Below are 56,767 nucleotides of genomic sequence, written 5' to 3'. Positions count from 1 at the left end.
AGGGGCGCGCCGGACCGGGTGCGCCTGACGGCGCGAAGGCCGCTCGAAGCGGCGAATGTTGGAGCCCGGGGCAACCGCGGCCCGACGCGCGTCCCATCGTAGGACATCGGCAACCCACGACGCATCGCGGGTCGCGGGGATGTGGGGATCGAGACGGACGGGCCGTATCCGGGAATGCGGCCGAGGGCGGGCGGGGCCTGGGGGGGGCGTCAGGCGGGGCCGCCGACGTCGGGCGGCCCGGGCTCGGCGTCAGCTCAGGGTGCCGGCCTCCGCCATGCGCGCGGCCTCGGTGAGCTCCTCGCCCGTGGAGAGCAGCCGGGACGCCTGCGTCGTCATCGCGTGCTGGAGCTCAGGTGTCTGCTCGCGGTCGGCCAGGTGCGCGGTGCCGTGGGCGCACAGCACCGCGACCGCCCCGGCGCGACCGAGCGCGATCGGCAGGTCGCCCGTGAAGGCGCCGCGCAGGATCTCGTCGAGCGTCGCACGGACCTGGTCGATGTCCGGCGGCTCCGCGACACCCGCGAGGTAGCGCAGGCCGGGGATGGTGTGCGTCCCCTCGCGGTAGCGGCGCACCACGTCATGGGCGTTGCGCTGCGCCCACGTGTGCAGCACGTACAGGCGCCACAGCGCGCCGGGCAGGGTCTCCGCCGGGGAGCCCGACCACAGCGAGGCGAGATCGTCCAGGCCCTCGGTCTCCACCAGGTGCAGCACCCGCTCGACGACCGCCGGGTCGGTGCTGCGATACACCCCGTCCAGCAGCGCGCGGGCGCTCTCGTGGCCCAGGTCGGTCGCGAGCTGCGGATCGGGCGCGCCCGGGATCTCCTCAGCGCGCGCCGCGAACAGCGGGGCGGGCCGGCGGAAACGGGGTGAGGGCGTCGAAGACATGCCTCCAGGGTAGGCCCGGGGCGCCGGCCGCGACGCCGCCGTCGCCTACGCTGTCGCCCATGGAAGCGGTGATGATGACGCTCGGGTCGGGCTGGGTGAGCGGCCTGCGCCCGTACCTCATGGTGTTCCTGCTCGGGATGAGCGGACGATTCCTGGGCATCGACGACATCCCGCAGGTCCTGCAGCGCTCCGACGTGCTGGTCATCACCGCCGTGCTGCTGCTCGTGGACTTCGCGGCCGACAAGATCGCCTTCCTCGACTCGTTCTGGGACGTCGTCCACACCGTCGTGCGGCCCGTCGCGGGCGGCGCCATCGGCTACCTGCTCGGCGGCGAGACCGACACGACGCACGCGGTCGTGCTCGCGATCATCGGCCTCCTCGCGTCCCTCGGCGCCCACGGCGCGAAGGCTGCGACCCGCGCGGTCGTGAACACCTCGCCCGAGCCCGTCTCGAACGTCGCCGTCTCCGGCACCGAGGACGTGGCCGCGCTCGTGGTCGGAGCGCTCTCGATCGCCCTGCCCGTCGTCGCCGGCGTGATCGCCGTGATCGCGCTGCTCGCGGGCGGGTACCTCATCTACCGCGCGCTGAGGATCTGGTCGCGCGTGCGTGCTCGCCGACGGGCCCGGGAGGCCGCGGCACCGGGCCTCGGCTGAGGGCGCGCATCGACGGACGGGCGGGCGCAGGCGGGCGGGGACTGTCGCGTTCGTCCGAGAGGCCGCGACCTCCCGAGGGGCATCATCGACACATGGGATCCACGAACTACATCGACACCTTCATCCAGGTGGCGGAGGACTGCCCGGTCACGACGGCCGTGCAGCCGCCCCTCGGCAACGGCTCCCCGACGATCGCGGCGCTCCAGTTCGCCCTGATCGCCGAGCACCCCTACGAGTTCACCAGCGACGACGTCCTGTTCGACGTCCACGCCACCCGACGCTCACTCGACGCGGAGGAGCGACCCGCGGCGCGCGAGGCGTTCTTCGCGAGATCGCAGGCCTGCCTGCGTGCCTCACCGCTGCCCAAGAAGTACGGATGGGGCATCCACCACGACTCCGAGGGCCGTGTCGCCCTCGTGCCGGTCGGCTCCGCGCAGTACCAGGCGCTGGCCGCAGACCCGCACGTGCAGCAGCGCAGGGCGATGCGCTCCCGGCGCGGGTGAGGGTCGAACGCGCGCGAGGCTCAGGCGCGCGTGAGGGTCATCGCCCGCCGCTCTCCCCGCGCTCCCAGAGATCGGCGATCGCGGACTGGACCTCCGTGAGCGCGATCGGCGAGGCGGAGAGCACGCCGTCCTCGGTGAAGGGCAGATGACCCGACTGCCAGGAGCCGTCGTCCTCGACGTGCAGCATGAGCGGCGTCGTCGAGTCCGGGTCGGAGATGTCGGTGCGGCGCAGGCTGACGGTGTGCCCGGCGCCGCGGCGCAGGAAGGTCGTGGCGACCCGGGCGACGGCCTTCGGGACATCGCCCGCCGAGCGCCCGTCGGCCCCGCTCAGGGACGTGACCTGGAAGGAGTCCAGGTCGTCCTGCGTGAGCATGAGGACGCTGCCGCCGGCCTTCACGACGAAGGCCGCGCGCATGCCCGCGTCCTGCGCGAGGGCGATCCCGAGCCAGCGGTCGGCCGTGGTGAGGGTGGTCGCCACGAGCTCGCCCTGCGGGCCCAGCACCCACTCGCCGCCGCGGCGAACGAGCATGCCGCGGGCCCGCAGGCCCGCATTGACCGCCGCGGTCACGTGCTCGGTCGCCGGCCCGGAGCCCGGCACGCCCGGGATGCCGAGCTGGTCGCGCGTGATCTCCGCCGACCGCGTGTCGCTCAGCGTGAGCATGTCGTCGATCTCGTAGGCGGTGAAGATCGTCGGCGCGGTCGGGGTCTCCGTGGCCGAGGCGGCCTGCTGGTCCTGGGTCATGGGGTCGAGCATGGCAGAGATCCCTGGAGTGGTCTCGATGTTCGCTGGGTCGGCGCCGGGAAACGGCTCCCCGTCGGCCGGGAGGATCGGTCGACGGGGTCGACGGGGTCGACGGGGCCGACGGGGCCGACGGGGCCAGCGGGGTCAGACGAGCCCGTGGCGCTCGAGCAGGAAGCGCGCGTCGCGGTCGCGGCCGCGGAAGGCCCGGTATGCCTCGGGCAGGTCGCGCGAGCCGCCGATCGAGAGGATGCCGGAGGCGAACCGTCGGCCCGCCTCGCGCGGGGAGATGCCCTCGGCGAGCTGCTCCTCGTACCAGGCGACGGCGTCGGCGTCGTACGCCTCGGCCCACAGGTAGGAGTAGTACCCGGAGGCGTATCCGCCGGAGAAGGTGTGCTGGAAGTAGCCGGTGCGGTAGCGCGGGGCGATCAGCGGATGCGCGAGTCCCGCGTCCTCGAGCTGCGCGGCCTCGAAGGCGTGCGGGTCGCCGATGTGCGTGTCCTCGCTCAGGCGGTGCCAGCGCCAGTCCAGGGTCACCGCGGCCACATGCTCGAGGGTGCGGAAGCCGGCGTTCCACTGCTCGGCCGCGCGGACCTTCGCCAGCAGCTCCGCCGGGACGACCTCGCCGGTCTCCACGTGCCGGGCGTAGTGCTCGACGATGCCCTCGCGCAGCGCCCACATCTCGTTGACCTGGCTGGGGAACTCGACGACGTCGCGGGCGACGGCCGTGCCGGCCACGAACGAGTTCTCCACGTCCGAGAGCAGCGCGTGCAGGGCGTGCCCGAACTCGTGGAACATCGTGCCGACCTCGTCGAGGGACACGAACGCGGGCCGGCCCTCGCCGGGGCGCGACACGTTCATCGTGTTCATGACGATCGGCAGCGTGCCGTCGTGGCGCGACTGGTCCACGAGCGTGTTCATCCAGGCGCCGCCGCGCTTGGTGGGCCGGGTGAAGTAGTCGCCGATGAACAGGCCGACGGCGGAGCCGTCCTCCCTGGTCACCTCCCAGATCCGGGCCAGCGGATGCGGGGGAGTGAGGTCCTCGCGGCGAGCGAAGGAGAGCCCGTAGACATCATGCGCGGCGCGGAACACGCCGTCCTCGAGGACGCGGTCCAGCACGAAGTAGGGCTGCAGCTCGGCCTGGTCGACCGCGAACTCCTCCGCGCGGATCAGCTCCGAGTAGAAGGACCAGTCCCACGGGGCGAGCTCCTCGATGCCGTCGCGCGCGGCCCTCGCGGCCAGGCGCTCCGCCTCGCGATCGGCGTTGCGCACCGCAGGCCCGGCGATCTGCGCGAGGAACTCCTCGACGGCCGACGGGGTCTTCGCGGTGCGGTCGGCGACCGCGAGCTCGGCGAAGTCCGCGAAGCCCAGCAGGTGGGCCTTCTCCGCGCGCAGGCGGGCGATCTTCTTCGCGAGGTCCCAGGTCTCGGTGCCGCGCTCGATCGACGCGGTGTACAGGCGCTCGCGGACCGTGCGGTCGGTGAGGGAGGCCAGCAGCGGCTGCATCGTGGGCAGGATCAGCGTGAGCAGCCAGCCGTCCTTCCCGGCGTCCTCGGCCGCGAGGCGCGCGGCCTCCTTCTGGGAGTCGTCGAGGCCCGCGAGCTCCGCCTCGTCGGTCACGAGCACGGCCGCGTCGTGGAGGTCGGCCTTCGTCTGCTGGGTGAAGCGGGTCTGCAGGGACGAGAGCTCCTGGTTGACCTCGCCGAGCCGGGCCTTCTGCGCCGGGTCCAGCTGGGCGCCGCGCAGCTCGAAGCGCAGACGCGTCCGCTCGAGGACGTGCCGCTCCTCAGGGCTCAGGTCCAGGGCGTCGGCGTCGCGCTCGAGGTCCTCGACCCGCGCGAAGATCCGCCCGTCCAGCCACACCGAGTCCTCGAGGGCGGTCAGCTCGGGCATGATCTCCGCCTCGATGGCCTGCAGCTCCTCGGTGCCGTCGGCCCCCAGCAGGTGGAAGAGGACGGGCAGCGTGCGCTGCAGCAGGGGCGAGCCGTCCTCGAGGGGGCGGATCACGCTGTCGAACGTCGGCGGCTCCACGTCGGCGGCGACCTGCGCGATCAGAGCCTTCTGCTCGGCGATCCCCGCGCGCAGCGCCGGCAGGAAGTGCTCGGGGCGGATCGCCGCGAAGTCCGGCAGGCCGTAGGGCAGCGTCGAGGGCTCGGCGAAGGGGTTGCCGGTGAGGTCGGTGGGGGCGGTCTCGGAGGCGGCGGTGACGTCGGCGTCGGGTGTGGAGGGCATGGTGACCAGCCTATGTGCGGTGTGCGTCTACCGTGGGCGGATGCGAACAGTCATGGGGTGGGAGCATCTGCACGCGCCGGACCTGAGCGGCCGGCTGGTCGTGCTCACGGGCGGCAGCGACGGGCTGTGCCGGGAGGCGGCACTGCAGCTCGCCCGCTGGGGCGCCGACCTGGTCCTGCCGGTGCGGACGCCGGCCAAGGGCGAGGTCGTGCGCGAGCGCATCGCCCGGGAGACCGGCCGAGAGGACGCCGTCCGGCTCGTCCGGCTCGACCTCGCGTCGATGGCATCGGTGCGCGAAGGAGCCACGGCGATCGCCGAGGCCGTCGGCGATCGGGGCATCGACGTGCTCGTGCACGGCGCCGGCACTGTCCTCCGTCGGCGCGAGGAGACGGCCGACGGGTTCGAGCGCGCGCTCGCCGTCAACGCCCTCGCACCCCGACTCCTCACCACGATGCTCCAGCCGCTCGTGCGCGATCGGATCGTGCTCGTCGGCTCCCACGCCCACAAGACGGGACGCATCGACCTCGAGGACATGGACTTCGCGCGCGGCCGCTGGAGCATCTCCGCCTCCTACGGGCGCTCGAAGCTGACGGCGATGCTGTGGGCGCTCGACCTCGCCGAGTCCCTGCGCGGGACCGGGGTCGACCTGCAGATCGCGCATCCCGGGTGGGTGCTCACGAACATCCAGAACGCGACGGGCTCCGCCGCACTGGACACCCTGGTCACCGACGTCACCCGCCCGATCGCGATGCCCGCCGCCCGCGGCGCGGAATCCGTCCTGTTCGCCGCCACCCAGCCCCTCCCGCACGGCTCCTACATCGGCCCCGACGGGCCGATGGGCAACCGCGGACGGCCGACCCTGCTGCGCCGCTCCGCCGCGGCGAACGACCTCGCGCTGGCCCGGCGGGTCACGGAGTGGGCGGACCGCAGGATCGCGGCCGTCTGAGGGAGACGCGTCGCGGCGGGGCCGCAGGCCGCGACGGAGATCAGGACGCGACGGGCCGGCGCGTTCCGTACCCTGAGGACATGGACAGCGGGGGAGAGTCAGCGCCGTGCGCGGCGAGCGCACCGGGTGCGAAGGACGCACCGGGCGCGGCGGGCGCACCGGGTGCGGCAGGCGCGGCCGCGGAGCGTGTGCCGCCGCGCGCCCCCTGCTCCGCGACCGCCGGCGAGATCTACGAGCACCTGGTCCGCTACGGCCCGCACGCCCGCACCGACCTCGCGAGGCTCCTCGGGCTCTCGGGGCCGACCCTGACCCGCGTCACCCGTGAGCTGCTCGAGAGCGGTCTGCTGCGCGAGCTGCCTCCGCAGATGCAGACCAAGGGCCGGCCGCAGCAGCCCCTCGACGTCGACGAGGACCACGCGGTCTTCATCGGCGTGAAGATCACCGCCCAGAGCGTCTACGCCGCGGTCGTCACCGTGCGCGGCACGGCGCTCGAGGAGGTCAGCAGGGATCTCGAGGACGTCGAGCCGGCCACGATCATCGCGACCGCGCTCGAGCTGTGCGAGCCGCTGCTCGCCGCCCACCCGCGGGTGGCCGGGATCGGCGTGGGCATCGGCGCGCAGGTCGACGACGACGGCGCCGTCGCCTCCTCCGCCATGCTCGGCTGGAGCGAGCCGGTCCAGCTGCGCGCCGAGCTCGAAGGGCGCCTGGGCCTGCCGGTGACGGTCAGCAACGACTTCCATGCCCTGCTCGAGGGGCACGCCTGGTTCGGCATCGGCCGACGCCACCGCTCCTTCGCCGTCATCACCATCGGCGCCGGTGTGGGCGTGGGCAGCGTCGAGGACGCCGAGGTCCACCGCGGCCGCACGCATCTCGCCGGACTCACCGGCACCCTGCCCACCATCACCCGCGACGGCCGCGGCGTGCTACTGCGCCAGGTCGCGAGCACCGCGCACATCCTCGACGCGGCGCGGGCGCGCGGCGTCGTCGGGGTGCCGGAGGCGGACGGTGGGGTCGGCGCCGGCGGCGCCGGCGGTGCCGGCGGAGCCGCTGGGGCATCGGAGGCACAAGGCCTCGACGCGCTCGTGCACGCGGCCCGCGCCGGCGACCCGTCCGCGCTCGACGTCGCGGCCGATGTCGCCCACGCGGTCGCGGTCGCGGGCGCCGGCCTCGTCGGCGTTCTCGATCCGGACGCCCTGATCCTGGGCGGCGAGGCCGTGGACCTCCTGCGCGTGGGCGACGAGTTCGACGCCGCCCTGCGCGCCCACCTCGCTCGCGTCCAGCGCGACGTGCTCGTGCGCTTCCTCCCCGCCGACTTCGACGACTGGACCCGCGGCGCCGCCGTGATCGCCCTGCGACGGTTCATCGGCGGACGCGACGACGCCTGAGAGGCGGCGCGGCGCACCTCCGTCGGACCCAGCGCGATGGGCGGCGCGACGGGGCGCGGGCGCGGGCTCGGTCGCGGTCGCGGGTTCCGGAGCGTGAGAAGTACGAAATCGTTGCCATGAGCGCTCATGGCAACGATTTCGTACTTCTCGCCGCGGCGGCGCCCCGGATCCGACCGACGCCGCCCCCGACCGGCGGCGCCGCGGATCCGCCCGACGCCGCGCCCGACCGACGCCGCGTCCGCCCGACGCCGCCCCGCACCCCTCACTCGAACAGGGCGTTGACCTTGTCGTTGTAGGCGGTGAAGGAGTCGGCCTTCGTCTTGCGCATCCAGAGGTCGTCGAAGGCCGGCTGCATGATCGACATGATCTGGGCTGCGTGCTCCACCAGGGGATAGAGCCCCGTCTCGCCCTTCTTCACGCGGTCGGTGTACGGGGAGACGTCCAGGCCCTTGCCCTCGTAGGCCTTCACAGCAGCGGCGGTGCCGGCGTCGGACGCGGGGAAGACGATGGCCCGCGAGCCGATGATCTCCTGGGCGTCGTCCGAGCCCAGGAACGCCACCAGACGCGCGGCCTCCTCCTTGTGCTCCGACTGCGAGGAGATCGAGTCGCCCAGGCCGTTGAACATCGACATCGGATGCCCGATCGGGCCCGACGGCAGGGGAGCGATGCCCAGGTCCACGCCCTCGAGGCCCGCGTAGGTGCCGATCATCCACGAGCCGGCGAGGGCGACGGCCGCCTTGCCGCCCTGGATCTGGGTCTCGGCGGGGCTGGAGTCGCCGAACAGGCCGAAGGGCGCCAGCAGACCCTTGTCCACGAGCCCGAAGAACCAGTCCATGGTCGCCTGGAAGTCGGGGTCGTCGTAGTTGAAGCGGGTGCCCCAGGTCTTCTCGTCGGTGAACGTCCACCCCGTGGAGAAGGCGAAGGGCGACCAGGTGGTCTGGCCCGTGTAGTCGGTGGCCGGATCTGCCGCGAGGGCGTAGCGGGCGACGCTCTTCGGGTCGAAGCCCTCCTCGTCGCCGCGCTTGCCGCTGGTGTCCTTCGCCAGGCGCGCGAGGACCTTCTCGAAGCTCCCGCCGTCCTGCGGGTTCCAGTCCAGGCCCTCGAGGTCGTCGGCGGAGAGGCCCGCCTCCTTCAGCGTCTTCGCGTCGTACATCAGCGCGATCGTGTCGTAGTCCTTGGGCAGGCCGTACCGCTTGCCGTCCTGCCCGGTCCACAGCTCCTGCAGCCCCGGCTGGTACTGGTCGTCGGGGATCTCGGCGATCGGGGCGAAGTCGTCCAGCGGCACGATCACCTCGAGCTTGAGGAACTCCGGATACCGGCCCAGATGGTCGGTGAAGACGTCGGGCCCGGCACCGGCGACGAAGCTCGCGGTGAGCTTGGTCCAGTAGTCGTCCCAGCCCATCTGGGTGATGCGCACGTCGAGGTCGGGGTTGCGCTCCATGAAGAGGTCGATCGCGCGGGAGTAGCCGGGCAGCTGGTTGGCGTCCCACAGCCAGTAGTCCAGTCGCGTCGTGCCGCTCGCGGCGGCGCCGCCTCCGCAGCCGGCGAGGGATCCCGTCGCGGCCGCGGCGCCGAGCGCGGCGGTGCCGCCGAGCAGGGACCGGCGGGTGAGCGCGCGGCCGGGGGAACGAGGTGTCGTGCGTGTCATGGGTGCGTCCCTCACTTGATCCCGCTGAAGCCGATGGAGTTCACGATCCGCTTCGCGAACAGCACGAAGAGGATCAGCATGGGCGCCGCCGCGACCAGCGTCGCGGCCATCAGGCCCGCCCAGTCCGTGCCCGTCTGGGGCGACTGCGCGCGGAAGACGCCGAGAGCGACGGTGAGCACGCGCGAGGAGTCCGTGTAGGAGACCATCAGCGACCAGAAGTACTCGTTCCACGCCGTCATGTACGTCAGCAGCGCGAGCGTCGCCAGCGGCGCGGAGCTGATCGGCAGGATCAGCGTGAAGAACACGCGCGGCTTGGACGCGCCGTCGATGAGAGCGGCCTCCTCGACCTCGCGCGAGATGTTGTTGAAGAACTGGCGCAGGAAGAAGATCGCGAACGGCGAGATGAACAGGGTGGGCAGCATGATGCCCAGCAGCGTGTCCACCAGGTGCAGGTTCTTGATGAGGATGAAGTTGGGCAGCAGCGTGAAGATCTGCGGGATCATCATCGCGCCCAGGAAGATGAGGAACACGGTCTCGCGGCCCCTCCAGCGCAGGCGCGAGAAGGCGTAGGCGGCCATCGCGCAGCTGAACGTCTGCACCACGGTGATCACGGTCGCGACGATCACCGAGTTCAGCAGGTAGCGCCAGAAGTTGATCGACGCGCCCGAGCCGCCCTGGGAGACCGCGGTCTCCACGTCCTGCAGCCCGAACACGCGCTCGAACCCGCCGAGCGAGAAGTCGACCGGCAGCAGGCTGGTCGGGTCGGTCGCGAGCGCCGTGTTCGAGGACAGCGCCGTGCGCAGCATCCAGTAGAAGGGGAACAGGGTCACCAGGAGGATCACGATCATGACGATCCAGGCGATGATCCGCCCAGGCGACAGGGGTCGGCGGCGGCGCGCGCGGGCGGCGCCGGAGGCGGGGGAGACGGGTGCGGGGGAGACAGGGGCGGCCGACGGGCCGACGGCGGGAGTGGCGGTGCTCATCTGGGCGTCCTCTCAGTCCAGGTCCGACTGGCCGGCACGGGTCAGGAAGTACTGGGCGAAGGTGATGACCATGAGGATCACCAGCAGCGCCACCGAGAGCGCGGACGCGTACCCGAACTGGTACTGCCCGAAGGCGTTCTCGTAGATGTACATCTGCAGCACCTTCGAGGCGTCCGACGGTCCGCCCTGCGTGGTCACCGAGACCGTGTCGAAGACCTGGAAGCTTCCGATGATCGACATGATCAGCACGAGCGCGAGGATCGGCCGCAGCAGCGGCAGGGTGATCCGTCGGAACAGCTGCCACTCGCCGGCGCCCTCGGTGCGCGCCGCCTCGTAGAGCTGCTCGGGGATCGACTGCAGGCCGGCGAACAGCAGCAGGGCCGTGTAGCCCATGTGCCGCCACACGTTGACGAGCGCGATCGTGGGGATCACCCACTTCTCGTTGGCCCAGAAGGAGACCGGGTCGAAGCCGATGCCCTGCAGGATCAGGTTCACGATGCCCAGCTGCGAGTCCAGCAGCCAGAGGAACACGATCGCGGCCACGACGTTGGAGACCAGGTACGGGGTGAGCACGAGCGAGCGCAGCCACGTGTTCTGCGTGAGGCGCTGCATGAGGACGGCGATGAGGAGCGCGAGGACCGTCTGCACGCCGATGTTGATGACGACGTACAGCACGGTGACCCGCAGCGACTTCCAGAACACCGGGTCGCTGAGCATGTTCGTGTAGTTCTCGAGCCCCACCCACTTCGGGGGCGTGAGGATCGAGTACTCGGTGAGCGAGTAGTACAGGCCCGTCAGCAGCGGCCAGACCAGGAACACCAGCAGGCCGATGCTCGCCGGCAGGATGAACAGCAGCGCCAGGCGGGTGTCGTCCCGGTGCTTGCGTCGTGCGGGCGGAGGCCCGGCTGTGGATGCGGCAGACATCGTTGTCCTCTCGTGGGCGGCGACGGGCGGGGTCCTCGGCCGACGCCCGGACCCGCGATCCCGACGGTGGTGCGGAGGCGGGATGCCCGGGCGGGGGGCCCGGGTGGGTTGTGCGGAGCGGGCTGTGCGGGGTTGGGCTGTGTGAATGCGGACTGTGCGGGGGTGGGCAGTGCGGGTGCGGACGGCTCGGACCGTCGTGCGGCTGGTGGTGACGTCCGATGCGCGAGCGTTCTGCGGCGGCATCGGCCGTTCCGGGGAGTCGACCTCGACGCCCGATTACTTACGCGACGAAACTAAATGGCGGGAGCGCCCGCGTCAAGAGGTGACCACCAGTCGCGTCCGCGGGGTGCCATGGGCACCGCTCGGACGGGAGCGCGGACGAGCGCGGACGCGAGCCCGGAGGCGACTGCGGGCGGACCGTGAGTGGTACGAAATCGTTGCCATAGCGCGCCATGGCAACGATTTCGTACCACTCGAGGGTCGGTGAGCGGCGTGGCCGCTGGGAGCGGAGTGAAACGAGAGGGGTCCCGCAGCGCACCTCGTGAGACGCGCGTGCTGCGGGCCCTGCCGCCGGGGATACCCTGGCCGCAGCCTCGCGCCCGCGGGGCTGCGGCCGCGCCGTCGGCCGCGAGTCGGGCCCCGGGCCCTAGGAGCCGAACGATGATCCTCACCCAGTCCTCCAAGCTGCGCGACGTCTGCTACGAGATCCGCGGGCCGATCCCCGCAGAGGCAGCGCGCATGGAGGCAGAGGGTCACAAGATCATCAAGCTGAACATCGGGAACCCCGCCCCGTTCGGCTTCGAGGCGCCCGACGAGATTCTCGTCGACATGATCCGCACCCTGCCCACCGCGCAGGGGTACTCGGACTCCAAGGGGATCGTCTCCGCACGTCGGGCGGTCGCGCAGTACTACCAGACCAAGGGCATGCCCGGGATGGAGCTCGACGACATCTACCTGGGCAACGGGGTCAGCGAGCTGATCCAGATGACCTGCCAGGCGCTCGTCGACGATGGCGACGAGGTGCTCGTGCCCAGCCCCGACTACCCGCTGTGGACCGCCTCGGTCTCGCTCGCGGGCGGGAAGGCCGTGCACTACCGCTGCGACGAGGAGCAGAACTGGTGGCCCGACGTCTCGGACCTGGCCGACAAGGTCACCGAGCGCACCAAGGCGATCGTCGTCATCAACCCCAACAACCCCACCGGCTCGGTCTACCCAGAGCACGTGCTGAAGGAGATCGTCGAGGTCGCGCGGAAGCACGATCTGCTGATCCTGGCCGACGAGATCTACGACAAGATCCTCTACGACGACGCCGTCCACACCCACGTCGCCGCGCTCGCCCCCGACCTGCTGACCATCACTTTCAACGGCCTCTCGAAGGCCTACCGGGTGGCCGGCTTCCGCGCCGGATGGATGGCGCTGTACGGGCCGAAGGACGACGCCGAGAACTTCATCGAGGGCCTCGACGTGCTCTCGAACATGCGCCTGTGCCCCAACGTCCCCGCCCAGCACGTGGTGGCGACGGCGCTCGGCGGCTACCAGTCGGTCGACGAGCTGCTGCTGCCCGGCGGGCGCCTGCGCGACCAGCGCGACGTGGCCTACGAGGGGCTCAGCGAGATCCCGGGCGTCTCCGTCGTCAAGGCCCAGGGCGCGCTCTACATGTTCCCGCGCATCGACACCGAGATGTACGACATCGAGAGCGACGAGCAGTTCGCGATGGACCTGCTGCGCTCCAAGAAGCTGCTGGTCACGCAGGGGACGGGCTTCAACTATCCGGTGTCCGACCACTTCCGCCTGGTGACCCTGCCGGACGTCGGCCTGCTCGCCGACGCCGTCGACCGCATTGCCGACCACCTGGCCTCGATCCGGCGCTAGGGCCGGCCGGTGGGGCCGGTCATACGTGGCGGCCCGGGGATGCCCCGGGCCGCCACGGGAACGTCACCGTCGCCCCTTCACGGGCCACGTCTCCCGGCCTAAGCTGGAGGACTGCCCACGGAAGGAGTGATCCATGTCTGCCACAGACCCGGAGAACAGCGCACGCGAGGGCGCTCAGGGGAACAGCGCCGAGGACATCGGCCCCGTCGCCGCCCGCGCCCGCGAGCTCGGCACGAAGGACGGCGAGCCCTCGTTCCCCGCGCAGGACCAGGACCCTCCCGGCCTCACGGCCCCGATGGAGCCCGTGCCGGACCACGGCGAGCAGTCCTACGTCGGCCACGACCGGCTCGACGGGCTGGTCGCGCTGATCACCGGAGGAGACTCCGGCATCGGCCGCGCGGTCGCGATCGCCTTCGCCCGCGAGGGCGCCGACGTCGCGCTCTCGTTCATGGACGCCGAGCAGCAGGACGCCGAGGAGACCGCCCGCTGGGTCCAGGACGCGGGCCGACGGGCGCTGCTGCTGCCCGGTGACATCCGCGAGGAGGCCCACGCCCGCTCGCTGGTCACGCGCACCGTCGAGGAGTTCGGACGGCTCGACGTGCTGGTGAACAACGCGGCGTTCCAGTGGGGGCGCGCGGAGCCGCGCGGCATCGAGGGCATCGACTCCGAGCGTCTGCACCGCACCCTGGCCACGAACCTCGAGTCGATGTTCTGGATCACCCAGGAGGCCGTGCCGCACCTGCGGGAGGGCTCCTCGATCATCAACACCACGTCGATCCAGTCCTACGACCCCTCCGTGCCGCTCATGGACTACGCCGCGACGAAGTCCGCGATCAACAACCTCACGGTGAACCTCGCCGCCGACCTGGGCGGCAAGGGGATCCGCGTGAACGCCGTGGCGCCGGGGCCGATCTGGACCCCGCTCAACGTCGCCACCCGAGCGAGCGAGGACTACACGGCCTTCGGCGGCAACACCCCGCTGGGCCGCGCGGGCCAGCCCGCCGAGTGCGCGGGGGCCTACGTGTTCCTCGCGAGCCCGGCCGAGGCCTCGTACGTCTCGGGCACCGTGCTCGGCGTGACCGGAGGACGACCCGTCTTCTGAGGCGTCGACCCGGGGTGCCGCGGATGCGGCGGATGCGGCGGGCTCCCCGGATGCTCCGGCCGCCCGCCCGTCGTGCCCGCGGCGCTCAGATCGCGAGAGCGAGCACGAGGACGAGCGCCGCGAGCAGCGGCAGCGCCCCCTGGCGCACGGCCGCGCCGCGATGCGCGGGGGACGCGAGGCCCAGCACGATCGCCGCGCCGAGCATCGAGCCGGTGCCCGCGAGAGCCAGGGCGGGGCCCACGGAGTGCGCGCCGACGGCGGTCAGCAGCACACCGAGCAGCGCGAGCACACCCAGGAACAGGTTGTAGAAGCCCTGGTTGAAGGCGAGCAGGCGCGTCGCCGCGACCTCCTGCTCGGTCTGCTCCCCGAAGATTCCCTGGGCGCGCTCGCCGCCCCAGGCGAACGACTCGAGCCAGAAGATGAACACGTGCAGCAGCGCCGCGAGCACTGCGAGGACGAGACCGACGACGAGCATGGGGACCTCCGGTGGGGAGCGATGGGGGAGCGATCTTTGAGGAGAGATGCGAGAAGTGACCAGCGAGGCTTTTCTGTAGCGCTTGCTCCACTATAGACTGACGACGGCGCCGCCGAAAGGGTGGGCGTCACGCGGCGCCGCCGGACGAGCGGATGCCGCACGGCCCGTCCGCGCGCCGCCGCAGTCCGATCAGGGAAGGAGCCAGCCGATGGGACGCACCGCCACCTTCGAGACCGTCGAGGTCGTGCGCGCCGCGCGCTCGCTCTTCTGGCGCGAGGGCTTCGAGAGCGCCTCCATGAGTGCGATCCAGCAGGCCACAGGGCTCAACGCCTCGAGCATCTACCACGCCTTCGGGTCCAAGCGCGGACTCTTCGAGGCCGCGATCGCGAACTACCTCGACGAAGTGGTGCGCCCGGGCCTCGCCCCGCTGCTCGCCGAGCACCCGAGCCCCCGCGCGCTCGCCGACTACCTCGGCTCCGCCGCCCGACTGCTGGGCGAGGACGGCGCAGAGGGGGAGGAGCAGTCCCTGCCCGACGGCTGCCTGCTCGTGAACTCCGCCTGCGCGGGCATCGGCCGCGAAGAGGCCGTGCGCGACGTCATCGCCTCCTACCGCGCCGAGCTCGTGCGCGCCTTCGGCGCCGGCGTCGCCGCCCGCTTCCCCGAGGCCTCCGCCGCCGAGCGCGGGCGTCTCACCGAGACCAGCGTCTCCGCGCTCCTCGCGGCCCTGGTCATGAGCCGGATCGACCGGAGCGCCGCGCGCAGCTCCCTCGAAGCGGCCCGCACACCCCTGCTCGCGCCGGCCGGCTGAGCCCAGCGCTCGTCGGCCCGACCCCGCAGGTCCACCGCAGCACCCGACGGAAGGAATCCACCATGAAGCCCCTCTACTCCACCGAGGCGCTCGCCACCGGCGCCGGCCGCGACGGGCACGTCGAGGTCTCCGGATCGGACCTCGCCTTCGACATGGCCGTCCCGACGGCCATGGGCGGCTCCGGGAAGGGCGCGAACCCCGAGCAGCTCTTCGCTGCCGGCTACGCCGCCTGCTACCACTCGGCGCTGCAGGCCGTGGCCCGCCAGCAGAAGGTCTCGATCGAGGGCTCGAGCGTCGGCGCCCGCGTGAGCATCGGCAGCAACGACGAGGGCGGCTTCGCCCTCGCCGTCGACCTCGAGGTCGTCATCCCCGAGCTCGACCACGACGCCGCGCAGTCCCTCGCCGACGCCGCGCACCAGGTGTGCCCGTACTCCAACGCCACCCGCGGGAACATCCCCGTGAACGTCACCGTCGCCGACGACTGATCCTCGCCGCGCATGCGAAGAGCCCGCCGGGAGGATTCTCCCGGCGGGCTCTTCCGTGTCTGGTGGGTCGGCGTGCGATGGTCTGCGCACGCCGATCGCGATCAGGGGCGCAGCAGCACCTTGCCAACGCGGCCGGCGTCGAAGTTCGCGGCGGACGCCTCGCGCACGTCCTCGAGCGAGTAGGTCGCGGCGACCGGCAGGGTCACCGACCCGTCGAGCAGGCGGGTGATGATCTCGCGGAACAGCTCGGCGCGCTGATCGGCCGGCATGTCCTTGGAGACCTGGGCGCCCCAGAAGCCCTCGATGTGCAGGTCGCGGAAGATCACCGGGCCCGAGGGGATCGACATGACCGGGGCGGCCATGGCCCCGAAGACGACGAGGCGTCCGCCGTCGGCCAGCAGCGAGAGCACCTGGCCCGCGGCCTCTCTTCCCACGGAGTCGATCCCGACGGGGGCGGTGGAATCGCCGATGAGCGCGCGGGCGCGGTCCTCCCAGCCGTCCTCGTCGGTCGCGACGACGCCCGTGATGCCCTGGGCGGCGAGCTCCTCGACCCCCGCCGAGCGGCGCACGAGACCCACCACGTTGATGCCCCGGGCGCGGGCGAACTGCGCGACCAGGCGGCCCACGGCGCCGTTGGCGGCGTTCTGCACCAGGGTCTGCCCGGGCTCGAGGTCCAGGCGCTCCAGCAGCGAGATCGCGCTGAAGGGCATCGCGGCGAGCTGCGCGGCGACCTCGTCGGGCAGGTTCTCCGGCACCGGGATCAGCGAGGCGGCCGGCGCCGTGAAGCGCTCCGCCCAGACGCCCAGCTGCGAGGTCGCGACCACGCGCTGGCCGGTGACCAGCTGGCTGACGCCCTCGCCGAGCTGCTCGACGACGCCGACGGCCTCGGTGCCGGCCCGCGCGGGCAGCTCCGGCTTCACGCCGTAGGTGCCGCGCACGGTCCACAGGTCATGGTTGTGGATGGGGCTGAGCACCATGCGCACGAGCACCTCGCCGGGACCGGGCGAGGGCTCGGCGACCTCGGTGACGTCGAGGACGTCGGTGGGCTCTCCGAAGGACTGATGGGTGACGGCGCGCATGGCGGACCTCCTGGAACGGTGGGTGGCGACGGCGCGGGGAGCTCCGGTGCGACGACGCGATGCGACGTCCGGGGTTCGGCGAAGACCACCCTGTAGTGAAATGACCATTCCACTATAGGGCGCTGGGTCGTTCGGTGGCTGTCGACGAGCTGTGAGGTCCGTCAGAGACGGCAGCGCGCCCCGGGATTCCCGGGGCGCGCTGCGTGGGCTGGGGCCTGAGGTCTGGGGCACCTGGGCCTGGGGCCCGGCTTCGATGTCGCTGGGTGAGGTCTCAACGCCTCTATGGCCTTAAGACCTCACCCAGCGACATCGAAGGGCCCGCCGTCCTCGGCCGCACCGCCCTCAGGTACCACCGCCCTCAGGCACCGCCCTCAGGCGTCGGCCGAGGCGCTCTCGTGCGCGCGCTGAGCCTCGCGGGCCACGCGCACCATCTCCTCGCGGGGCACGACCTTCACGCGCGGGCGCGGATTGCCCTCGCTGTCCTGGACTGCCGCGCCCAGGCCGATCTCGTGCTCCTCGAGGGCGGTCCAGCCCTGCCAGGTCGTGAACTCCACGCCCTTGTCCTCGAGCAGGCGCAGGATCGAGTCGGGGTCGCGGTCCGGGGCGCTCGGGATGCGGTCGGCCTCGAGGTCCTCGAGCAGGCTCGCGACGGTCTCCGCGGCGTCGGACTTCGTGGCGCCGATGAGGCCGACGGGCCCGCGCTTGATCCAGCCGTTGGCGAAGAGGCCGGGGATGACCTCGCCGTCGGCCTCGGTGACGCGGCCGGCCTCGTTGTGGATGACGCCGCGGGACTCGTCGTAGGGGACGCCGGGCAGCTCGGAGCCGAAGTAGCCGATCGCGCGGTAGACGGCCTGCAGGTCGTAGTCGACGAGCTCGCCGGTGCCCTCCATGCCGCCCTCGGCATCCAGACGGGTGCGCTCGAAGCGCATGCCGGTGACGCGGCCGTCCTCGCCGAGGACCTCGACGGGCTTGTGCCAGAAGTGCAGGTGCAGGCGGCGCTGCACGGGGCCGCCGTGGGCGTCCGTGGGCTCCTCGCCCTTCGCCTCGCGCTCCTGCTGGGCGTGCAGCCAGCCCTCGAAGGTCGCATAGACCTGCTCGCGGCGGCGGTCGGCGCGGATGGCCTCGCGCTCCTCGGGGGTGATCATCGCGAAGTCGGCCGGGTCCATGACGATCTGCACGCCGTGGGGGTGGGCGAGCTCGCGGGTCTCCAGCGGCGTGAACTTCGACTGCGCGGGCCCGCGGCGGCCGAACACGTGCACGTCGGTGGTGCGCGCGGAGGTCAGGCCCTCGTAGACGTTCTCGGGGATCTCGGTGCGCAGCAGCTCGTCGGCCGACTTCGAGAGCATCCGGGCCGCGTCCAGCGCCACGTTGCCGTTGCCGATCATGGCGACCTGCTCGGCCTCCAGGGGCCAGGTGCGCGGGTAGTCGGGGTTGCCGTCGTACCAGGCCACGAAGTCGGCGGCGCCGTAGGAGCCCTCGAGGTCGATGCCGGGGATGTTCAGCTCGGCGTCCTTGAGGGCGCCGGTCGCGAAGATGACGGCGTCGTAGCGCTCGCGCAGCTCGGCGGCGGTGAGGTCGGTGCCGAAGTCGACGTCGCCCAGGAAGCGGATGTCCCCGCGGTCCAGGATGCGGTGCAGGGCGGTGATGATGCCCTTGATGCGCGGGTGGTCGGGGGCGACGCCGTACCGGATCAGCCCGAAGGGCGTCGGCAGAGCGTCGAAGAGGTCGCACTGGACCTCGAGCTCGCCGGACTTCACCTGCGGTGAGCGCAGCAGCGTCTCGGCGGCGTAGACGCCCGCGGGACCGGAGCCGATCACGGCGAGTCGAAGGGGCTGGGCGGAAGGCTGGTTCGTGGTCATCGCACCTCGGGTTCCCGGGGCGAGCGCCCGCGGGCGCTGCACGCGTCCGGCGAGAGCGGCGTCGCCGTTGGTCTCGATTTACGCACCAGCCTATACGCGAAAATCACTGACCTGCAGACCCCGGGGGCCCGGAGCAAGCGGGATCACGCTCCGGGCCCCCGGGGGACGCATCGGGGCGACGGACCGGCCGACGGGTCGGGGCCGACGGACCGGCCGACGGCCGACGGGCCCGTCGGCCCGACGCGCTCAGACGTCGGCGAGCAACGCCTGGATGCCGGCCTCGTCGAGAGCGGGCTGGTCGGCGTCGAGATCCTGGACCGGCAGCGGGCAGTCGCCGAGGTCGTGGATCGGGAGGCGGGCGCCGCCCTCGCGCATCGACTGGTGGGCGATGATCCCGGGCAGGGTGTAGCGGGCCGCCTGCCAGGCGTTGACCATCGGCTGCTTCCCGTTCGCCACCGCGCGCGCGAAGTCGTCGACGAGGAAGTGGTGGGCTCCCTCGTGTCCGTTGGGCTTGCCCTGGAACTCCGAGGGCAGGCGGTCCTGGTGGTGGGAGCGGGCCGCGCCCGCGACGAAGGCGTCGCGCAGGGTGGGGGAGACGTCCTTCAGGCGGGGATCGTCCAGGCTCATGGTCGACGAGGTGCTGATGAGGTCGGTGACCTCGAGGACCGTCTTCTTGTCGTGCCAGTAGGTGACGTCCACGGTCTCCTCGAAGCTGCTGGTCTCGCCGAAGAAGCGGAAGCGGGACTCGCGCTTGTGGCTGGGGTAGCCCACGCGGCGCAGCTCGTTGGTGCGGAAGGCGCCGCCGTTGTCCATCTCGAACAGGGCGAAGGCGTTGGAGACGTCGTTGTCGAACATCGAGACGTCCTTGTCGAAGACGCCGTCGCCGCGGGTGTCGGGCCGGCCGAGCGCCGAGACCGAGACCGCGTGGCGGTCCTCGAGCACGCCCAGGATCCCGCCGATCGAGTGCGTGGGGTAGAGCAGGGGCGGGTAGGAGGCGGTCGACTTCCAGGCATCGCCGCCGGAGTACTTGTAGGCGTCGTAGAAGCCCAGGTCCATGTCGTGGACGTAGTCGCCCTCGGCGTAGAAGACCTCGCCGAAGGCGCCCGAGCGCTCGATCCGACGGGCCAGCACCACGGCGGCGTTGTACTGGCTGGTCTCGCCCATCATGTAGACCAGGCCCGTCTCCTGCACGAGGCGGGTGATCTCGCGGATCTCCTCCTCCTCGATCGCCATGGGCACCGCCGAGTACACGTGCTTGCCGGCCTGCAGCGCCTGGATCGCGATCCGCCCGTGCGTCCAGCGCTGGGTGAAGATCGCGACCGCGTCGACGTCGGAGGCCAGCAGCTCCTCGACGCTCGAGAAGCGTCCGGCGAAGTGCACGGGGTTCTGCTCGCGCTGCTCGATCGCGTCGATGCGCTCGGGCACCGAGTCCACGGCATAGACCGCGGAGATGTCGGGGTGGGCGCTGAAGAGCTCGGCGAAGTGGGTGCCGAACTGGCCGATGCCCACGATGCCCAGGGTGAACGACATATTTCCTCCTTGAAACAAAGTGTGGGTCACACAGTAGCGCGCACAGTGCGCACGCGGAAGGAGGAATCGAGGGACGGAAACCGACGGGACCGTGGCCGGCGCTCGAAGGCCGGCCGTCGGCCCGGATCCCGGGTGCGGATCCCGGGATCTGGTCCGGGGGATCTGGTCCCGGGCTCGGCGCCCGGGGTCAGGAGCCGGTCGTGACCGGCGCGCCCTCGGAGGGCTGGACCACGACGAAGCCCGGGCCGTGGAAGCCCAGCTGGAAGGACTCGCCGGAGCCGCGGCCGATGAGCGAGCCCATCTTGAAGTCGTTCTTGATCTGCGGGGTGAGGTTCGCCGACCAGCACACCGCCGCCTGCGGGTCCACGTAGGTGGGCTGCTGCGAGCAGTCCAGCAGCATCGGCGGGCCGTCGGACGTCACGGCGACCAGGCCCTGCCCCTGCAGGAACAGGTTGAACAGGCCGCCGGCCATGAAGCCCGCGCCGCCCGTGCCCCGGATGTCCCACTGGATCGAGGAGTCGAAGGCCAGCAGGTTGCGGGTGTTCAGGGTGAGCGCGTCGCCCTCGAGCTGGATCAGGAAGATCTCGTCGGCCCGACGGGCGAAGAACACCTCGCCCTGGCCGCGCACGCGCATGAGGTTCCCGCCCTCGCCCGTGGTCATCTTCTTCAGCAGCTTCATGCCGCCGCCGGAGCCCTGGTACGAGAAGTCCATCTGCCCCTGGTAGGCGACCATCACGCCCTGGGCGGCGATGATCTCAGGGGACTGCGGCTGCAGAGCGCAGCGCAGCATCTTGGAGGACTGCAGGACCCAGCGCTCCTGGGTCTGCTTCTCCTGGTTCGAGGCGTCGAAGAGCGTGCTGCGCATGTGCGGTGTCCTTGTCTGGCGGTGTCCGGCGAGCGGGTCGTGGGGCCGGTCAGGTCGGGCATTCCGGGAGATCGTCTCACGGTCGCGTGGCCGGGGTCACTGGTCGGGCGAGGGGCCGGAGCGGTCGGCAGGTCGGGCCGACGGGTCGGTGGGCCGGGCCGGCCAGCCGACCGGCCCGGCCGTCACGTCGCCAGGGCGCCCTCCCGGGCGAGCTGGTCCTGGAGGGAGCCGGGGAGCACCCAGAGCCGGTAGCCGTAGCTCGAGCCGCCGGTGACCGGTCGGGCGCCCAGGTCCTTCATCGTCGACCCGTTCTTGCAGGAGATGACGAGCTCGGTCGTGAAGGGCCGGCCCTTCGACGGATCGGCGATGCTCACGGTGCGCGGCGAGAACCAGAAGCCCGACCAGTTGAGGATCTCGGCCCTGTTCAGGCCGGAGCTCGCGCACGAGAGGTCGACGTCCACCGGCAGCGGGCCCGTGTCCCCGCTCGCGGCATCCGCCCTCTCGAGGCTCGCACCCACCTTGGCCGGCACGCGCCGTTGCTGATCCTGGTTCGCGTTCAGGGACATCACGGCGGCCCCGACGAGCAGCAGAGCCACGGCAGTGCGCGGGAAGCGCCGCAGCACGAACAGCGCGGCCAGGGCGATCGCCGTCGCCAGCGAAGCCCATATCCAGAAGCGGTTCGCGTTGTCGAGCGACGGCGTCAGCGGACGATGGAAGGGATGCTCGGGGAACATGCCCTGCCAGCTGTTCACGGCCGCCGTGTTCGTCCCCAGCCCGTACCACATGGGCACGTGCGGGGCGACCTTCAGCACCACGGCAGCGGCCCCCAGCACGAACACCACCAGGGCGATGCCGATCATCGGGGCGCTCATCCGGCGCAGCAGCGCCGCCGCGGCCACGATCACGACCAGCGCCGCGACCTGGTCGATGTAGCGCGAATAGAGCCAGGCCTCGAGGCCGTGGAAGCTCTTCCCCCACAGCGCCTCGGGCTGGTACCACCACACCACGCTCATGGCGACGGTGCTCGCGGTGAGTCCGAACAGGAACGCCCCCGGCCCCAGGCGCAGGGTGCGCAGCTCCCGCAGCGTCCACACCACGATCACCACGGACCCCAGGGCGAACAGGCCCGCGGTGCCCACGACCTGCGCCCAGCTCTGGCCCGCCAGGAGCTTCGCGAGCGCCTCGGGCTGGGCGTGGAGGATCGCCTGCATGGCCAGGTCCGTCTTGCTGCTGCCGGTCAGCAGCATGCGGTGGTTGATGGCCGAGGCGATGCGGTCCACGATCCACCAGGACGCGACCAGCGCGAGCACGCCCACGAGCGCCTTCGCGACGCTGCGACGGGTGAAGAACAGCAGCCAGACCACGGCCGTGAGCACGAGCGCGAGCGCGCGCGTGTGCGTGAGGTAGGCGGCGGCGATCGCGCCGACGAACAGCGCCAGGCGCCACCACGTCGGCCGCTTCCAGAGCACGAGCATTCCCAGCGCCGCCCATGCGTAGCAGAACATCAGCAGCGGCTCGCTCATGGCGTAGTCGGCGGGCTCGATCCTCCCGGGCATGCACATGGCCAGGCCGGCGACCGCGATCGCCTGCGGGGTGCTCATGCCCAGGTGGCGGCCGGCGAGGGCCAGCGGGAGGATCGTCGCGACCCCGATGACGTTGCTCAGCACGATCGCGGCGCGGTACACCGTCGCCGGGTCGTGCGTGAACCACCAGATGGGCGTCATGAGGATCGCCCACCCCGGGTAGTAGCCGCTCCCGGAGAGCTTGGGGACGTCGTGGTCACCCGAGAGCATCCGCGCGATCTGCAGCGGATGGATCTCGTCCCACGGGGTGCGCGGCGCCACCGCGCTCTGCGCGACCACCACGTGCAGGGTGATGCAGAGCACCACGGCAGCCCCCGCGAGCGCCCACCACAGGGAGGCCCCGACGGCCGAGCCCGACCTGACGTCGGCCCCGGCCCCGGTCCCCGCGCCGACCTTCTCCTCGGTGCCGGTCTTCTCCCCGGCGCCGCCCCCGGTTCCGACCTTCGCGTCGGCCGCGACCTCGGCTCCGGCCTCGCGCGAGCGTCGCAGGGCGGTGGGAGGGAGCGCGATCTCCGGGGAGCGCACGGCAGCGGGTGAGGACACGGTGACGAACCTCCGACGACGGGGAGACGGGACGGGTGCGGCTGCCCGGAAGGAGCAGGGGCATCAGCGGCGCGGATGGGAGGGCCCGTGAGGCACGGCTGAGGCACGAGAGCCTGCCCCGACCCGGCTCGCGATCCCCCACGAGGCCGGGTGCGGCGTCCCTGCGCGGGACGCCGTGCCACCACCGGGCCGACCATCCGCGACCCGCCGTCGTGAGAATAGCCCGGGCGGCGCCGGCGTCCTGGGAGAGATCGCGCCGTCGCCGCGCGACGCACCAGGACAGCGCCCCGATGCGCGGGAAGCTTCATGCGGAGTTCATCGGGCCGACGCCCGGCGTTGACCGAGCGTCGGACGGGATGCGACATGGGGCACGACGAAGCCGGGCCGCCGCGGCCCGGAAGCGCCGCAGGAGCCGCGCGGAAGCGCCGCGGAAGCGGCGCAGAACAGGACAAGTGGGGCGCCTTCGCTGCGACTTCCGCGGGACGACGGCCGTGTCCTCCCCGCTCGTGGCCTGCGTTCCTGGACAATGGTCCGCAGGCACGGACGAGGGGAGTGGCCGGAGTGGAGCGCGCACTGCGAGGTGTCCAGAAGTTCGGCGCCGTCGCCGTCCCGATCCTGGTGGTCTGCGCCCTCACGGTGTGCGCGACGATGGGCTGGATCGCGCGCCATCCCTTCGATGACCAGGGCGAGCACCTGCTGTTCCTGAGCGCCTTCGACGCTCACACGAAGCTCGTCGTGGGCCTGCTGATCTACACCGCGGTCATGTACGCCGCGCTGCTCACCGTCGTCGGCGGCCTCCTGCGCTTCACGCTCGCGCGTGCCGAGGAGCGCGCGGGCGAGCCGACGGGGTCCTCCCGTCGGCCCTCCCGGATCGCACGGGCCGCCCGCTGGCTGCTGGGCAACTGGTGGCGCCTCGCCCTGCTGCTGCTCGTGATCTGGTCACCCGTTCTGCTGGGCGAGGTGCTCGGCGGGGGCGGCGCATGGGCGGACAGCGACCTCCGGGCCGGCTCCCTGCGCGGCGAGGGCATGTCCGGCCACCGCAGTCCGCTCGTGATCGTCGCTTTCGAATGCGTGCTCGCCATCGGCCGTCTCCTCACCGGGGGCATCGGGGCGGGCCTCGGCGTCCTGGTCCTGGTCCAGCTGGCCGTCGTGCTCGCGGCCCTCGGCCGGGCGGCGGCGCTGCTCGGGCGCTGGGTGCGCAGCGACGGGCTCTGCGCCCTCGCGCTCGCGGTGCTCGTGATCGGCGGTGTCCCGATCGCGCTCTGGTCCCTGTCGCTCTCTCCCGCAGCGGTCGGCGCGGCATCCCTGTGCTGGTTCCTCGCGCTCGGCCTCGACCACGTCCACTCGCGCGAACAGATCCGCGGCGGACGCGTGCTCGAGTGGGCTCTCGCCGCCCTGCTCCTGCTCAGCTGCTCCGCGCTCGCGGTGCCCCTGGTGATCGTGATGCTGGTGATGGCGGTGATCGTGCGCCGCGGCCGCGAGGCCTGGCGCGCGGCGCTGGTCGCGCTCGTCGTGCCGCTGCTCGTGGTCCTGGTGGGCACGCGCCTGGGGGCCTCCCAGGGGATGCTGGGCACGGAGGACCCGGTCGCCCAGCACGGGCTGCAGGCGCAGAGCATCGCCCTCGCGCTGGGCGAGGACCCCGACGCGCTGTCCGCGGAGGACACCGACGCGCTCGGGAAGATCTTCGACGTCGACGCCCTGCCCGACCGCTACGCGCCCGGCGCTCCCGCGAGACTCCTCGAGGCGGAGAACGACACGGTCAGCGCGGCGCAGGCGGAGCAGCTCCCGAGCATCTGGTGGCACCTCGCCCAGAACCGTCCCGGACTCGCCGCCGACGGGATCCTGCTGGAGGTCGCCGACACCTTCGACCCCTTCGCCCACGGCAGGCAGAACCTGCCGGGCTCCGCGGACGACGGAGCGCCCGGCGCGGTCGGCTCGGTCCTCGACGGGACCCCGGGCCTGCGGCTGCTCGTCGAGTCGCCGCTGCGGGTCGTGGCCGTGCTGCTGCTGGGCGTGATCGCGGTCGCCCTGCGCCGCCCCGGCGTCTGGTTCTGGGCGGTGCCGATCGGCGTGCTGACCGTGGCGCTCGCCCTCATGCCGGCCGACGCCTCCGGCGGCGCCGCGCTCGTGATCGGCTGCTTCCTCCCCTTCGCGCTGCTCGCGCTGTCGGCGAGCAGGGAGCTCGTCGAGGTCGGCTCGCCCGACGGCGCGGTGCGCAGGATCCGCCGGGTCACCCGGCGGCGCAGCGCGCCGGGCCGGGGAGCCGACGGCAGGGCGACTGGCCGGGTCGATGGCGCGGCCGGTGGCGGGGCGACGGGTCAGGCCGACGGCAGGGCTGATGGCTGGGACGACGGCAGGGGCGACGGCTGGGGCGATGCCGAGGGCGGTGTGGCCGACGCCAGGAACGGACGAGCCGCCGACTCCAGGGCCGGCGGCTCGGCCGACGCCAGGGCCGACGGCCGGGAGGACAGCGGGGCCGGTGACCTCAGCTGGATCGGCGTGACCAGCTCGCCGCGCGACGGCGGTCCCCAGGGCCGCCACCAGCGGTCCGCCGAGGCCGAGAAGGAGGGCCGCTACGGACCGGTGCGCAGCCTGCCCCAGCGCCCCCTCGCGCCGCCCAAGGGCCTCCACAGGAAGCCCCCGCGGCGGTGAGCCCGCGGCGCTCCCGTCGAGTCGCTGATCCCGGGCGCTGACTTCCGCGCCGATCTGCTGGACCCCGCGCCGCTGCGCGGGTCGCGTGGAGACTCAGCCTCGCCGCGAACGACGCTGCCACCAGCGTCGACGCGAGGTGGGGTCGTGGTCGGAGGAGTTCGAGGAGTTCGAGGAGCCCGAGGAGTTCGTGGAGTCCGGGGAACCTGGGGAGCCCGCCGGGCCCGCTGAAGTCGGCGAGCTGCCGCCGCTCGACTGCTCTGCGTCGCTCGGCTCGTCCTCCGATGTGACCTTCGGGCCGTCGCCTGCCGGGCGCGCGGCCGTGTCGGCGGCACCGTCGTCCTCCTCGATCCAGACGTCGGTCCAACCGATGTCGGACTCGTCGTGCGGACGGAAGGGACGGCGCTCGCCGATCTCCTCGGTGACGTCCTCGAGGTGGATCTCCCGGGGTGGACGCACCTCTTCACCGCGATGCGGCACCGGGCACGTCCAGAAGTACGGGCAGCCGGGACATCCGGCGAGCTCCGCGTCCGGCGCGACCTCCCGCTGGACCTGCACCTGGTCCTGCGCCTGCAGGATCCGCTGGCGGGTGTCGTACGGGTTGATGTCCACCGGTGAAGGCTACGCGTACCGGCTCCGCAAGCAGCGGTGACGGCGACGCCGCGCGGCGATGGTCACTCGCTGGACCCGGAACGGGAGGACGGGAGGGATGGCATGTCTGCCGACGTCGACGGGAAGGGGCATCCCAGAACGACGGCACGGGACGCGGCAGCACGTGATGCGCCCCGAACGTCGCTGAGGCCCCGGTGTTGGCCCGAACAGTGCTTGGGAACCGGAGCTGGCCCGAACAGTGCTGCGCAACGGTCGTTATGGGCGCTCAGAACGACAACTACGTAGCATTCAACGGTCCGGCCAGCCCGAGATCGGCCCGAAAGGTGCTGCGGACCGGGTGCTGGCTCGAACAGTGCTGCGTACCGGTCGTTATGAGTGCTCAGAACGACAACTACGTAGCACTCAACGCTTTTCCTTGTAACCCCACGGCCCCAGCGTGCGAGCCGACGCCGGGCGGGGGCAGGGCCGGGGAGCGGGCGCCGTGCATCCGGGTGCCGAGCACCTGGGCGGCGGACACTCCGGCAGGATTCGAACCTGCGACACGCTCCTTATGGGGGAGCTGCTCTACCGGGCTGAGCTACGGAGCGGTACGGCCTGCACGCCGAGAACTCGTGTCGAGGTCGACGAGGGATCCCGGCAAGGCGACCGACGCGCGGGATCGACGTCGGCGGCCATGCGCGCCATCCCCGAGGACGACGCGCATCCATGGTGCGCAGGGAGCCCCGTGCCGTGCCACCCATGGGACACACGGCGACGCACAGCGAGACCGGCGCCCAACCTGAGCCCGAGCCCGAGCCCGAGCCCGAACCCGAACCCGAACCCGGACCCGAGTCCGGTCCCAGTCCCAAGTGTCCTGGCGCGCTCGCTCAACCCCGCCCACTCAGCGCAGCCCGCTCACGCCCGCCCGCTCAGCCCTGCGCTGCGGCGCGCGCCGCGGCAGGGAGGGCCTGGGCGATGCGGTCGACGATCTGCTCGTCGTGCGCGGTGGAGACGAACCAGGCCTCGAAGGCCGACGGCGGCAGGTAGACGCCGCCCTCCAGCAGTGCGTGGAAGAAGCGGCCGAACGCAGCCGTGTCCTGGTCCTTCGCGTCCTCGTAGGTGGTCACGGGCTGCTCGCGGAAGAACACCGAGAACAGGGTGCCTGCGGTCTGGATGACGTGGGGGACGCCCGCGGTGGTGAGGGCGTCGGCCACGAGCGACTGGAGCGTCGAGGAGGTGCGTGCGAGCTGCGCGTAGGCGGCGTCGTCGAGCCCGGCGAAGGTCGCGAGGCCCGCGGCCGTGGCGAGCGGGTTCCCCGAGAGCGTGCCCGCCTGGTAGACGGGCCCGAGCGGCGCGAGCAGATCCATGAGGTCGGCGCGGCCGCCGAAGGCGCCCACCGGGAGTCCGCCGCCGATGACCTTGCCGAAAGTCATGAGGTCGGGAGCCCAGTCCGAGCCTCCGACAGGAGGAGCGCCTGCCCCGTCGGCCGCACGGGTCCCGCCGGCCGTCGGCCCGTCGATGCCGTAGTAGCCTTCGGCGCTCGCGCGGAAGCCGGTGAGCACCTCGTCGGTGATCAGCAGCGCGCCGGCGGCGTGGGCGGTCTGGGCGAGGAAGGCGTTGAAGCTCTCCGGCGGGGTGACAACGCCCATGTTCGCGGGCGCGGCCTCGGTGATGATCGCGGCGATCTCCCCGCCGCGCTCGGCGAACAGGGAGGTCACGGCGTCGCGGTCGCCGTAGGGCAGCACGATCGTGTCGCGTGCGGTGCCCTCGGTGACGCCGGCGGAGCCGGGCATCGCGAAGGTGGCGACGCCGCTGCCGGCCTCGGCGAGGAGGGCGTCGACGTGCCCGTGGTAGCAGCCGGCGAACTTCACGACGACGTCGCGGCCGGTGGCGGCGCGGGCCACGCGCAGCGCGCTCATGGTGGCCTCGGTGCCGGAGTTGACCAGGCGCACCTTCCGCAGCGGGCGCACGCGGCGCACGAGCTCCTCGACGAGGCTGACCTCGCCGGTCTGCGGGGCGCCGAAGGAGAGGCCGCGACCGGCGGCCTCGCGCACGGCGTCGACGACGCGCGGGTTCGCGTGCCCCAGGATCATCGGCCCCCAGGAGCCGACGAGGTCGACGTACTCGTGGCCGTCGGCGTCGGTGAGCAGCGCGCCGGAGGCCGAGGCGATGAACGGCGGGGTGCCGCCCACGGAGCCGAAGGCCCGCACGGGCGAGTTCACGCCGGCGGGGATCACCTGCTTGGCGCGGTCGAACAGGGACTCGGAGGTCGTCTCGTCCAGGGTCATGGGTGCTGTCTCCTTCAGGGAGTGCGGACGGGTGGGAGTGCGGGCGGCGCCGGGACATCGGGCGGCGCCGGGACGTCGAGCGGTGCCCGAGCCGGCGGCGGAGCGGGGTCTCAGACGAACGGGCGCAGGTGGGCGGGCAGTCCGTTCTGGATCCAGCCGGCGACCTCGGAGGCCCAGTAGGTGAGGATCATCGAGGCGCCGGCGCGCTTGAAGCCGAGCAGCGATTCCATGATGGCGCGGTCGCGGTCGATCCAGCCGTTCGCGCTCGCCGCCTCGATCATCGCGTACTCCCCGCTGATCTGGTAGCTGCCCACGGGCACCGGGGAGGAGTCGGCGATGTCGCGCAGCACGTCGAGGTAGGGCATGCCGGGCTTGACCATCACCAGGTCCGCGCCCTCGTCGACGTCGAGCTCGACCTCGAGGCGGGCCTCCCTGCCGTTGCCGGGATCCTGCTGGTAGGTGCGGCGATCGCCCTCGAGCGAGGAGTCGACGGCCTCGCGGAACGGGCCGTAGAACGCCGAGGAGTACTTCGCGCTGTAGGCGAAGATCGAGACGTCGCCGAAGCCGGCCTCGTCCAGGGCGTCGCGGATCGCGGCGATCTGGCCGTCCATCATCCCCGAGGGGCCGATCATGTGGACGCCCGCGCGGGCCTGCGCGAGGGCGATCTCGCGGTAGCGCACCAGGGTGGCGTCGTTGTCGACGCGGCCGCGGGAGTCCAGGACGCCGCAGTGGCCGTGGTCGGTGAACTCGTCCAGGCAGAGGTCGGCCATGATCACGAGGTCCTCGCCGATCTCCTCGGCGAGGCGCGCGATCGCCCGGTTCACGAAGGAGTCGGGGTCGCTCGCGGCGGAGCCCACCGCGTCCTTCGTCGCGGGGACGCCGAACAGGATGATCCCGCCGACGCCCCGGTCGGCGGCCTCGCGGGCCGCCTCGAGCAGGGAGTCCTCGGTGTGCTGGACGACCCCGGGCATCGAGGTGATCGGCACGGGCGCGTCGATCCCCTCGCGCACGAACATCGGCAGGACCAGGTCTGACGGCCGCAGCGTGGTCTCGCGCACCAGGGAGCGCATGGCCTCGGTGGTGCGCAGGCGGCGGGGCCGACGGGCGGGCGAGAGGTGGGCGGGAAGCTGCGCGCGGTAGTCGGCGACGCGCTGATCAGGATCGATGGAGGTCATCGGGTGTCACTCCTTCGGGGCGGCGGGTCGGGTCGGGCTGGTCCGGCTCGTGGAGCCGGTGGGGCTGTCGAGGCTGGTGGGTGGGGGAGTGGTGGTCTCGGGCGCGAGCGCGAGGTGCACGGCGCGCGCGAGCGAGGGGGCGTCGGGGTGCTCGGCGCGCGCGTCGACCCGGAGCCCGGCGTCGACGGCGGCCTCCTGGGTGGGGCGGCCGATGACGACGACGGCGGTGCGCGGGTGCACGCCGATCTGGGCGGCGCGGCGGGCGATCATCGAGCTGGTCAGCACGATCGCGTCGAAGCCGCCGCCGGGCAGGTCGCGCTCGACCTGCGCGGGCAGGGGTGCGTGCTGCGGGTGGTAGGCGTCGATCTGCTCGACCCGCATGCCGGCGCCCTCGAGGCCCTCGCGCACGGTCGGCGCGGCGGCCGACGAGGCGGGCAGCAGCACGCGCGGCGCGGGAGCGCCCGGGTCCGGGGCCGGGCCTGAGCCTGGGCCCGGGGCCGACGAGCCCCCGGCGTCCCGATGGCGGCGGACCGCCTCGACGAGCGCGGCCCCGGATCCCTCGGCGACCAGGTCGACCTCGAGGCCGGCCTCGTGCAGGGCGCGGGCCGTCGCACCGCCGACGGCGACGATCTCGGTGCCCGCGGGGACCCGCAGACCCACGGCGACGAGCGAGCGCACGGTCGCGGGACTGGTGATGACCAGCAGGTCGTAGGCGCCGCCGGCGAGGCGGTCGAGGGCGGGGGCGAGGTCCGCTGCGGGAGCGGGCTCGATGCGGACGAAGGGCGCGCGCACCACGTCGTAGCCGGCGATCTCGAGGAGATCGGTCAGGTCGTCCCCGCGCCCCTCGGGGCGGGGGAGGAGGACGCGGTCCCTGCTCACGATGCGGCGTCGCCCCCTGCGGTGCCCGGCCCTGCGGTGCTCTGTCCTGCGGTGCTCTGTCCTGCCGCGCTGGACCCTACGGCGCTCAGCACGCGGGCGGCCCCGGCGTCGAGGAGGTCGGCGGCGAGGTCCTGGCCCAGGCGCACCGCGTCGGCCTCGAGGGCCGCCGGGTCGGCGAGGTCGACGGGCGTGCTGCGGGTGCCCTCGAAGACCTGGGTGCCGTCCTCGGAGATCGCGAGGCCGCGCAGGGTGAGCACGGGGCCCTCGGAGGCGTCGTCGGCGCCGCCCGAGCCCGCGCCCGAGCCCGCGCCCGAGACCGTGCCGAGGGCGCCGACGGGCGCCGAGCAACCGGCCTCGAGGGTGCGCAGCAGGGAGCGCTCCGCGGCGACGGCCGCGCGGGTCGGGGCATGGTCTGCCGCGCGCATGCCGGGCTCGAACCAGGCGCCCGCGGAGGTCTCGGCGCATTCGACGGCCAGCGCGCCCTGGGCGGGCGCGGGCAGCAGCACGTCGGGGCTCAGGAACTCGCTGATCACCTCTCTGCGGCCCAGGCGCAGCAGGCCGGCGGCGGCGAGCACCACGGCGTCGAGGTCCGCGTCCTCGCCGAGCGCGCGGGCGAGCCGCGTCTCGACGTTCCCGCGGATGCCCACGACCTCGAGGTCGGCGCGGGCGCGGCGCAGCTGGGCGGCGCGGCGCGGGGAGCCGGTGCCGACCTTCGCGCCCTGCGGGAGGGTCTCGAGGGTCAGGCCGTCCCTGGCGCAGAGGGCGTCGCGGGCGTCCTCGCGCTCGGGCACGCAGGCCATCACGATGCCGGGGACGGGCGCGGTGGGAAGGTCCTTGGCGGAATGGACGACGACGTCGACCTCCCCGCCCAGCAGGGCCTCCCGCACGGCGGTGACGAACACGCCGGTGCCGCCGATCTGCGCGAGCGGGCTGGTGCGGTCGACGTCCCCGTGCGTGCGCACCCGGACGAGCTCGACGCGGTCCTCGCCTGCGACGCGCCCGGCGATCTGGCCCGACTGGGCGAGCGCGAGATCGGATCCGCGGGTGCCGACGCGCAGCACGGGGGCCCCGTCGGCGCTCACGCCGGGACCTCGGAGCCTGCGCGCGACTGCTCGGCGTGCGCGGCCTGCTCCTCGGCGATGAGCGCGAGCATCTGCTCGTCGTCCTGCATGGCGTGGGCGATCTGCTCGACTGTGTCCAGGGGCGTGCCCTCGACGGGGACGGGGCGGGCGTGCGTCGAGCCGTTCAGGCAGCACAGAGCGCCGCAGGTATCCTCGACGACGCCGAAGTCGGTGACCGCGCGGGGGCTGTGCCCGGGCTCGACGTGCTCGCGCACGAGGTCCACGAGGCCCTCGACGAAGCGCTCGTCGGTCCCGGAGGTCGCCACGCGCGTGAACGCCAGGCCGAGCTCCTCGGCGGTCTCGGCGGCCTCGGTGTCCAGGTCCCAGACGACCTCGACGTGGTCGGTGACGAAGCCGATCGGGACCACGATCACCGCGTCGGCCTCGTCGTGCTCGCGGATCTCGTGCATGCGGTCGTTGATGTCGGGCTCGAGCCACGGCACGTGCGGAGCGCCCGAGCGGGACTGGTAGACGAGCTCCCAGTCGGGCGCGGCGATCGCCGGGCCCCCGTCGGCCGATGCGCCGTCGGTCCCCCCGAGCTGCTCCATCACCCAGCGGCACGCCGCGAGGTGCTGGGCGACGTACCAGCCGCCGACGTCGTCGGCCGACGGGTCTGCTGCGTCCTTCTCGGCGGGGCCGGAGGCGCTGGACATGACGTGGGGGATCGAGTGCGTGGAGAACAGCACCCGGGTGCGGGAGGCGTCGTGGCCGGCGTCGCGCATCTGCGTGATCGCCGCGCGCACCCCGTCGCGCACGGGCTCGAGGAACCCGGGATGGTCGAAGTAGGCGCGGATCTTCTGGATCTCCATCTCGCCCACGAGATCGTTCGCGACCAGCGCCTTCGCGTAGTCCTCGCGGTACTGGCGGCACGAGGAGTAGGAGGAGTAGGGGCTCGTGGCGACCGCGAGCACCCGGCGGTGCCCGTCGGCGCCGATCCGCCCGACCACGTCGCTCGTGAACGGCGCCCAGTTGCGGTTCCCCCAGTAGACCGGCAGGTCGATGCCGGCCGCGGCCAGCGCGCGCTCGAAGCGGGCGATCAGGTCGCGGTTCTGGTCGTTGATCGGGGAGCGACCGCCCAGCTTGCGGTAGTGCTCGCCGACGACCTCGAGCCGCTCGTCCGGGATCCCGCGTCCGCGGGTGACGTTGCGCAGGAACGGCACCACGTCCTCCTGCTGCTCCGGCCCGCCGAAGGAGGCGAACAGGATGGCGTCGTAGGGGACGTCCTGGGGGAGAGGTGCGGGGTTCTCGGTCATGGTGACCTCCGGGTCGCAGTCGATGCCCTGGCGGGGCGGCCGGGGCGGAAGGGAATCGGGTGGGTGCGGGAGGGGATCAGACGAGGATGGCGGCGACGTCGTCGGCGGCGGCCAGGCGTCGGCCCACGTGGAAGGGCAGCTCGTCGCGCACGTGCAGGCGGGCGCCGGTGTAGCGCAGGGCGCGCATCATGTCGACGAGATCGTGGAGGTCGTCGGACTCGAAGGACAGCAGCCACTCCCAGTCGCCGAGCGCGAAGGCGGCGACGGTGTTCGCGTGGACCTGCGGGTAGGTGCGGCCCAGAGTGCCGTGCTCGATGAGCATGTCCCGGCGCTCCTCGTCGGGCAGCAGGTACCACTCGTACGAGCGGGTGAAGGGGTAGACCGTGACCCACTGCTGCGGGGTGCGCGAGGGGGAGAGGAAGGCGGGGGCGTGAGAGCGGGAGAACTCGGCCTCGCGGTGCACGCCGACGGCCGACCACGAGCGCACCAGGCCCTCGGCGGCGCGCGTGCGCTCGAAGCGGCGCAGGGCGTCCTGCAGGGCCTCGGGGGTCTCGGCGTGCATCCACAGCATCAGGTCGGACTCGGCGCGGAACAGCGAGGCGTCGTAGATGCCGCGCACCACGGTGCCCTCGGCCTCGATCGCGGCCACGACCTTCTCGATCTCCGCCGCGACCTGCTCGCGCGGGGCGTCGGCCGCCTCGACGCGCGTGAACACGGTGTACGAGGTGTACCGGACCGTCTCTCCGCCGGAGGGGGCCGACGGGGTCGAGGCGGCCGACGGGGTCTGGTGGGTGTCTTCGCTGCTCATGATGTCCTTCCATCGTGTCGGACGAGGGCGTCGAGCCCCGTCCCGGCGCGCCATGCGCCGGTCAGCTCCAGCGGCAGCCCAGCGCTGCCGAGGATGCGGTCGAGGTCTTCGAGGGCGGCGCGGTGGCCCGGGCGGGCCTGCCGCATGGTGCGCCGCCAGGTGACGGTGCGCGCGGCCCGCAGCTGCTCGCGGGTGAGCGCGGTGCCGAGGATCGCGGAGGCGTCGGCGAGGGCGAGATCGGTGACCTGCTCGTCGGTGAGGGCGTCGTCCCCCGGCAGCACCTCGCCGGGGCGGCCGTAGGACAGGCGCAGCACGTGGGCGTGCGGTCCGAAGCGCTCGCGCGCGGCGCGCTCCACGTGCTCCCACTTCGCGCTCGCGTGGGTGAGGCCCTTCGCGCGGATCCCGCGGGTGCCGGGTGCGACCAGCGCTCCCGTGCCCGAGGGGAAGGAGTCGAGCTCCGGGGCCTCGAGCGCCAGCAGCACGAGGCGGACCGCGACGGCGGGGCTCGGCGGGATCGCGCGGGCGACCTCCGCGAGGCTGTGGTCGGCGTCGGTGTCAGCGCCGGCATTGGTGTCGGCGCCGGCATCGGAGCCGTCGACCTCCACGGCTCCGTTCCCGAGCAGCAGGTCGCGTGCGGTGCCGGGGTCGGTCGCGATCACGAGATGGTCGGCGGCGAGGGTGCCGGCGTGCGCGCCCTCGAGGCGGACCTGCCAGGCCGCGTCGGTGCCGTCCTGCTGGAGGTCGGTCGCATCGGCGCCTTCCGGCGGGACGCTGCCCCACCGCACGCCGACCGCGCGGGTGCCGCTGAGCATCGTGCCGCCATGGGACAGCAGATCGTCGGCCAGAGCCCCGGGCAGCAGCGCCATCGTCGGGTCGAGCGCCCGCACCGCGGTGCCCGCGGAGGCATGGGGCTGCGGACGCAGGCGGCGCACGGCCGCGGCGAGGGAGCCGGTCTCGCGCACGGTCTCCTCGAGGCGCGGCAGCACGCTCGCGAGCTCGAGGGTGTGCGGGTCGGCCGAGTGCACGCCGCCGATGATCGGGGCGACCAGGCGCTCCGCGACGCGGGCGCCCATGCGGCGCCGCACGTACTCGGCGACGCTCACGCCCTCGGCGAAGCCGTAGGAGGCGGGGAGGAGACGCTCGGCCCAGGCGCGCAGCGCGCCCGTCGTGCCGAGGGCCGCGCGCACCTCGCGGGACAGCGGATCGCCCGGGATGCCCAGCAGGCCGCCGGGCGGGGAGCCCAGCGCGCCGGCCTCGGAGACCACGCGGGAGCCGAGCCCGGCGCGGGGGCTCACGACGCGCTCGTCGAGGCCGAGGTCCCGGAGCAGGGCGTCGACCGCGCCGGAGGCGGTGCCGTAGGCCTCGGCGCCGGCGTTGACCACGAGGTCGCCCAGGTCGACGCCGCGCACGGCCCCGCCCACGTCCTCACGACGCTCGACGAGGGTGACGCGGGCCCCGCCGCGCGCATGCCGGCGCGCGGCCAGGAGCCCGGCGAGGCCTCCGCCGAGGACGAGGACACGGGTGCTCACAGCGCGTCGGCCTCCCGAGTGCTCTGGGTGCTCGGGGCCTGGTCCGTCGAGGACGGTTCGCGGGCCGCGGAGGACTGCTCGTGGAGGTAGGCGACGAGGTCGGTGAGGACCCCGGGATCGGTGTCGGGAGGGACGCCGTGGCCGAGGTTCACCACGTGACCGGGCGCGGAGGCGCCGCGGGCGAGGACCGCATCGGCCTCCGCGTAGCGGGCGTCGGCCCCGGTGAACAGCACGGCGGGGTCGATGTTGCCCTGCACGGGCACGTCGCCGCCGAGGAGGTCGATGGCCTGGTCGAGAGCGATCCGGTGATCGACGCCCATCGTGGTCGCGCCGGCCGCGTGCATCTCGCGCAGCAGGTGGCTCGCGCCCACGCCGAAGTGGATCCGCGGCACGTCGAGGTCGGCGACGGCGCCGAGCACGGCCGCAGAGTGCCGCTGGACGTGCGCCAGGTAGGTCTCGGCCGAGAGCGCGCCGACCCACGAGTCGAACAGCTGCACGGCCCGGGCGCCCGCGGTGACCTGGGCGCGCAGGAAGCGCCCCGAGAGCTCCGCGACCCAGCCCGCGAGGCGGTCCCAGGCGGCGGGATCCTCGCGCATGAGGGCGCGGGTGCGCAGGTGATCGCGGCTCGGGCCGCCCTCGACCATGTAGGAGGCGACGGTGAAGGGGGCGCCGCAGAAGCCGATGAGCGGGGTCGCGCCGAGCTCGGCGGTCACCAGGCGCACGGCCTCGCGGATCGGCTCGAGCGACTCCTCGAGGGAGTCGTCGATCGGGGGCAGGGCGTCGATGTCGGCGACCGTGCGGATCGGGTGGTCGAAGACGGGGCCCCGGCCGGGGACGATCTCGACGGCGAGGCCGGCGATCTTCGCGGGCACCACGATGTCGGAGAAGAAGATGCCCGCGTCCACACGATGGCGGCGCACGGGCTGGAGGGTGATCTCGGCGGCGAGCTCGGGCATGAGGCAGGCCTCGAGCATGCCGGTGCCCTCGCGGGCCTCGCGGTACTCCGGGAGGGAGCGACCGGCCTGGCGCATGAACCACACGGATGCGGGCGTCGCGGGATCGACGGCTTCTCCGCGCAGCCGACGCACCAGGGTCGGGGTGTCCTGCGCGGTGGCCTGCGGGGCCTGCGCAGTGCCCGGACGGGCGGCGGGGGCGGGGCTCATCTGATCTGACATCCTGTCGTGAAAAGTGGCTCTGACGTGCACGATCGCCGTGCCCTGCCATTGTGCCCCCACCCCGTGGACGGTCCGCGGGAGGAAGGTCCCGGGGTGGTCAACACCTCACCGGCCCACGGGCGGCCCGGGCCTACCATGGAGTGATGCTCGCCGCCGTCCGTGCCACTCATGAGCACCTCGATCTCGGGGTGCTGGACGTGCTCACCCGCGATGCGGCCGACCTCCCCGAGGTCATCGAGAACCTCAACGCCGACGGGGGGCCGCTCGACGGCTGGGTCGTCATGTCCACGTGCAACCGCCTCGAGGTCTACCTCGACACCCAGCGCTTCCACGACGGGCTCGACCTCGTCGTCGAGGCCGTGAGCGAGACCAGCGGCCTGGACGCCGAGCTGGTCTCCGTGTGCTTCGAGACCGCGATGGGCGCGCCCGTCGCCGAGCACCTCTACGAGGTCACCGCGGGGCTGCGCTCCGTCGTCCTCGGCGAGGCGGAGATCGCCGGACAGGTGCGCGCGGCCTTCGACGCCGCCCGCGGCGCCGGCCACACCACCGCGCAGCTCAACGACCTCTTCCAGATCGGCTTCCGCTTCGCCAAGCGGGTCGCCTCCCGCACCCCGGTGGGCGCTGCCGGCCGCTCCGGCGTCGCGATCGCGCTCGACCACGCCGTCGGCCTCATCGGACCGTTGCATGACAAGGACGTGCTGGTCATCGGCACCGGCGCCTACGCGCGCCTGGGCGTCGCCGACCTCACCCGCCGCGGCGCGGGCCGCGTGCGCGTGCACTCCGGCTCCGGGCGCGCCCTCGGATTCGCCGAGCGCCACGGCATCGAGGCCATCCGCGCCGACCAGCTCGGGACCGCGATCCGCGAGGCCGACCTCGTGCTCGCCTGCTCCGGCCGCGGCACGAGCCTGTTCCCCGACCACTTCCGGGACGTCGGCCCGACGCTCATCCTCGACCTCGCCCTGCACTCCGACCTGCACCCCCTGGTGCGCCACCTCAACGACGTGCAGGTGCTGGACCTCTCCGACCTCACCATCGAGATCGACGAGGAGGCCGCCCCCGTGCTCGAGGCCGCTCGGCAGATCATCGCCGACGGCGTCGCCCAGTTCACCGCCCGCCAGGAGTATCGGCGCGTGGACCCTGCGATGGCCGCGCTGCGCCGCTCGCTGGGCGAGGCGACTGACGCGGAGGTCGCGCGTCTGCGCCGCGGCGGCAAGGGCGAGGAGGCCGACGACGTCGAGCGGTCGATCCGCCGCATCCTCGCGAAGGTCATGCACTCGCCCACGGCCCGCGCCCGCGAGCTCGCCGAGCAGGGCGACGCGGACAAGTTCGTGCAGGCCTTCCACACCATCTTCGGCGTCGACCTCGGGGAGGCCGACGCCCCCGCCGAGGGCGACCACCTCACGAGCCCCTGGGTCCGGCTGGACCGCACCGTCCCGCCGGAGGCCGTGCGCGAGGGCGCCCTGCTGACGGGCGGGACGCCGGGCGCTCCGGCGGACGCCGGGTCGGCTGGTTCCGCGTCGTCGGCCGCCGCGTCGGGGGCCGACGGGACGGCAGCAGGAGAGGGCGCCGCTCCCGCCGCCCCGACTGCCGACACCATGAAGGCCCTCGCCAAGCTCGCGCGCATGGGCGTGCAGGAGAACGTGCGCCAGAACCCCTCGGCCTGCCCCCTGACGCCCGCGCAGCAGCAGGCGTTCCTCGAGCAGGTCGGCCACGGCCGGTCCTGACCCGTCGCATCCCCTGAACCGGAGGACCCGATGACCACGCCGAGTCCCACCACCGCCGAGCTCTACCCGCGCCTCGCGGCCATGCTGACCGGCCCCGACGCCCCGAACGCCTTCGATGCCGCCGTCATCGACGTGCGCGCCGATCTGGCGATCGCCTGCGCCCGCGAGGGCCGCGCCGAGGACGCCGCCCTGCAGGTCGAGGAGCTCGTGAAGGACTGCCGCCGCGAGCTCACCGGGGATGATCCGCGCACCGCCCGCGCCGAGGAGGCGAAGGCGGAGGTGTGGCGCCTCATCGAGAGCGTCGGCGAGAAGAGCTGAGGTCGGTGGTGGCGGGGGCCGATGAGGTGCCGGAGACGCTCGGGACACCGCGCCTGCTGCTGCGGCCCGCCCGCCCCGAGGACGCCCGCGTGCATCGCACGCTCTGGACCGAGCGGGATGCGCGAGTGCCCGCGCATCGCAGGATCGACGCCCTGGGGCACCCGACGCTCGCCGAGATCACCGCAGACCTCTCGCGCCGTGCGGACGCCGTGCCCGGAGCAGCGCGCTCACCGGCGCTGGACTCGCTGGGCCTGCTCATGGTGGAGCGGTGCCACGAGGGGGATGCCATCGGGTACTGCGGCCTCATCGAGGAGGACGACGCCGAGGGACCGCAGATCGCCTACGAGCTCCTGCGCGCGACCCAGGGCAACGGATACGCGACCGAGGCCGCAGGGGAGGTCGTCCGCTGGGCTCGGCGCGCTGGTCACGATCGCCTGCGCGCGACGGTGTGGGACTGGAACGTCGCTTCGCTGCGCGTGCTGGCGAAGCTCGGATTCGAGGACACGGGCACCGTCACCGCGCGTTCCCCTCATGGCCTCACTCTCCTGCTGGTGATGCGGCTCTGAGAAGCCCCGCGTCGTCCGCGATGAGCTGGAGCACCTCGCGGGTGGTCTCCGCCTGCACGGTGGGCCGCCAATCCCGTCCCTGCTCGTCCCACGACCTGCCATGGCGCACCCAGCCGGTCGAACATCCCGCGGCGCGGCCGCCGGCGATGTCGGCGTCGGGATGATCGCCGACCATCCACACCGCTCCGGGGTCCGCGGCCGACCCGAGACGCTCGAGCGCCGCGTGGAAGATGCCCGCCGACGGCTTCTTGACCCCGACCGATTCGGAGATCACGACGTGGTCGACGAGGTCGCCGATCCCGGTGAGCTCGAGCTTGCGGGACTGCTGCTCCGTGCGTCCGTTGGTCACCACCACGATCGGGATGCCGGCCCCGCGCAGGCTCTGCAGCTCCTCGACCACACCGGAGTAGGGCTCGATGTAGGGGAGGTGGCCGCGCCTCAGCTGCGAGACGAGCTCCTCCGGGTCGGTGCTCAGGCGCAGCCTCTCGCGCAGTCCGTCGGCGAGGACGCGGCGTGGAGCGTATCCGTGCGCATCGGCTGTGAGCAGCCAGTCCAGGTCCTCGCGACCCCCGCCCAGATCCTCGACGAAACTCGTCGCCCAGCGCGCGAAGCCGCCGTCGCGGTCGATGAGGGTGTTGTCGAGGTCGATCAGCAGCAGCATCCGCCGAGACTACCGAGCATCCCTCGCCGGAGACCGTGCGCTGCGTTCGCCACGCCCCGCGTGGCCCGCGCTCCGTGACCCGCGCGCTGTCGGGAACGCCCCGTAGAGTCGTGCCGAGCATGCGTCACCAGTGCGGATGCCATCAGCGCGGGCGGCGGGACGCCGTCGGGGAGAGAGGACGTCGGATGGAGCCCGAGCACCGCGGGATGAGCGCCCTGGACCTCACTCGCCACGTCGCCGTGATGGCCGTCGTGAACCGGACCCCCGACTCCTTCTACGACAAGGGCCGCACCTTCGTCCTCGACCAGGCGGTCGAGAGCGCCGTGCGCGCCGTCGAGCGCGGCGCCGACTGGGTGGACATCGGCGGCGTGCCCTTCGGGCGGGGCCCCGCGGTCTCCGTCGAGGAGGAGATCGAGCGCGTCGTCCCCGTGATCGAGCGGCTCACCGCCGCTCATCCCCAGGTGATCGTCTCGGTCGACACGAACCGCGCCGCCGTCGCCCGAGCGGCCCTCGAGGCGGGCGCCGCGGTCATCAACGACACCAGCGGCCTCACCGACCCGGAGATGGCGCGCGTCGTCGCCGACGGCGGTGCGCACGTGATCCTCTGCCACAGCGCCGGCAGGCCCCGCGAGGAAAAGCCCGCCGCGCACTACGAGGACGTGGTCGACGAGGTCCGCGACGCGCTGCTGGACCAGGTCGCGCGCGCGGAGGCGGCCGGGATCCCGCGCGAGCGGATCATCGTCGACCCCGGGCACGACCTCGACAAGAACACGCTGCACTCCCTGGAGATCACGCGCCGGCTCGAGGAGCTCGCGCAGATCGGGCTGCCCCTGCTGGTCGCGGTCTCGAACAAGGACTTCATCGGCGAGTCGATCGACCGGCCGCAGGGGGAGCGCCTGGCGGGCTCGCTCGCCGCGATGACCGTGTGCATCCTGAAGGGCGCGCGCATCGTGCGCATGCACGACGTCGCCGAGACCGTGGACGCCGTGCGCATGACCGAGGCGATCCTGGGCCTGCGCGATCCCGTGCGCCTCGAGCACAACATGCATCCGACGCACAACGTCTGAGCTGGTCGGCGCCGCCTCACCAGATCTTCGTCAGCGCCCCGCCCTTGTGCATCGCGACGTGATCGGTCTTGTCGCTGCGGATCTCGTACTGGGGATCCTCGGGGCTGCAGTGCCGCGTGCGGCCCTTGAACTCGACGTCCTTCTCGTGGACGTCGGTGATCACTCCGGAGACCTTGCCGGCCTCCGAGTTCCACTGCACGTGGTCGCCCTTCGCGAAACGAGTCATCGTGCGCCTCCCATCGGCCGAGGAGCTCGACGGGGGGCCGTCCCGAGTCCGACCGGGGGCCGATCGTCGGCCCCGATCCTCGTCCCCTCGGCGGATCCATCGTGCCACGCAGCGCCTGTACCCTCGGCGGCATGACGCTCGCGGGCCTGCTGACCTTCTTCGGCCTCGCCGTCGTCACCATGGACGTGCTGGGCGGCGTCATCGCCGCCACGTTCCTCGCGCGCGGGATGCGCCCCCTGCACCTGCTGTACTTCCTGGGCGGATACGCCGTCGCGGTGCTCGCGGTGACACTCGTGCTGAAGCCGATCCTCGTGTTCGCCGGCCGCTGGCTCGCGCCGGTCCTCGACTCCGGCACGCGGGTCTCGGTCATCCAGCTGGTCGTCGGGTGCGCGCTGCTCGGCTTCGCCGCCTACCAGTGCCGCAGCGCCCTGCACCCGCGCCCGCCGAAGGACCACCACACGATCGACCAGGTGGGTTCGCTCGCCGTCGGCGGCTTGCTGCTCTCGCTGACCACGTTCGCCGACCCGACCTTCACGATCGCGGTGGGCCTGGCGATGCAGACCCACAGCCTGCTCGAGGAGATCGTGCTGCTGGTGGCCTGGAACCTGATCTACCAGCTGCCGCTGGTCACCGTCACCGTGCTCTCCCAGTTCGGACTGCACACCCGTGTGCTGCGCGCCCTCGAGAACTTCTTCGGCCCGCGCCGACGGATCCTGCTGCTGATCTTCTCGGGGCTGCTGACCCTGGGCGGCCTCGTGGTCATCGTCGACGGGATCGTCGCCCTGACCAGCACGCACCACTCCTGGTTGCAGTCGCTGCTCCTGCTGCGCTCGGAGCATGCGGGCTGATCAGCCCCGGTGCCCCGGGCTCAGTCGCCCAGGATCTCCCCGTTCTCGTCGAGCCGGACCTCGCGGCCCTGACGCGCGGAGGCGTAGCAGGCGTCGACGATGCGGGCGCGGCTGAGGCCCACGCCGCCGTCGTGCTGCGACCAGGACGCCTCGTCGCGCACGTGCTCGAGGAAGCGCTCGACCACGGCGCCGTGCCCGCGGCCCTCGGGCGCGGTGACCGGGGTGTCGGTCGCCTCCTCCCCGTCGCCCGTGAAGATCGTGAGCTCGCCCGAGGGCGCGTACCCCTCGACCTTCAGGTCGGCGCCGCCCTCGGTGCCGTAGAGGGTGATGCCGAACTGGTCGGGGGTGGCGCGGTGGGTCGCCCAGCTGGTCTCGAGCATGATCGAGCCGCCGCCCTCGAGGCGCAGCAGGGCGCTCGCGAGGTCCTCGACCTCGTAGGCGGAATCGGTGCCGGACTTCGTCCCGCCGACGGCTCCGCCCAGGCCCCTCGGGCCGAGCTCGGCGTGGGTGACGGCGGAGACGGCGGTGACGCGCGGCTCGCCCATGATGTGCAGGGTCCAGTCGAGCACGTGCACGCCGAGGTCCACGAGGGGTCCGCCGCCGGACATCTCGGCGTTCGTGAACCAGCTGCCCAGCGCGGGGATCCCGGCGCGGCGCAGCCACATGGAGCGCGCGTGGTACGGACGGCCGACGGTGCCGTCCTCGACCGCGGCCGCGATCGCCTCGATGTCGCCGCGCCGACGGTGGTTGAAGACGACCTCGAGCACCCGGCCGGCCTCGCGGGCGGCGTCGACCATGGCCTGGCCCTCCTCGCCAGTGCGGGCGATGGGCTTCTCGCTGAGCACGTGGGCGCCCGCGCGCAGCGCGCCGATCGCGATCGGCGCGTGCAGGAACGTGGGCACGGCGACGCTGACCACGTCGAGGTCGCCGCGGGCGACCATCGACTCCCAGTCGCGGTAGGTCGCCTCGATCCCGTAGCGCTCGGAGAGCTCGGCGCGGACGTCGTCCTCCATGCCGGCGATCGCGACCAGCTCGACGCCGGGCGCCGCGTCGTAGGCGGCCATGTGCTGCTGGCCGGCCCAGCCGATGCCGACGACGCCGGCGCGGATCGGGGTGTTCTGAGAGGTCATGGGGGAGCGTCCCTTCCGTCGGCGCTGACAGGCGACCCGGAAACCTCGGTCTGGTGGCGGGTCGCCCCGGCAGGAGGAGTTGATTTCGGGTCTATAGATAAGTGCGGTGACGACCTTATCACCGCGTCAGCGCTCTCTTCGTGGCGAGCTGCGCAGCTCCTCGAGCGCCCACTGGTACTGGCCGGGGGTGCGGCCCACCAGCGGGATGAAGGCCCCTCAGCCCCGCAGGAACTCCTCGCATGCCCGGGAGAGGTGCAGCGAGTCGGCGACGGCGCACATCTCGCGGGCCGAGTGCATGGAGAGCAGGGTGATGCCCACGTCGATCGTGGTCATGCCCAGCCGGGTCGCGGTGATCGGGCCGATGGTGGAGCCGCAGGGCATCGCGTTGTTCGAGACGAACGCCTGCAGCGGCACGCCAGCGCGCTCGCAGGCCTCGGTGAGCGCGGCGGTGCCCACGGCGTCGGTCGCATAGCGCTGGTTGGCGTTGATCTTGAGGATCGGCCCGGCGCCCAGGCGCGGACGGTTCACGGGGTCGTGGCGCTCGGGGTAGTTCGGGTGGGCGGCGTGGCCGGCGTCGGCCGAGAGCACCATCGAGCCCGCGAGAGCCCGGCGCCGCGAGGCCTCGTCCCCGCCGAGTGCCGCGTGCACGCGCACCAGCACGTCCTCGAGGAACGGCCCGGCGGCGCCCGAGCGGGACGCCGAACCCACCTCCTCGTGGTCGTTGGCGACCATGAGGGCGATCGGGCGCTCGCCGTCGGCCGCTCCTGAGCCGGTCTCCGCGCCGGGGCCGGCCGCCGTGGCGGCGCCGGCCCCCGCCCCGCCCGCGAGCCGCACGAGCGCCTCGACCTCGGCGTGCACGGAGGAGAGGTTGTCCAGGCGGCCCGAGGCCAGGAACTCCTCGCGGGCGCCGAAGAAGCCGGGCGCCTGCGCGTCCGCGGTGACCACGTCGGTGCCCAGGATCTCCGAGCGCCGCACGCCCGCGCGCTCGGCGAGCAGGCCCAGCACGTCGACCTCGCCCAGGCCGAGGATCGGCTGCATGTGCTTCTGCGGGTTCAGCGTGAGGCCGTCGGCGTTGACCCCGCGGTCCAGGTGCACGGCGAGCTGCGGGACCCGCAGCAGCGGGCCGGTCGCGACCAGCACCTCGCGGCCGCCGCGCAGCACGAGCCGTCCGGCCAGGCGCAGCTCGCGGTCCAGCCACGAGTTCAGCAGCGCCCCGCCGTAGACCTCGACGCCCACCTGCGCGATCGTCTCCGCGGCGAGCTGCGGGTCGGGCTTCACCTTGAGAGCCGGGGAGTCGGTGTGCGAGCCGACGATCCGGAAGGCCGTCCCCTCCGACGCCTCCGCGGGCGCGGACCAGGCGATGAGCGAGCCGTCGCGCAGCACGAAGCGGTTGCCGCGCACCGCCTCCGCATCCCACTGCTCCGTCTCGTCCAGCGCCGTGAACCCCGCGGCCTCGAGGCGCCGTGCCGCCTCGCGCACGGCGTGGAAGCTCGAGGGGGAGGCGGTGACGAACGACCCCAGGTCGGTCGCGAAATCGCGGGCCTCGTCGGTGGGGTGGACGGCGGATTCGGCAGGTGCGGAGGTCATGGGCTCATCGTTCCACAGCGGGCGGGGCCGTGAAGGCGGCTTCGGCACCGTCCTCAGCACCGTCCGGCAAGGATCAGCCCCCGTCGGACGCCTCTTCCTGCGGGGCCTCCGCGTCGGGGTCCTTCATGGCGAGGGTCGCGTCGATCTGCTCCTCGAACCAGTCGTCCATGGTGCGGGAGAAGGCGTCGGTGAGGTGGTAGCTGTCGCGGTAGACGAACACGTTGCCGATGATCGGCGAGCAGCGGCCCTTCGGGCACAGCACGTCGGTCGCGGGGTCGGCGATGCGGATCGGCGCGTACGGGTCGTCGCTCGCCCGGTAGGCCGAGGGGTTCTCGGCATCCATCCGGTTCTTCATGTCGTCGCCGCACTCGGCGTCGGCCTGCGCCGCGTCGCCGCCCTCGCGCAGCACGTCGAAGGAGCAGTCGAAGCGGTTGCCGGACTCCTCCTTCTTGGGCCAGCGCGGATTGTCCCGCAGCAGCAGCACGGGGATGCCCCGCTCGGTGGTCAGCGGAAGTGCGCTGTCGAGGTTCTCGCGGTCGGATTCGGTGTCCGATCCGCCGTCGAAGGAGGTGCGTGTGCCCATCGTGATCAGCACGTCCGGGTCGACGCCGTCGATGAGGGTCTCCCAGGAGGTGTTGACGTCCTCGCACTGGTTGGTCGCCGGGTCCGTGGTGAAGGTGCAGCCGCTGTGGCCGATGTAGTAGACGGCCCAGTTCCTCTCCTTCGCGATCTGCTGGATCGCGCCCGTGTACTGGCCGGCGTGGGAGTCGCCCGCGAGCGCGACCGTGAGGTCGGGGTCGCCGTCGGGCGCGGGGGTATATCGGCAGGTCACGGTGTCCGGGAGGCCCAGCTCCTTCTGGCAGTCCTCGGCGTAGGTGTGCTCGGAGGGCTTCGTGACGACGTCGGGCGAGGGGATGGTGGCGCCGAAGCCGTCGGTCATGGGGTCCACGGTCCACTGCGCGCCCGGGTTCGGGACTGCCGGCGCGGCAGGGCCGCCGCCGTCGCTTGCTCCGGCGTCGGCGTCGGCGTCCTGCGAGCCCTGGGCGACGGTGAGCGAGCGCTCGCCGACGGCGGGGAAGACGGCCTGGGAGCCGACGAGCACCACCACGAGGCTCACCGCGACCGCCGCGAGGGCCCTGCGCGGCCGCGCATCGAGCCAGGCCGAGCGGCGGATGGGCGTGTCGACGAGACGCGTGAGCAGCCACGCGACCAGCAGGGACACGGCGAGCACCCCGGCGCCGTCGAGCGCCCCGGCGCGCTCCTGCCCGGTGAGGGCGAGCCAGCCGATGAGCAGCGGCCAGTGCACGAGGTAGAGGGCGTAGGCGATCGATCCGAGGAAGGCGACCGGGCGCAGCGAGAGGAACGCGTCGGCGCCCCAGGCGCGGCCCGAGCGCCCGGCGAGGATGACCAGGCCCGCCGCGGCGAGAGGCCAGATCGCGATCCAACCGGGGAACATGCCCTGCACGTCCACCAGCGCCCCGCACGAGAGCAGCGCCGCGAGACCGACCCAGCCGATCACCGCGCGCGCCGCCGCGAAGCGCGGAGGGGTCGCGGCCGAGGTCGTCGCGCCCGTCGCCCGGTCGATCCGCGGCAGCATCAGACCCAGTAGCGAGCCGAGCGCGAACTCCCACAGCCGCGCCGCGGTGTCGAAGTAGGCGAAGGTCTGGTTCGACGCCGTGGAGACGATCGACCACACCAGGGAGATCACGATGACCAGCGAGAACATGCCTGCCATCAGCCGGCGCGGGTGGGCGCGCAGCACGGGCACGCGGCGCATCAGCAGGGCGCCGAGCGCGAACAGCAGCGGCCAGAGGAGGAAGATCTGCCCCTGGATCGACATCGACCAGAAGTGCTGCAGCGGGGAGGCGGCCGCGGCGTCGTGCGCGTAGTAGTCGACGCTGTCCGCCGCGAGCACGTAGTTCTGGATGTACAGGGCGCTCGCCCACGCCTGGCGCTGCACGGTCGCCCAGATCGTCGGCGGCAGCACCGTGAACGCGAGGATCAGCGATCCCAGGATGGTGACGACCGCGGGCGGCAGCAGGCGCTTGAACGTCTTCAGCCAGTAGCGGGGCACGGCGAGCGGACGGCCCGACTCGAGACGCCGCGCGAAGGAGCCCGTGAGCAGGAAGGCAGAGATGAACAGGAAGACGTCGACGCCGCCGGAGACCCGCCCGAACCAGATGTGGTACACCGCGACCAGCAGGATCGCGATCGCGCGCAGCCCGTGGATCTCGACCCGGAACGGGACCGAGAGGGCCGGCTCCGACGGGCGGGGCGGCGGGGCGGGGGCAGCTGCGGTCCGCTCCGCGGGCGCAGGCTCGGACGGCCGACGTGACGGCGATTGCTGAGGTGGTCCGGGCGCCGCGGGTGCCGCGGGCGCCGGATGCGTGCGTCCGCGGGTGGCGCGGTCGAGATCGGCGTGAGAGGGGAGCGGCCGCTCGTCGTGCACGGTCGACTCGGTGCGGGGAGCCGTGGTCCAGGCGTCGGGGGCCTCGTCGACGGGCGCGGCGGCGCTCGGGTTCGTCCGCGGAATCTCGGCGGCGTCGTCCGTCGCGGCCGCGTCGTGCTTCGGCGCGGCGTCGTCCTCCGCGGGAACGTCCTCCGCGGGAACGGCGGCCGCGGGAACGTCCTCCGCTGGGTTGTCGTCGGCGGAGACATCGTCCGCGGTCCCCTCGAACTCGACGGGGTACCCGAGATCCGCCGTGGCGTCGCCGGGTTCGAGCCAGGCGTCCAGGGACTCGGGATGGACGTGCGCGTAGTCGGCGCGAGCGGGGGGCGTCTCGGCGGAGGACTCCGCGGATGCGGCGGCGGAAGGCTCCGCGTCCGGGGAGGCGGGTGCCTCGGGCGGCGGCTCCTCGAGGTGTCGGGCGCGCCGGCCGTGGCGGCGAGCGGGCGGAGGAGTCGGCGCGTCCTGCGCGGCGGGGGTCGGCTCCGGCGGCGCATCCTGCCCGACCTGGTCGGCGAGAGGCCCGTCGGCCCCTGGCTTCTCCCCGAAGCCCGGGGGCGTCTCATCACGAGGGGTGCCTCGGCGACGGCCGTGGGCGCGCGGTGCCGACCGCGCGTCGTCGTCCGACATCCGTCCCCCTTCGTCAGCGCGCCCATCCGTCGCGGCATGCATGCGGAGGCGAGCGCACAGATCCTATCGTCAGCGCGCACGGCGACCGAGGGCGAGCGGCGACTCGCGAGCGAGCCCCGCCCGGAGGGCTCTCGCGATGTGCATATGCGCAGGCCAGGACGACGCCCGGCGCGAAGGCCGCAGCTCCGTCCAGGCGAACGGGCTCGGTCCCGGCCCGACGGGCGTCCCGTGGGAGACTGTGGAGGTGCCGAGCCCCATGCCCTCCCCGTCGTCCGATCCCGCGAAGCCGGCCCCGTCGGACCTCTCCCCGGACCCCAGCGGCTTCGCGATCACCGCCCGCCACGGCGAGAAGGCCCGCGCCGGGGTGATCCGCACCCCGCACGGGGACATCGCGACCCCGGCGTTCGTGCCCGTGGGCACCAAGGCGACCGTGAAGGCCGTGCTCCCGCAGGCCGTCGCGGACCTCGGTGCGCAGGCAGTGCTCGCCAACGCGTACCACCTTTACCTCCAGCCCGGCCACGACCTGGTCGACGAGGCGGGCGGCCTGGGCACGTTCATGAACTGGCCCGGCCCCACCTACACCGACTCCGGCGGCTTCCAGGTGATGAGCCTCGGCGCGGGCTTCAAGAAGGTCCTCTCCAGCGAGTTCTCCGGCGGCGAGAAGGCCCGCACCGCGAGCGGCGAGGACGACGCCGTCGCCGAGGGCAAGGAGCGCCTCGCGCACGTCGATGACGACGGCGTCACCTTCCGCTCCTTCATCAACGGCGACGTCCACCGCTTCACACCCGAGATCTCCATGCAGATCCAGCACGGGCTCGGCGCCGACATCATGTTCGCCTTCGACGAGCTCACCACGCTCATGAACTCCCGCCCCTACCAGGAGCAGGCGCTCGAACGGACGCGGCTGTGGGCGATCCGCTGCCTCGCCGAGCACCGCCGCCTGACCATCGAGCGGGACACCAAGCCCTACCAGCAGCTGTGGGGCGTCATCCAGGGCGCCCAGTACGAGGACCTGCGCCGGCAGGCCTCCCGCGACCTCGGAGCGATGGAGGTCGACGACCAGGTCTTCGACGGCTTCGGCATCGGCGGGGCGCTCGAGAAGGAGAACCTGGGCACGATCGTCGGCTGGGTGACCGATGAGCTGCCCGAGGACCGCCCCCGGCACCTGCTGGGGATCAGCGAGGTCGACGACCTGTTCATCGCCGTGGCCGCGGGCGCCGACACCTTCGACTGCGTCTCGCCCTCACGGGTCGCTCGCAACAGTGCCGTCTACACGCGCACGGGCCGGGTGAACCTCACCGGCTCGCGGTACAAGCGCCAGTTCGCGCCGATCGACGAGACCTGCGACTGCTTCACCTGCACGCACTACACCGCCGCGTACATCCACCACCTGTTCCGCGCCAAGGAGATCCTCTCGGCGACGCTCTGCACCATCCACAACGAGCGGTTCGTGGTGCGCCTGGTCGACGAGATCCGCGCCTCGATCGCGAGCGGCGACTTCGAGGCCCTGCGCGAGGAGCGCACGGGCGCGTACTACGGCGAGGCGCGGTGAGCGGTCCCGCGGAGGCCGGCTGCTAGCTGCGCGGCTGCGATGCGCGCCGAGCGCCGAGGTCAGCGCTTCTTCGCGGCGCGAAGCACGACGATCCCGCCGACGATCACGAACGCGCCCTCGATGACGTGGCGGATCACCTCGACGATCACCATCACCACGAGCAATCCCCGTGCGGCGTCGAAGCTCCCGTCGTGGAGTGCGGACTGCAGTGCGGCCTGCGCGATCGCAGTGATGATCAGTCGCGTCACGACGCCGCACACGAGCGGAGCGAGGATCAGTCCGCCGCCGATCCGCACCCGCTGCGGGCCGACCACGAGGAAGTAAATGGCGGCTGCGAGCAGGGCGATGCCGACGATCACGTTGAGGATCACGAGCAGCACACCGCCCACGGCGAAGCCGGTGACTCCCGCCTCGGAGCCCTGATAGCCCGCCGAGTACCCACCGACGGTGGTCACGATGATGGCGATCGAACGGATCAGCAGGAACAGAGCGCCGAGGGTGATGACGATGATTGCGAAGGTGCGCGTCAGCCGGCTGCGATCCGGCGTTCCCGCCGGTGCGTAGACGGGCATCGAGGCATTCCCCGGAGCGTAGAGGCCGCCCTGCGCAGTCGGCTGAGGAGCGGCGTAGGGCGACGGCTGCTGCGGCGGGGCGCCGAACGGCTGCGGCGCGGGGGAGGGCTGCGACTGCGCGGGCTGCCCCCACGGGGAGGGCTGCTCGGTCGCGCTCGGTCGGCCTGCGTCCGGCTGGCCCGTGTTCGGCTCGCCCGTGCCCGGCTGGGGAGCGTCCGTTGATGCGGCGCTCTGCTGGGGCCAGCCCTGCTGCGGCTCGTCCTGCTGCGGCCAGCCCGACTGCTGAGCCCCCTGCTGCGGCCAGCCCGGCTGTGCAGCGCTCTGCTCCGACGTGCTGCGGTACGGGTCGTACGGCTGGGCGGCCTGCTGGCCGCCCCCATGCTCGCCGTATCCCTGCTGCTCGTCGGGGGCCTGCCCGTACCCCGGCTGGTTCTGCTGCGGATCCGGCTGCCCGTAGCCCTGCGACATGTGCTGTTCTCCCTGCTCTGGTCGGCCCTCGTGCGGTTTCAGCCTATCGGGCAGGTCACGTCGCCCAGGTCGCGATCGACCAGCGCGGACATGTCGATCGCGCCCCGCGCGCACCGTCTCTGCGATCACCGCGCCGGACCGGCTCTCCGCCAGGGGTGAGCAGCACACGCAGCGGGAGGTCGGGTCACGGCATATATGACACGTGACCCGACCTCCTGCTGCGCGAAATGCACGGGGCGCCGGACAACCGGACCGCGGACGGGTCAGCGCGCGGCGAGCTCGAATCGGAAGCTCACGGGGGCGGCGCCCAGCACGTACTGCGGCAGCGGCTCGGGGCCGCAGGCCGCGGAGCCCACGCCGTGCAGCGCCGCGGACAGCGTCACCCAGGTGAGGCTGTCGGATTCGAGGGCTCCGTCGTGGGCCTTCGCGTCGAGCTCGGCCGTCGACCACGGGCGCACCGCCAGTCCCAGGCCCTCGGGGGCGACGACGTCCACCTCGTGCCCATCGCCTCGCACCGCCGCGCGCACCACGCCCGCGCGGTTGCCGTTCTCCTGCGGCATCACGTAGCGGGTCTGGAGGTCGGTGACGGAGGAGCGGTAGGTCGCGAAGGTCGTGCCGCCGCCGGTGTCCGGGTAGGACTCGTGCGGCCCGTAGCCCGTGTACTGGACATCGTCGAGGTCATCGGGGACCGCGAACGTCCAGCCCACGCGGGGCAGCGGCAGGTCCTCCGGCCAATGGGCCGAGGGCTCCACGTCCACCTGCACCGCGACGCGCTCGCCGTCGCTGGACCAGCGTTCGGTGACGTCGGCGCCCAGGCTGGACCCGTCCAGACCCAGACGCTTGCGGAGCACGAGCACATCGCCCTCGACATCGGCCGAGACCAGTCGCAGCCGGGCCACGTCCAGACCGATCCGCTTCCACCGCGTCTCGAGCGCCACGGACGTGAAGGCGCGCTCGTTGTCCACGGGAGCCCGGTACAGGTCGACGCCCGCGTGAGAGACGTCGACCGAGCCGACCTTCACCAGGCGGCCCAGGTCGTCGAGGACTGCCGGGCCCACGCGCCAGCTGTCACGGCCCACGGCCGCATCCGGAGGGATCGGCGCGACGAGCTCGCCCAGGCCCTCCTGCTGCGCGGAGAGCGCGTCGCGATCCACATGGTCGGCGGCGACCACGAGGTGACCCGCCGGGACCGGCCCCTCCTCCTTGCGGGTCAGCAGGCGCACGGTCAGCGTGGGCCCGTCGCCCTCAGGCAGGGGCACATCGGCCGACGCCCCGGGCGCGAGGTCCGGCAGCGCGAGCTCCTGCCAGGTCTCCTGCGCATCGAGCGAGACCTCCGCGCGCAGATGGTCGAGGTTGCGGAACGCGTAGCGATTCGTCATCCGCGCCGCGCAGGCGCCGGATCCGTCGCCCCCCGCCCCCTCGAGGATCTCGAGCCCGACGGGAGAGAAGTGGTGCTTGGCGTCGAGCAGCGCGGGGGAGGGGGTGCGGTCGGGCAGCACGAGGCCGTCGGCCACGAAGTTCGCGTCGTGCAGGCGCTCGCCGAAGTCGCCGCCGTAGCCGTCGATCGCGCGGCCCTCCGCGTCGGTCGTGGCCAGGGCGTGGTCGATCCACTCCCAGATGAAGCCGCCCTGGATCGCCGGGTACTCGTGGACCAGATCGAAGTACTCCTTCAGGGAGCCGGCGCCGTTGCCCATCGCGTGCGCGAACTCGATCCACAGGAACGGCTTGGTGAGCGCCGGGACGTCGTCGAAGGCGTCGTCGGCCGCATCCACGCCGAGGTGGCGCAGCATGCCGACCAGCTGCTTCCTGTTCTCCGCATCCAGCGCGCGCTCGCCGATCTGGCGGGACTGCTCGTGGCTGGGGTACATGAGCGAGAAGAAGTCCGCGTCCAGCGCCCGGTAGTCCTGCTCGTAGATGACCGGACGCGTGGGGTCGACCTCGCGGACGCGCTGGATCATCGCGGTCGTGTTCCGGCCCGTCGACGCCTCGTTCCCGATCGACCAGATGACGATCGACGGGTGGTTGAGGTCCCGGCGCACGAAGCGGTCGGTGCGCTCGAGCAGGGACTCCGTGAACTGCGGGTCGTCGGCCGGTCGCTTCGCGGCGCCCGTGGAGTCCTCACCGGTGGTGTCCGCGTGGAAGCCGTGCGCCTCGAAGTCGCCCTCGTCGACCACGTACAGCCCGACCTCGTCGCACACCTCGAGGAACCGCTGGTGGGGCGGGTAGTGGGAGGTGCGCACCGCGTTGATGTTGTGCTGCTTCATGAGCGCCGCGTCGAGATCCTGGTTGCCCGGGTGCTGTGTACGGCCGACGAGCCGGTCGACCTCGTGCCGGTTCACGCCGCGGATCTCGACGCGCTCGCCGTTGACGCGGAAGATCTCGCCGTCGATCTCGACGCGTCGGAAGCCCACGCGCAGGGAGACCGTCTCGGTCGCGGCGCCGCCGGATGCGCCCGCGACGCGACCGGCAGCGCCGGCGCCGCCGGCGCCGGCTGCGGCCGTCACCGTCGCGTCGTAGAGGACGGGCACCTCGGCGCTCCAGGGGTCGACGGGGCCGACGTCGATGCTGGTGCCGTCCGCCGGGGCCTCCATGTCGAGTGCGGGGATGCGCACCACAGCGCCCTCGAGCAGCGCGCCGTCGATCCCGGTCGCACGGGCGCTGAGCGTGCCGCGGCCGGTGGACGGATCGAAGTCGACGCGGGTGACGAGGTCGTGGATGCCGCCGACGGGTCGCAGCAGCACGTCCACGCTGCGGAAGATCCCGGAGGCCCACCACATGTCCTGGTCCTCGAGGTACGTGTTGACGCTCCACTGGACCACGCGCACCTCGAGCAGGTGGGCGGCGCCCGCGCGCAGCAGGTCGGTGACGTCGAACTCCTGGGTGAGGCGAGAGCCTGCGGTCACGCCCACCTCGGTCCCGTCGATCCAGACCTTCGCCGCCGAGTCCACGCCCTGGAAGCGCAGGATCGCGCGGGCGCCCTCGGTGAGCTGCCGCTCCCAGTCGGCGGGCATCGCGAGCTCGCGCGAGTAGTGGGCCGTGGGGTTCTCGTCGGGCACGTGCGGGACGTCGACGGGGATCGGGTAGACGACGTTCGTGTACTGCGGGGCGCCGTGTCCCTGCAGCTGCCACAGGCCCGGCACCTCGATCGTCGTCGGGTCGCCCAGGTCCGAGCCGTCGGCGCGGGACCCGAAGCGCACGTCCCACGTGCCGTCGAGACTGATCTCCGGGGCGTCGGAGTGCAGGTGCGCCCGGCCGCGCAGGCGCCCGCTGCCGGCGGGCAGGGCCTCCCACCAGCGATCGGTCGGTGCGGTCACGGGAGCAGCAGTGGTCATCGTGAGGATTCCTCCAGGTCAGATGGGGTCTTCGCGTCGGACCGGGCGCGGGTGGCCGACGGTGGCGCTGGGGCCAGCCTACAGATTCGTGAGCGTTCACGTGAGGGGTGTCAGAGATGCTCGAGGCGCATGAGGCGCCCGAAACAGCACGGGGTCGTCGCCACGGCGCGTGAGTGGTACGAAGTCGTTGCCATGAGCGCCCATGGCAACGACTTCGTACCACTCACGGCCGCGCGCCGCGCCGGCCCCCGCGCGCCCTAGGCCCCGCCTCCGCCAGAGCCGCGAGAAGTGAGAAGTCGTCGTGAAGAGGCGGTTTTGACAGCAACTTCTCACTTCTCGGTGGCACGGGGCGTCGAGGGCTCCGGGCGACGTCGTCCAGCGCCGTCGCGCCCCTCACCCCGTTCCGTCCGCCCCGCCCCGCGCCGTCCCCACCCTCCCCAGTAGACTCGTCGGCCGTGACCACGTCCGAGCCCCAGCCGCAGCACCCGGAGCCCGCGTCGACCCGTGACGATGCCCCGGGCTCCTTCGCCGAGGACGCTTCGGCGACCGCCTCGTCCCTCGCGTCCGCTCCGCTCCTCGCGTCCGCCCCGCTCCTCGGGTCCGCGACCGATCGCCCGCAGACGGTCTCCGCGCGCAAGGACGCCTACGAGCAGCTGCGACGCCTCTCGACGTGGCGTCTGCTGAGCGCGACCAAGGCCCCGGCGGTGCTCGCGATCCTGCAGACGGTCTTCCCCGGCGGCAGCCGTCGCCTGGGGCGCAGCGATCTCGTGGCGCGCGTCGAGACGCACCTGGACCTGCTGCACGAGGACGGCCAGGGCCGCACCGCCCCGGAGTACGTGGACTCGTGGGTACGCGAGGGCTACCTGACCCGGCGCGACGACCCGCAGCACCTGGAGACGATGTTCGAGCCGTCCCCGGCGACGATCGATGCGGTCCAGTTCATCGCCTCCCTCGAGGAGCACCGGCCCACGACCACGGAGTCGCGCCTGCAGCTGGTGCTCCAGCAGTTCGACCGCCTCGCGCAGGAGACGGAGACCGACCGCGACGTGCGGCTCGCGGACCTGCAGCGTCGGCGCGCGGCGATCGAGCAGGAGATCCGGGACCTCTCCGAGGGGGAGCTGCTGCTGCCCGATGCAGGCACCTCCGCCGACCGGCTGCGCGACATCCTGCAGATCGCCTCCGAGCTCTCGGGCGACTTCCTGCAGTACCGAGAGGACCTGCGCGCCGTCGACCTCCATCTGCGCGAGCAGATCCTCTCCCCGGAGGCCTCGCGCGGCGAGATCCTCGAGCAGCTGCTCGCGGGCGACGACCTGCTGGGCCAGTCCCAGGTGGGCCGCACCTTCACCGCCTTCTTCCGGATGCTCAACGACCCCGCCCAGACCCGTCGGGCGCAGGACGTCGTGGACCGTCTGCTCGAGCGCGACTTCACCCAGCACCTCACGCGCGACGACCGCGAGATGCTCGCAAACGTCTTCAGCGACCTCTACGAGCCCGCGCAGGAGGTGCTCGACGTCAAGACCGAGCTGTACCGCTCGCTCGCGCGGTTCGTGCGCTCCCAGGACTTCCGCCAGCACCGCGTGCTGCTGGACCTGCTGCAGGAGGCCCAGGGCCTCGCGCTCGCGCAGAAGGACGAGGTCTCCACGCGCTTCCCGTTCTCGCTGGACCTGCGGGTCGCGCGGGTGCGGATGTCCTCGGTCTCCCAGCACCGTCTGAAGGATCCGACGGACCCGGGATCGCCCGTCGAGGCCGAGGTGCACGACGCGACCACGCTCAGCGTCGAGGTGCTCCAGGACCTGGTGCGCACCAACGACATCGACACTGTGGGCCTCACCGGCTCCGTGAACCGCGTGCGCTCGCTCGCCGGGCAGGCCTCGATCGGCGACGTGCTGCGCGAGGAGCCCGCCCGCCAGGGGCTGGCGTCCGTGATCGGCCTGATGTTCCTGGCCACGCAGTTCGCTCAGGAGCGCGAGGGGTCGACGGAGGTCGTGGGCTGGCGCGAGCTGGACGGCAACGACTACGCGGCCAAGGTCCCCGCCTACTACTTCCTGGACGACGTGCCGGTGGAGTGACGCCGGAGTCCGCCGGCTGCCGGGCCGACGACGGGATCAGCTCCCGAACGGCACGGGATGCCCTGGGATCTCGCGCAGGTGGGCTCCCCGCTCCCGGGTGAGTCGTCCGGGAGGCAGGGCGGTGGCGAGGATCTGCTGCTGGTTCGCGATGCCAGCATCCGCCAGAGCGCGAGCGATGACGCCGACGACCGCCGTCGGCCGTCGGGACGCGCTCAATATCTCGATGGTGCCGCCCAGATCCTTGATCATCTGGTTCTCGGTGAGGGCATCTCCCTCCAGGTCGCCGGTGCGCCGTGCGAAGAAGGAGATCCCGGAGCGCGATCCCGGGTTGATCTGTCCCACCGTGAGCGCCCATGGGGTCGAGGACTGGTGCAGGTAGGCGGCGAGATTGCTCCACGATCGCAGCGTGCCCAGGTCGATGTCGGAGAGCATCACCACGGTGCACGAGAAGAACGGGAGGAAGGGCCCGATGACGATCGCGCGGTCGGTCACCGAGAACGCGTAGGAGCGCAGCACGAGTGCGATGGGCAGGACGGCGAGCAGGAGCAGCAGCACGAAGGAGATCGCCGCAGCAGCCCTGTCGCCCGTGAGGAGGACGAAGCCCGAGATGACGATCACCAGCGCGAGGGGCAGCAGCTTCAGGTACCAGGGCCAGTGCATCCGGAACGTGGCGCGTGTGCGGCCCAGGACCTGTGCGCGGCTCATGCGCGAGCCCCTGGGTCAACGGTCAGCAGGACATCCGCGGGCTCGCGCAGCAGGTCCATGACAGCTCCCTTCGCGCTCATTGCTCGCGCGGGAGGGGATGCCCGGGGATCTCACGCAGGTGCGCGCCGCGCTCGCGCGAGAGAGTTCCCGGCGGCAGGGCCGTGGCGAGGACCTGCTGCTCACCGGCGATCCCGGCGTCTGCCATCGCCCTGGCGATGACGGCGATCACCGCCTCGGGGCTCCGGGTCGCGCTGAGGATCTCGATGGTTCCGCCCCGCGCCTTCACCCTCTCGTCCTCGGTC

At 72.7% G+C, this 56,767-nt stretch carries 46 protein-coding genes and 1 tRNA gene (1 of these 47 cut by a window edge); 16 read left to right on the top strand and 31 right to left on the bottom strand.

All coding sequences use genetic code 11. The features are described from left to right. Positions 1-249: 249 nt before the first annotated feature. Positions 250-882, bottom strand: a complete 633-nt coding sequence (locus M4486_RS10855) for a hypothetical protein (RefSeq protein ID WP_249477175.1) — start codon at positions 880-882, stop codon at positions 250-252. 59 nt (positions 883-941) lie between these two features. Between M4486_RS10855 and M4486_RS10850 the strand changes: the two genes are divergently transcribed. After that, positions 942-1,535 carry a DUF4126 domain-containing protein gene (locus tag M4486_RS10850; RefSeq protein WP_249477174.1) on the top strand — a complete coding sequence of 198 codons (594 nt, stop codon included), beginning with the start codon at positions 942-944 and terminating at the stop codon, positions 1,533-1,535. Between the two features lie 92 nt (positions 1,536-1,627). After that, complete coding sequence (locus M4486_RS10845) at positions 1,628-2,038, top strand: DUF6157 family protein (protein WP_249477173.1); 411 nt, start codon at positions 1,628-1,630, stop codon at positions 2,036-2,038. Positions 2,039-2,075: 37 nt separating this feature from the next. On the opposite strand, the gene M4486_RS10840 is transcribed toward M4486_RS10845, so the two are convergent. Both M4486_RS10840 and M4486_RS10835 read right to left on the bottom strand, forming a co-directional pair. Then, positions 2,076-2,792 carry a hypothetical protein gene (locus M4486_RS10840; protein ID WP_249477172.1) on the bottom strand — a complete coding sequence of 239 codons (717 nt, stop codon included), beginning with the start codon at positions 2,790-2,792 and terminating at the stop codon, positions 2,076-2,078. 132 nt (positions 2,793-2,924) lie between these two features. After that, the gene (locus M4486_RS10835) at positions 2,925-5,009 is read right to left on the bottom strand and encodes a M3 family metallopeptidase (protein ID WP_249477170.1); all 2,085 of its coding nucleotides are present in this window, start codon (positions 5,007-5,009) and stop codon (positions 2,925-2,927) included. A gap of 40 nt (positions 5,010-5,049) precedes the next feature. Between M4486_RS10835 and M4486_RS10830 the strand changes: the two genes are divergently transcribed. Together M4486_RS10830 and M4486_RS10825 are read left to right on the top strand one after the other, a co-directional pair. Next, positions 5,050-5,955 (top strand): SDR family NAD(P)-dependent oxidoreductase, encoded by a 906-nt coding sequence (locus tag M4486_RS10830; RefSeq protein ID WP_249477169.1) that lies wholly within the window; start codon positions 5,050-5,052, stop codon positions 5,953-5,955. Positions 5,956-6,035: 80 nt separating this feature from the next. After that, the gene (locus M4486_RS10825) at positions 6,036-7,340 is read left to right on the top strand and encodes an ROK family transcriptional regulator (RefSeq protein WP_249477167.1); all 1,305 of its coding nucleotides are present in this window, start codon (positions 6,036-6,038) and stop codon (positions 7,338-7,340) included. A 262-nt stretch (positions 7,341-7,602) separates the two neighbouring features. Here the strand turns inward: M4486_RS10825 and M4486_RS10820 are convergent, their stop codons facing one another. Genes M4486_RS10820 through M4486_RS10810 form a run of 3 tightly spaced genes read right to left on the bottom strand, consistent with a single transcriptional unit; the run spans position 7,603 to position 10,895 of the window. Further along, on the bottom strand, positions 7,603-8,988 hold the full coding sequence (locus M4486_RS10820) for an ABC transporter substrate-binding protein (RefSeq protein WP_249477166.1): 1,386 nt from the start codon (positions 8,986-8,988) through the stop codon (positions 7,603-7,605). Between the two features lie 11 nt (positions 8,989-8,999). Further along, positions 9,000-9,971: a carbohydrate ABC transporter permease gene (locus M4486_RS10815; RefSeq protein ID WP_249477165.1), complete on the bottom strand. Its 972-nt coding sequence runs from the start codon at positions 9,969-9,971 to the stop codon at positions 9,000-9,002. A gap of 12 nt (positions 9,972-9,983) precedes the next feature. After that, positions 9,984-10,895, bottom strand: a complete 912-nt coding sequence (locus M4486_RS10810; protein WP_249477163.1) for a carbohydrate ABC transporter permease — start codon at positions 10,893-10,895, stop codon at positions 9,984-9,986. 660 nt (positions 10,896-11,555) lie between these two features. On the opposite strand from M4486_RS10810, the gene M4486_RS10805 reads away from it, so the two are divergent. Together M4486_RS10805 and M4486_RS10800 are read left to right on the top strand one after the other, a co-directional pair. Next, positions 11,556-12,767, top strand: a complete 1,212-nt coding sequence (locus M4486_RS10805; RefSeq protein ID WP_249477161.1) for a pyridoxal phosphate-dependent aminotransferase — start codon at positions 11,556-11,558, stop codon at positions 12,765-12,767. A gap of 133 nt (positions 12,768-12,900) precedes the next feature. Then, on the top strand, positions 12,901-13,869 hold the full coding sequence (locus M4486_RS10800; protein WP_249477158.1) for an SDR family oxidoreductase: 969 nt from the start codon (positions 12,901-12,903) through the stop codon (positions 13,867-13,869). An 85-nt stretch (positions 13,870-13,954) separates the two neighbouring features. On the opposite strand, the gene M4486_RS10795 is transcribed toward M4486_RS10800, so the two are convergent. Continuing rightward, complete coding sequence (locus tag M4486_RS10795; protein WP_249477157.1) at positions 13,955-14,344, bottom strand: DUF1304 family protein; 390 nt, start codon at positions 14,342-14,344, stop codon at positions 13,955-13,957. Between the two features lie 208 nt (positions 14,345-14,552). Here M4486_RS10795 and M4486_RS10790 point away from each other — a divergent pair, with 208 nt between their 5' ends. Both M4486_RS10790 and M4486_RS10785 read left to right on the top strand, forming a co-directional pair. Then, positions 14,553-15,152 (top strand): TetR/AcrR family transcriptional regulator, encoded by a 600-nt coding sequence (locus tag M4486_RS10790; protein WP_249477156.1) that lies wholly within the window; start codon positions 14,553-14,555, stop codon positions 15,150-15,152. 62 nt (positions 15,153-15,214) lie between these two features. Beyond that, entirely contained in the window at positions 15,215-15,637 is a 423-nt protein-coding gene (locus M4486_RS10785; RefSeq protein ID WP_249477154.1) for an organic hydroperoxide resistance protein, read from the top strand. Positions 15,638-15,738: 101 nt separating this feature from the next. Here M4486_RS10785 and M4486_RS10780 read toward each other — a convergent pair whose 3' ends face one another. The 5 genes from M4486_RS10780 to M4486_RS10760 all read right to left on the bottom strand — a co-directional run bounded on the left by M4486_RS10780 (position 15,739) and on the right by M4486_RS10760 (position 23,096). Next, positions 15,739-16,716, bottom strand: a complete 978-nt coding sequence (locus M4486_RS10780) for a zinc-binding dehydrogenase (protein WP_249477153.1) — start codon at positions 16,714-16,716, stop codon at positions 15,739-15,741. 371 nt (positions 16,717-17,087) lie between these two features. Beyond that, positions 17,088-18,575: an FAD-dependent oxidoreductase gene (locus M4486_RS10775; protein WP_249477151.1), complete on the bottom strand. Its 1,488-nt coding sequence runs from the start codon at positions 18,573-18,575 to the stop codon at positions 17,088-17,090. Positions 18,576-18,821: 246 nt separating this feature from the next. Continuing rightward, entirely contained in the window at positions 18,822-20,105 is a 1,284-nt protein-coding gene (locus M4486_RS10770) for a Gfo/Idh/MocA family protein (protein ID WP_249477149.1), read from the bottom strand. A 187-nt stretch (positions 20,106-20,292) separates the two neighbouring features. Next, a complete protein-coding gene (locus M4486_RS10765) occupies positions 20,293-20,970 on the bottom strand; it encodes an AIM24 family protein (protein ID WP_228359320.1) in 678 nt (225 codons plus the stop codon). A 182-nt stretch (positions 20,971-21,152) separates the two neighbouring features. Continuing rightward, on the bottom strand, positions 21,153-23,096 hold the full coding sequence (locus M4486_RS10760) for a hypothetical protein (protein WP_249477147.1): 1,944 nt from the start codon (positions 23,094-23,096) through the stop codon (positions 21,153-21,155). A gap of 561 nt (positions 23,097-23,657) precedes the next feature. Here M4486_RS10760 and M4486_RS10755 point away from each other — a divergent pair. Beyond that, the gene (locus tag M4486_RS10755; RefSeq protein ID WP_249477145.1) at positions 23,658-25,748 is read left to right on the top strand and encodes a DUF6020 family protein; all 2,091 of its coding nucleotides are present in this window, start codon (positions 23,658-23,660) and stop codon (positions 25,746-25,748) included. Positions 25,749-25,841: 93 nt separating this feature from the next. On the opposite strand, the gene M4486_RS10750 is transcribed toward M4486_RS10755, so the two are convergent. From M4486_RS10750 to hemE, 10 genes are all read right to left on the bottom strand, one after another. After that, positions 25,842-26,357: a hypothetical protein gene (locus M4486_RS10750; protein WP_249477142.1), complete on the bottom strand. Its 516-nt coding sequence runs from the start codon at positions 26,355-26,357 to the stop codon at positions 25,842-25,844. A 513-nt stretch (positions 26,358-26,870) separates the two neighbouring features. After that, a tRNA-Met gene (locus tag M4486_RS10745) sits at positions 26,871-26,944 on the bottom strand. Positions 26,945-27,265: 321 nt separating this feature from the next. Continuing rightward, the gene (hemL, locus tag M4486_RS10740; protein WP_249477139.1) at positions 27,266-28,624 is read right to left on the bottom strand and encodes a glutamate-1-semialdehyde 2,1-aminomutase; all 1,359 of its coding nucleotides are present in this window, start codon (positions 28,622-28,624) and stop codon (positions 27,266-27,268) included. 110 nt (positions 28,625-28,734) lie between these two features. Then, a complete protein-coding gene (gene hemB / locus M4486_RS10735; RefSeq protein WP_283257915.1) occupies positions 28,735-29,799 on the bottom strand; it encodes a porphobilinogen synthase in 1,065 nt (354 codons plus the stop codon). A 6-nt stretch (positions 29,800-29,805) separates the two neighbouring features. Beyond that, a complete protein-coding gene (locus tag M4486_RS10730; RefSeq protein WP_249477136.1) occupies positions 29,806-30,678 on the bottom strand; it encodes a uroporphyrinogen-III synthase in 873 nt (290 codons plus the stop codon). Continuing rightward, positions 30,675-31,760 (bottom strand): hydroxymethylbilane synthase, encoded by a 1,086-nt coding sequence (hemC, locus tag M4486_RS10725; RefSeq protein WP_249477133.1) that lies wholly within the window; start codon positions 31,758-31,760, stop codon positions 30,675-30,677. Before hemC ends, M4486_RS10730 begins: the two co-directional genes overlap by 4 nt. Beyond that, complete coding sequence (locus M4486_RS10720) at positions 31,757-33,052, bottom strand: ferrochelatase (RefSeq protein WP_249477131.1); 1,296 nt, start codon at positions 33,050-33,052, stop codon at positions 31,757-31,759. The genes hemC and M4486_RS10720 overlap by 4 nt, the downstream gene beginning before the upstream one ends. A 76-nt stretch (positions 33,053-33,128) precedes the next feature. Then, positions 33,129-33,860, bottom strand: coding sequence for a hydrogen peroxide-dependent heme synthase (gene hemQ, locus M4486_RS10715; RefSeq protein WP_249477129.1), 732 nt, complete (start codon positions 33,858-33,860; stop codon positions 33,129-33,131). Continuing rightward, the gene (locus M4486_RS10710) at positions 33,857-35,389 is read right to left on the bottom strand and encodes a protoporphyrinogen/coproporphyrinogen oxidase (RefSeq protein WP_249477127.1); all 1,533 of its coding nucleotides are present in this window, start codon (positions 35,387-35,389) and stop codon (positions 33,857-33,859) included. Before M4486_RS10710 ends, hemQ begins: the two co-directional genes overlap by 4 nt. Next, positions 35,386-36,564, bottom strand: a complete 1,179-nt coding sequence (gene hemE / locus M4486_RS10705) for a uroporphyrinogen decarboxylase (protein WP_429798294.1) — start codon at positions 36,562-36,564, stop codon at positions 35,386-35,388. Before hemE ends, M4486_RS10710 begins: the two co-directional genes overlap by 4 nt. 143 nt (positions 36,565-36,707) lie before the next feature. On the opposite strand from hemE, the gene M4486_RS10700 reads away from it, so the two are divergent. The 3 genes from M4486_RS10700 to M4486_RS10690 are packed head-to-tail and all read left to right on the top strand — an operon-like array spanning position 36,708 to position 39,172. Beyond that, positions 36,708-38,288, top strand: coding sequence for a glutamyl-tRNA reductase (locus M4486_RS10700; protein WP_249477123.1), 1,581 nt, complete (start codon positions 36,708-36,710; stop codon positions 38,286-38,288). Between the two features lie 30 nt (positions 38,289-38,318). After that, entirely contained in the window at positions 38,319-38,606 is a 288-nt protein-coding gene (locus tag M4486_RS10695; RefSeq protein WP_249477121.1) for a hypothetical protein, read from the top strand. A gap of 8 nt (positions 38,607-38,614) precedes the next feature. Next, on the top strand, positions 38,615-39,172 hold the full coding sequence (locus M4486_RS10690; protein WP_249477119.1) for a GNAT family N-acetyltransferase: 558 nt from the start codon (positions 38,615-38,617) through the stop codon (positions 39,170-39,172). On the opposite strand, the gene M4486_RS10685 is transcribed toward M4486_RS10690, so the two are convergent. Further along, the gene (locus M4486_RS10685; protein WP_249477117.1) at positions 39,144-39,833 is read right to left on the bottom strand and encodes an HAD family hydrolase; all 690 of its coding nucleotides are present in this window, start codon (positions 39,831-39,833) and stop codon (positions 39,144-39,146) included. The two genes, M4486_RS10690 and M4486_RS10685, sit on opposite strands and share 29 nt — an antisense overlap. 185 nt (positions 39,834-40,018) lie before the next feature. Between M4486_RS10685 and folP the strand changes: the two genes are divergently transcribed. Then, positions 40,019-40,900 (top strand): dihydropteroate synthase, encoded by an 882-nt coding sequence (folP, locus tag M4486_RS10680; protein WP_249477114.1) that lies wholly within the window; start codon positions 40,019-40,021, stop codon positions 40,898-40,900. A gap of 16 nt (positions 40,901-40,916) precedes the next feature. Here the strand turns inward: folP and M4486_RS10675 are convergent, their stop codons facing one another. After that, positions 40,917-41,126 carry a hypervirulence associated TUDOR domain-containing protein gene (locus tag M4486_RS10675; RefSeq protein ID WP_249477112.1) on the bottom strand — a complete coding sequence of 70 codons (210 nt, stop codon included), beginning with the start codon at positions 41,124-41,126 and terminating at the stop codon, positions 40,917-40,919. 131 nt (positions 41,127-41,257) lie between these two features. On the opposite strand from M4486_RS10675, the gene M4486_RS10670 reads away from it, so the two are divergent. Beyond that, positions 41,258-41,974, top strand: a complete 717-nt coding sequence (locus M4486_RS10670) for a hypothetical protein (protein ID WP_249477110.1) — start codon at positions 41,258-41,260, stop codon at positions 41,972-41,974. A 20-nt stretch (positions 41,975-41,994) separates the two neighbouring features. On the opposite strand, the gene M4486_RS10665 is transcribed toward M4486_RS10670, so the two are convergent. The 3 genes from M4486_RS10665 to M4486_RS10655 all read right to left on the bottom strand — a co-directional run bounded on the left by M4486_RS10665 (position 41,995) and on the right by M4486_RS10655 (position 47,767). Continuing rightward, entirely contained in the window at positions 41,995-43,104 is a 1,110-nt protein-coding gene (locus tag M4486_RS10665; protein ID WP_249477108.1) for a Gfo/Idh/MocA family protein, read from the bottom strand. 216 nt (positions 43,105-43,320) lie between these two features. Further along, positions 43,321-44,691 carry a M18 family aminopeptidase gene (locus tag M4486_RS10660; protein WP_249477106.1) on the bottom strand — a complete coding sequence of 457 codons (1,371 nt, stop codon included), beginning with the start codon at positions 44,689-44,691 and terminating at the stop codon, positions 43,321-43,323. A gap of 73 nt (positions 44,692-44,764) precedes the next feature. After that, positions 44,765-47,767, bottom strand: coding sequence for an acyltransferase family protein (locus M4486_RS10655; RefSeq protein WP_249477104.1), 3,003 nt, complete (start codon positions 47,765-47,767; stop codon positions 44,765-44,767). A 256-nt stretch (positions 47,768-48,023) separates the two neighbouring features. On the opposite strand from M4486_RS10655, the gene tgt reads away from it, so the two are divergent. Continuing rightward, positions 48,024-49,319: a tRNA guanosine(34) transglycosylase Tgt gene (tgt, locus tag M4486_RS10650; RefSeq protein ID WP_249477102.1), complete on the top strand. Its 1,296-nt coding sequence runs from the start codon at positions 48,024-48,026 to the stop codon at positions 49,317-49,319. A 59-nt stretch (positions 49,320-49,378) separates the two neighbouring features. On the opposite strand, the gene M4486_RS10645 is transcribed toward tgt, so the two are convergent. Both M4486_RS10645 and M4486_RS10640 read right to left on the bottom strand, forming a co-directional pair. Next, positions 49,379-50,359, bottom strand: coding sequence for a hypothetical protein (locus tag M4486_RS10645; RefSeq protein ID WP_249477101.1), 981 nt, complete (start codon positions 50,357-50,359; stop codon positions 49,379-49,381). A gap of 263 nt (positions 50,360-50,622) precedes the next feature. Further along, on the bottom strand, positions 50,623-53,691 hold the full coding sequence (locus M4486_RS10640; protein WP_249477099.1) for a glycoside hydrolase family 2 TIM barrel-domain containing protein: 3,069 nt from the start codon (positions 53,689-53,691) through the stop codon (positions 50,623-50,625). A 653-nt stretch (positions 53,692-54,344) separates the two neighbouring features. Between M4486_RS10640 and M4486_RS10635 the strand changes: the two genes are divergently transcribed. Further along, on the top strand, positions 54,345-55,760 hold the full coding sequence (locus M4486_RS10635; protein WP_429798343.1) for a DUF3375 domain-containing protein: 1,416 nt from the start codon (positions 54,345-54,347) through the stop codon (positions 55,758-55,760). A 36-nt stretch (positions 55,761-55,796) separates the two neighbouring features. On the opposite strand, the gene M4486_RS10630 is transcribed toward M4486_RS10635, so the two are convergent. Both M4486_RS10630 and M4486_RS10625 read right to left on the bottom strand, forming a co-directional pair. Beyond that, entirely contained in the window at positions 55,797-56,465 is a 669-nt protein-coding gene (locus M4486_RS10630) for a DUF6526 family protein (protein WP_249477095.1), read from the bottom strand. Between the two features lie 76 nt (positions 56,466-56,541). Then, positions 56,542-56,767: the final stretch of a hypothetical protein gene (locus tag M4486_RS10625; protein ID WP_249477093.1), read on the bottom strand. 443 nt of this gene lie beyond the right edge of the window; only the last 226 of its 669 coding nucleotides appear in the window; its start codon lies off the right edge, out of view; its stop codon occupies positions 56,542-56,544.

Source organism: Brachybacterium kimchii, from assembly GCF_023373525.1.
Classification (GTDB): Bacteria; Actinomycetota; Actinomycetes; order Actinomycetales; family Dermabacteraceae; genus Brachybacterium; species Brachybacterium kimchii.
This window is presented reverse-complemented; position numbering and strand designations above follow the sequence as displayed.

What these genes read in the sequence shown, in the direction of transcription:
- M4486_RS10805 (WP_249477161.1), top strand. Translation starts at nt 11,556, where the DNA reads ATGATCCTCACCCAGTCCTCCAAGCTGCGCGACGTCTGCTACGAGATC.
- M4486_RS10665 (WP_249477108.1), bottom strand. Translation starts at nt 43,104, where the DNA reads ATGACCTCTCAGAACACCCCGATCCGCGCCGGCGTCGTCGGCATCGGC.
- M4486_RS10825 (WP_249477167.1), top strand. Translation starts at nt 6,036, where the DNA reads ATGGACAGCGGGGGAGAGTCAGCGCCGTGCGCGGCGAGCGCACCGGGT.
- M4486_RS10835 (WP_249477170.1), bottom strand. Translation starts at nt 5,009, where the DNA reads ATGCCCTCCACACCCGACGCCGACGTCACCGCCGCCTCCGAGACCGCC.
- hemB (WP_283257915.1), bottom strand. Translation starts at nt 29,799, where the DNA reads ATGACCTCCATCGATCCTGATCAGCGCGTCGCCGACTACCGCGCGCAG.
- M4486_RS10775 (WP_249477151.1), bottom strand. Translation starts at nt 18,575, where the DNA reads ATGACCACGAACCAGCCTTCCGCCCAGCCCCTTCGACTCGCCGTGATC.
- M4486_RS10810 (WP_249477163.1), bottom strand. Translation starts at nt 10,895, where the DNA reads ATGTCTGCCGCATCCACAGCCGGGCCTCCGCCCGCACGACGCAAGCAC.
- M4486_RS10765 (WP_228359320.1), bottom strand. Translation starts at nt 20,970, where the DNA reads ATGCGCAGCACGCTCTTCGACGCCTCGAACCAGGAGAAGCAGACCCAG.
- M4486_RS10780 (WP_249477153.1), bottom strand. Translation starts at nt 16,716, where the DNA reads ATGCGCGCCGTCACCCATCAGTCCTTCGGAGAGCCCACCGACGTCCTC.
- M4486_RS10820 (WP_249477166.1), bottom strand. Translation starts at nt 8,988, where the DNA reads ATGACACGCACGACACCTCGTTCCCCCGGCCGCGCGCTCACCCGCCGG.
- M4486_RS10855 (WP_249477175.1), bottom strand. Translation starts at nt 882, where the DNA reads ATGTCTTCGACGCCCTCACCCCGTTTCCGCCGGCCCGCCCCGCTGTTC.
- M4486_RS10785 (WP_249477154.1), top strand. Translation starts at nt 15,215, where the DNA reads ATGAAGCCCCTCTACTCCACCGAGGCGCTCGCCACCGGCGCCGGCCGC.
- M4486_RS10720 (WP_249477131.1), bottom strand. Translation starts at nt 33,052, where the DNA reads ATGACCGAGAACCCCGCACCTCTCCCCCAGGACGTCCCCTACGACGCC.
- M4486_RS10790 (WP_249477156.1), top strand. Translation starts at nt 14,553, where the DNA reads ATGGGACGCACCGCCACCTTCGAGACCGTCGAGGTCGTGCGCGCCGCG.
- M4486_RS10830 (WP_249477169.1), top strand. Translation starts at nt 5,050, where the DNA reads ATGCGAACAGTCATGGGGTGGGAGCATCTGCACGCGCCGGACCTGAGC.
- M4486_RS10695 (WP_249477121.1), top strand. Translation starts at nt 38,319, where the DNA reads ATGACCACGCCGAGTCCCACCACCGCCGAGCTCTACCCGCGCCTCGCG.
- M4486_RS10815 (WP_249477165.1), bottom strand. Translation starts at nt 9,971, where the DNA reads ATGAGCACCGCCACTCCCGCCGTCGGCCCGTCGGCCGCCCCTGTCTCC.
- hemQ (WP_249477129.1), bottom strand. Translation starts at nt 33,860, where the DNA reads ATGAGCAGCGAAGACACCCACCAGACCCCGTCGGCCGCCTCGACCCCG.
- M4486_RS10645 (WP_249477101.1), bottom strand. Translation starts at nt 50,359, where the DNA reads ATGTCGCAGGGCTACGGGCAGCCGGATCCGCAGCAGAACCAGCCGGGG.
- M4486_RS10800 (WP_249477158.1), top strand. Translation starts at nt 12,901, where the DNA reads ATGTCTGCCACAGACCCGGAGAACAGCGCACGCGAGGGCGCTCAGGGG.
- M4486_RS10675 (WP_249477112.1), bottom strand. Translation starts at nt 41,126, where the DNA reads ATGACTCGTTTCGCGAAGGGCGACCACGTGCAGTGGAACTCGGAGGCC.
- M4486_RS10640 (WP_249477099.1), bottom strand. Translation starts at nt 53,691, where the DNA reads ATGACCACTGCTGCTCCCGTGACCGCACCGACCGATCGCTGGTGGGAG.
- M4486_RS10655 (WP_249477104.1), bottom strand. Translation starts at nt 47,767, where the DNA reads ATGTCGGACGACGACGCGCGGTCGGCACCGCGCGCCCACGGCCGTCGC.
- hemL (WP_249477139.1), bottom strand. Translation starts at nt 28,624, where the DNA reads ATGACCCTGGACGAGACGACCTCCGAGTCCCTGTTCGACCGCGCCAAG.
- M4486_RS10670 (WP_249477110.1), top strand. Translation starts at nt 41,258, where the DNA reads ATGACGCTCGCGGGCCTGCTGACCTTCTTCGGCCTCGCCGTCGTCACC.
- hemE (WP_429798294.1), bottom strand. Translation starts at nt 36,564, where the DNA reads ATGTCAGATCAGATGAGCCCCGCCCCCGCCGCCCGTCCGGGCACTGCG.
- M4486_RS10850 (WP_249477174.1), top strand. Translation starts at nt 942, where the DNA reads ATGGAAGCGGTGATGATGACGCTCGGGTCGGGCTGGGTGAGCGGCCTG.
- M4486_RS10845 (WP_249477173.1), top strand. Translation starts at nt 1,628, where the DNA reads ATGGGATCCACGAACTACATCGACACCTTCATCCAGGTGGCGGAGGAC.
- folP (WP_249477114.1), top strand. Translation starts at nt 40,019, where the DNA reads ATGGAGCCCGAGCACCGCGGGATGAGCGCCCTGGACCTCACTCGCCAC.
- M4486_RS10685 (WP_249477117.1), bottom strand. Translation starts at nt 39,833, where the DNA reads ATGCTGCTGCTGATCGACCTCGACAACACCCTCATCGACCGCGACGGC.
- M4486_RS10795 (WP_249477157.1), bottom strand. Translation starts at nt 14,344, where the DNA reads ATGCTCGTCGTCGGTCTCGTCCTCGCAGTGCTCGCGGCGCTGCTGCAC.
- M4486_RS10660 (WP_249477106.1), bottom strand. Translation starts at nt 44,691, where the DNA reads ATGACCTCCGCACCTGCCGAATCCGCCGTCCACCCCACCGACGAGGCC.
- M4486_RS10770 (WP_249477149.1), bottom strand. Translation starts at nt 20,105, where the DNA reads ATGTCGTTCACCCTGGGCATCGTGGGCATCGGCCAGTTCGGCACCCAC.
- M4486_RS10630 (WP_249477095.1), bottom strand. Translation starts at nt 56,465, where the DNA reads ATGAGCCGCGCACAGGTCCTGGGCCGCACACGCGCCACGTTCCGGATG.
- M4486_RS10840 (WP_249477172.1), bottom strand. Translation starts at nt 2,792, where the DNA reads ATGCTCGACCCCATGACCCAGGACCAGCAGGCCGCCTCGGCCACGGAG.
- tgt (WP_249477102.1), top strand. Translation starts at nt 48,024, where the DNA reads ATGCCCTCCCCGTCGTCCGATCCCGCGAAGCCGGCCCCGTCGGACCTC.
- M4486_RS10700 (WP_249477123.1), top strand. Translation starts at nt 36,708, where the DNA reads ATGCTCGCCGCCGTCCGTGCCACTCATGAGCACCTCGATCTCGGGGTG.